At 65.5% G+C, this 56258-nt stretch carries 53 protein-coding genes and 2 tRNA genes (2 of these 55 only partly in view); 27 read left to right on the top strand and 28 right to left on the bottom strand.

Annotated features, from left to right (window positions below; genetic code table 11):
- A protein-coding gene (locus tag AC3WRC_RS13425) for a response regulator (RefSeq protein ID WP_492304166.1) crosses the window boundary here: on the bottom strand, positions 1-463 show its beginning. It extends 1160 nt beyond the left edge of the window; only the first 463 of its 1623 coding nucleotides appear in the window; it begins with the start codon at positions 461-463; its stop codon lies off the left edge, out of view.
- Positions 464-655: 192 nt separating this feature from the next.
- On the opposite strand from AC3WRC_RS13425, the gene queC reads away from it, so the two are divergent.
- Genes queC through AC3WRC_RS13410 form a run of 3 tightly spaced genes read left to right on the top strand, consistent with a single transcriptional unit; the run spans position 656 to position 2387 of the window.
- On the top strand, positions 656-1387 hold the full coding sequence (gene queC, locus AC3WRC_RS13420) for a 7-cyano-7-deazaguanine synthase QueC (RefSeq protein ID WP_492304165.1): 732 nt from the start codon (positions 656-658) through the stop codon (positions 1385-1387).
- Positions 1384-2019, top strand: a complete 636-nt coding sequence (queE, locus tag AC3WRC_RS13415) for a 7-carboxy-7-deazaguanine synthase (RefSeq protein WP_284877981.1) — start codon at positions 1384-1386, stop codon at positions 2017-2019. The genes queC and queE overlap by 4 nt, the downstream gene beginning before the upstream one ends.
- Positions 2019-2387, top strand: a complete 369-nt coding sequence (locus AC3WRC_RS13410; protein WP_492304164.1) for a 6-pyruvoyl trahydropterin synthase family protein — start codon at positions 2019-2021, stop codon at positions 2385-2387. The genes queE and AC3WRC_RS13410 overlap by 1 nt, the downstream gene beginning before the upstream one ends.
- A 1-nt stretch (position 2388) precedes the next feature.
- Here AC3WRC_RS13410 and AC3WRC_RS13405 read toward each other — a convergent pair whose 3' ends face one another.
- Positions 2389-2667 carry a hypothetical protein gene (locus AC3WRC_RS13405; RefSeq protein WP_492304163.1) on the bottom strand — a complete coding sequence of 93 codons (279 nt, stop codon included), beginning with the start codon at positions 2665-2667 and terminating at the stop codon, positions 2389-2391.
- 56 nt (positions 2668-2723) lie between these two features.
- Complete coding sequence (locus AC3WRC_RS13400) at positions 2724-3572, bottom strand: thioesterase family protein (protein WP_492304162.1); 849 nt, start codon at positions 3570-3572, stop codon at positions 2724-2726.
- A gap of 180 nt (positions 3573-3752) precedes the next feature.
- Here AC3WRC_RS13400 and AC3WRC_RS13395 point away from each other — a divergent pair, with 180 nt between their 5' ends.
- From AC3WRC_RS13395 to AC3WRC_RS13385, 3 genes are all read left to right on the top strand, one after another.
- On the top strand, positions 3753-4241 hold the full coding sequence (locus AC3WRC_RS13395; protein ID WP_017504587.1) for a winged helix-turn-helix transcriptional regulator: 489 nt from the start codon (positions 3753-3755) through the stop codon (positions 4239-4241).
- A gap of 49 nt (positions 4242-4290) precedes the next feature.
- On the top strand, positions 4291-4992 hold the full coding sequence (locus AC3WRC_RS13390) for a helix-turn-helix transcriptional regulator (protein ID WP_066623132.1): 702 nt from the start codon (positions 4291-4293) through the stop codon (positions 4990-4992).
- Positions 4993-5053: 61 nt separating this feature from the next.
- Positions 5054-5404 carry a VOC family protein gene (locus AC3WRC_RS13385; protein ID WP_492304161.1) on the top strand — a complete coding sequence of 117 codons (351 nt, stop codon included), beginning with the start codon at positions 5054-5056 and terminating at the stop codon, positions 5402-5404.
- Positions 5405-5410: 6 nt separating this feature from the next.
- Here AC3WRC_RS13385 and AC3WRC_RS13380 read toward each other — a convergent pair whose 3' ends face one another.
- The 8 genes from AC3WRC_RS13380 to AC3WRC_RS13345 all read right to left on the bottom strand — a co-directional run bounded on the left by AC3WRC_RS13380 (position 5411) and on the right by AC3WRC_RS13345 (position 17017).
- On the bottom strand, positions 5411-6103 hold the full coding sequence (locus AC3WRC_RS13380; protein WP_492304160.1) for a response regulator: 693 nt from the start codon (positions 6101-6103) through the stop codon (positions 5411-5413).
- Positions 6104-6267: 164 nt separating this feature from the next.
- Entirely contained in the window at positions 6268-8601 is a 2334-nt protein-coding gene (locus tag AC3WRC_RS13375) for a TonB-dependent receptor (RefSeq protein WP_492304159.1), read from the bottom strand.
- Between the two features lie 195 nt (positions 8602-8796).
- Complete coding sequence (locus AC3WRC_RS13370; RefSeq protein ID WP_492304158.1) at positions 8797-10722, bottom strand: S9 family peptidase; 1926 nt, start codon at positions 10720-10722, stop codon at positions 8797-8799.
- Between the two features lie 85 nt (positions 10723-10807).
- Positions 10808-12010: a tRNA 2-thiouridine(34) synthase MnmA gene (mnmA, locus tag AC3WRC_RS13365; protein WP_492304157.1), complete on the bottom strand. Its 1203-nt coding sequence runs from the start codon at positions 12008-12010 to the stop codon at positions 10808-10810.
- A gap of 100 nt (positions 12011-12110) precedes the next feature.
- Complete coding sequence (sciP, locus tag AC3WRC_RS13360; protein ID WP_026108337.1) at positions 12111-12395, bottom strand: CtrA inhibitor SciP; 285 nt, start codon at positions 12393-12395, stop codon at positions 12111-12113.
- Positions 12396-12567: 172 nt separating this feature from the next.
- Entirely contained in the window at positions 12568-14325 is a 1758-nt protein-coding gene (gene flgE, locus AC3WRC_RS13355; RefSeq protein ID WP_055754753.1) for a flagellar hook protein FlgE, read from the bottom strand.
- Positions 14326-14373: 48 nt separating this feature from the next.
- On the bottom strand, positions 14374-15102 hold the full coding sequence (locus tag AC3WRC_RS13350) for a flagellar hook assembly protein FlgD (protein WP_492304156.1): 729 nt from the start codon (positions 15100-15102) through the stop codon (positions 14374-14376).
- Positions 15103-15106: 4 nt separating this feature from the next.
- Positions 15107-17017, bottom strand: a complete 1911-nt coding sequence (locus AC3WRC_RS13345) for a flagellar hook-length control protein FliK (protein WP_492304155.1) — start codon at positions 17015-17017, stop codon at positions 15107-15109.
- Between the two features lie 389 nt (positions 17018-17406).
- On the opposite strand from AC3WRC_RS13345, the gene flgK reads away from it, so the two are divergent.
- The 9 genes from flgK (at position 17407) to AC3WRC_RS13300 (ending at position 27957) form a co-directional block, all read left to right on the top strand.
- Positions 17407-19524 (top strand): flagellar hook-associated protein FlgK, encoded by a 2118-nt coding sequence (gene flgK, locus AC3WRC_RS13340; protein WP_492304154.1) that lies wholly within the window; start codon positions 17407-17409, stop codon positions 19522-19524.
- Positions 19521-20486 carry a flagellin gene (locus tag AC3WRC_RS13335; protein ID WP_017504599.1) on the top strand — a complete coding sequence of 322 codons (966 nt, stop codon included), beginning with the start codon at positions 19521-19523 and terminating at the stop codon, positions 20484-20486. The genes flgK and AC3WRC_RS13335 overlap by 4 nt, the downstream gene beginning before the upstream one ends.
- Before the next feature lie 66 nt (positions 20487-20552).
- Complete coding sequence (locus AC3WRC_RS13330) at positions 20553-21791, top strand: putative DNA modification/repair radical SAM protein (RefSeq protein WP_271042931.1); 1239 nt, start codon at positions 20553-20555, stop codon at positions 21789-21791.
- Positions 21791-23245 carry a UdgX family uracil-DNA binding protein gene (locus AC3WRC_RS13325; protein ID WP_492304153.1) on the top strand — a complete coding sequence of 485 codons (1455 nt, stop codon included), beginning with the start codon at positions 21791-21793 and terminating at the stop codon, positions 23243-23245. Before AC3WRC_RS13330 ends, AC3WRC_RS13325 begins: the two co-directional genes overlap by 1 nt.
- Positions 23246-23473: 228 nt before the next feature.
- The gene (locus tag AC3WRC_RS13320; RefSeq protein WP_055754759.1) at positions 23474-24589 is read left to right on the top strand and encodes an MlaE family ABC transporter permease; all 1116 of its coding nucleotides are present in this window, start codon (positions 23474-23476) and stop codon (positions 24587-24589) included.
- Positions 24586-25362 (top strand): ABC transporter ATP-binding protein, encoded by a 777-nt coding sequence (locus AC3WRC_RS13315; RefSeq protein WP_153923552.1) that lies wholly within the window; start codon positions 24586-24588, stop codon positions 25360-25362. The genes AC3WRC_RS13320 and AC3WRC_RS13315 overlap by 4 nt, the downstream gene beginning before the upstream one ends.
- A 12-nt stretch (positions 25363-25374) precedes the next feature.
- Entirely contained in the window at positions 25375-26313 is a 939-nt protein-coding gene (locus AC3WRC_RS13310) for an MlaD family protein (protein ID WP_039246448.1), read from the top strand.
- Entirely contained in the window at positions 26310-26960 is a 651-nt protein-coding gene (locus tag AC3WRC_RS13305) for an ABC-type transport auxiliary lipoprotein family protein (RefSeq protein WP_066551978.1), read from the top strand. The genes AC3WRC_RS13310 and AC3WRC_RS13305 overlap by 4 nt, the downstream gene beginning before the upstream one ends.
- Positions 26961-27054: 94 nt before the next feature.
- On the top strand, positions 27055-27957 hold the full coding sequence (locus tag AC3WRC_RS13300) for a hypothetical protein (RefSeq protein WP_199061001.1): 903 nt from the start codon (positions 27055-27057) through the stop codon (positions 27955-27957).
- A gap of 3 nt (positions 27958-27960) precedes the next feature.
- Here AC3WRC_RS13300 and uvrA read toward each other — a convergent pair whose 3' ends face one another.
- Positions 27961-30906, bottom strand: coding sequence for an excinuclease ABC subunit UvrA (uvrA, locus tag AC3WRC_RS13295; RefSeq protein ID WP_492304152.1), 2946 nt, complete (start codon positions 30904-30906; stop codon positions 27961-27963).
- A 162-nt stretch (positions 30907-31068) separates the two neighbouring features.
- Here uvrA and AC3WRC_RS13290 point away from each other — a divergent pair, with 162 nt between their 5' ends.
- On the top strand, positions 31069-31506 hold the full coding sequence (locus AC3WRC_RS13290) for a hypothetical protein (protein ID WP_316408331.1): 438 nt from the start codon (positions 31069-31071) through the stop codon (positions 31504-31506).
- 3 nt (positions 31507-31509) lie between these two features.
- Here the strand turns inward: AC3WRC_RS13290 and AC3WRC_RS13285 are convergent, their stop codons facing one another.
- Positions 31510-32004: a group III truncated hemoglobin gene (locus AC3WRC_RS13285; protein WP_091747811.1), complete on the bottom strand. Its 495-nt coding sequence runs from the start codon at positions 32002-32004 to the stop codon at positions 31510-31512.
- A 25-nt stretch (positions 32005-32029) separates the two neighbouring features.
- Positions 32030-32464, bottom strand: a complete 435-nt coding sequence (locus AC3WRC_RS13280; protein WP_492304151.1) for a hypothetical protein — start codon at positions 32462-32464, stop codon at positions 32030-32032.
- 175 nt (positions 32465-32639) lie between these two features.
- On the opposite strand from AC3WRC_RS13280, the gene AC3WRC_RS13275 reads away from it, so the two are divergent.
- Entirely contained in the window at positions 32640-34250 is a 1611-nt protein-coding gene (locus AC3WRC_RS13275; protein WP_492304150.1) for an ABC-F family ATP-binding cassette domain-containing protein, read from the top strand.
- A 6-nt stretch (positions 34251-34256) separates the two neighbouring features.
- Here the strand turns inward: AC3WRC_RS13275 and AC3WRC_RS13270 are convergent, their stop codons facing one another.
- The 4 genes from AC3WRC_RS13270 to AC3WRC_RS13255 all read right to left on the bottom strand — a co-directional run bounded on the left by AC3WRC_RS13270 (position 34257) and on the right by AC3WRC_RS13255 (position 37799).
- On the bottom strand, positions 34257-35834 hold the full coding sequence (locus AC3WRC_RS13270) for an EAL domain-containing protein (protein WP_492304149.1): 1578 nt from the start codon (positions 35832-35834) through the stop codon (positions 34257-34259).
- Positions 35835-35938: 104 nt separating this feature from the next.
- On the bottom strand, positions 35939-36376 hold the full coding sequence (locus AC3WRC_RS13265) for a hypothetical protein (RefSeq protein ID WP_055754767.1): 438 nt from the start codon (positions 36374-36376) through the stop codon (positions 35939-35941).
- Positions 36373-36675 (bottom strand): rod-binding protein, encoded by a 303-nt coding sequence (locus AC3WRC_RS13260; RefSeq protein ID WP_055754768.1) that lies wholly within the window; start codon positions 36673-36675, stop codon positions 36373-36375. Before AC3WRC_RS13260 ends, AC3WRC_RS13265 begins: the two co-directional genes overlap by 4 nt.
- Positions 36676-36677: 2 nt before the next feature.
- Positions 36678-37799 carry a flagellar basal body P-ring protein FlgI gene (locus tag AC3WRC_RS13255; RefSeq protein WP_017504614.1) on the bottom strand — a complete coding sequence of 374 codons (1122 nt, stop codon included), beginning with the start codon at positions 37797-37799 and terminating at the stop codon, positions 36678-36680.
- Positions 37800-37982: 183 nt separating this feature from the next.
- Between AC3WRC_RS13255 and AC3WRC_RS13250 the strand changes: the two genes are divergently transcribed.
- From AC3WRC_RS13250 to gltX, 3 genes are all read left to right on the top strand, one after another.
- Entirely contained in the window at positions 37983-38408 is a 426-nt protein-coding gene (locus AC3WRC_RS13250; protein ID WP_055754769.1) for a flagellar assembly protein FliX, read from the top strand.
- Between the two features lie 179 nt (positions 38409-38587).
- A complete protein-coding gene (dksA, locus tag AC3WRC_RS13245) occupies positions 38588-39022 on the top strand; it encodes an RNA polymerase-binding protein DksA (protein ID WP_492304148.1) in 435 nt (144 codons plus the stop codon).
- 76 nt (positions 39023-39098) lie between these two features.
- A complete protein-coding gene (gltX, locus tag AC3WRC_RS13240; protein WP_492304147.1) occupies positions 39099-40433 on the top strand; it encodes a glutamate--tRNA ligase in 1335 nt (444 codons plus the stop codon).
- A 15-nt stretch (positions 40434-40448) separates the two neighbouring features.
- Here the strand turns inward: gltX and AC3WRC_RS13235 are convergent, their stop codons facing one another.
- Entirely contained in the window at positions 40449-40742 is a 294-nt protein-coding gene (locus AC3WRC_RS13235; protein WP_492304146.1) for a DUF8200 family protein, read from the bottom strand.
- Positions 40743-40847: 105 nt separating this feature from the next.
- Entirely contained in the window at positions 40848-41453 is a 606-nt protein-coding gene (locus AC3WRC_RS13230; protein ID WP_039246470.1) for an LOG family protein, read from the bottom strand.
- A 111-nt stretch (positions 41454-41564) separates the two neighbouring features.
- Between AC3WRC_RS13230 and AC3WRC_RS13225 the strand changes: the two genes are divergently transcribed.
- Entirely contained in the window at positions 41565-42287 is a 723-nt protein-coding gene (locus tag AC3WRC_RS13225) for a hypothetical protein (protein WP_492304145.1), read from the top strand.
- A gap of 115 nt (positions 42288-42402) precedes the next feature.
- Here AC3WRC_RS13225 and mnhG read toward each other — a convergent pair whose 3' ends face one another.
- The 7 genes from mnhG to AC3WRC_RS13190 all read right to left on the bottom strand — a co-directional run bounded on the left by mnhG (position 42403) and on the right by AC3WRC_RS13190 (position 48649).
- Positions 42403-42744, bottom strand: coding sequence for a monovalent cation/H(+) antiporter subunit G (gene mnhG, locus AC3WRC_RS13220; RefSeq protein WP_284878017.1), 342 nt, complete (start codon positions 42742-42744; stop codon positions 42403-42405).
- On the bottom strand, positions 42741-43022 hold the full coding sequence (locus AC3WRC_RS13215; RefSeq protein WP_492304144.1) for a K+/H+ antiporter subunit F: 282 nt from the start codon (positions 43020-43022) through the stop codon (positions 42741-42743). Before AC3WRC_RS13215 ends, mnhG begins: the two co-directional genes overlap by 4 nt.
- Complete coding sequence (locus tag AC3WRC_RS13210; RefSeq protein ID WP_492304143.1) at positions 43019-43495, bottom strand: Na+/H+ antiporter subunit E; 477 nt, start codon at positions 43493-43495, stop codon at positions 43019-43021. The genes AC3WRC_RS13215 and AC3WRC_RS13210 overlap by 4 nt, the downstream gene beginning before the upstream one ends.
- 8 nt (positions 43496-43503) lie before the next feature.
- Positions 43504-45099 carry a monovalent cation/H+ antiporter subunit D gene (locus AC3WRC_RS13205; protein WP_492304142.1) on the bottom strand — a complete coding sequence of 532 codons (1596 nt, stop codon included), beginning with the start codon at positions 45097-45099 and terminating at the stop codon, positions 43504-43506.
- Positions 45096-45440 (bottom strand): Na+/H+ antiporter subunit C, encoded by a 345-nt coding sequence (locus AC3WRC_RS13200; RefSeq protein ID WP_492304141.1) that lies wholly within the window; start codon positions 45438-45440, stop codon positions 45096-45098. Before AC3WRC_RS13200 ends, AC3WRC_RS13205 begins: the two co-directional genes overlap by 4 nt.
- Entirely contained in the window at positions 45437-48355 is a 2919-nt protein-coding gene (locus tag AC3WRC_RS13195; RefSeq protein ID WP_492304140.1) for a monovalent cation/H+ antiporter subunit A, read from the bottom strand. Before AC3WRC_RS13195 ends, AC3WRC_RS13200 begins: the two co-directional genes overlap by 4 nt.
- 219 nt (positions 48356-48574) lie before the next feature.
- Positions 48575-48649 (bottom strand) — tRNA-Asn (locus AC3WRC_RS13190).
- 65 nt (positions 48650-48714) lie between these two features.
- On the opposite strand from AC3WRC_RS13190, the gene AC3WRC_RS13185 reads away from it, so the two are divergent.
- Entirely contained in the window at positions 48715-49527 is an 813-nt protein-coding gene (locus tag AC3WRC_RS13185) for a TrmH family RNA methyltransferase (RefSeq protein ID WP_492304197.1), read from the top strand.
- A 48-nt stretch (positions 49528-49575) separates the two neighbouring features.
- On the opposite strand, the gene AC3WRC_RS13180 is transcribed toward AC3WRC_RS13185, so the two are convergent.
- Positions 49576-49649 (bottom strand) — tRNA-Cys (locus AC3WRC_RS13180).
- A gap of 134 nt (positions 49650-49783) precedes the next feature.
- On the opposite strand from AC3WRC_RS13180, the gene AC3WRC_RS13175 reads away from it, so the two are divergent.
- The 5 genes from AC3WRC_RS13175 to AC3WRC_RS13155 all read left to right on the top strand — a co-directional run.
- Positions 49784-50413, top strand: coding sequence for a protein-L-isoaspartate O-methyltransferase family protein (locus tag AC3WRC_RS13175; protein WP_492304139.1), 630 nt, complete (start codon positions 49784-49786; stop codon positions 50411-50413).
- 140 nt (positions 50414-50553) lie between these two features.
- Positions 50554-52089 carry a TolC family outer membrane protein gene (locus tag AC3WRC_RS13170; RefSeq protein WP_492304138.1) on the top strand — a complete coding sequence of 512 codons (1536 nt, stop codon included), beginning with the start codon at positions 50554-50556 and terminating at the stop codon, positions 52087-52089.
- Positions 52090-52219: 130 nt separating this feature from the next.
- Positions 52220-52825 carry a DUF2497 domain-containing protein gene (locus tag AC3WRC_RS13165; RefSeq protein ID WP_492304137.1) on the top strand — a complete coding sequence of 202 codons (606 nt, stop codon included), beginning with the start codon at positions 52220-52222 and terminating at the stop codon, positions 52823-52825.
- A gap of 81 nt (positions 52826-52906) precedes the next feature.
- Positions 52907-55699, top strand: coding sequence for a valine--tRNA ligase (locus AC3WRC_RS13160; protein ID WP_492304136.1), 2793 nt, complete (start codon positions 52907-52909; stop codon positions 55697-55699).
- A 21-nt stretch (positions 55700-55720) separates the two neighbouring features.
- On the top strand, positions 55721-56258 hold the 5' portion of the coding sequence (locus tag AC3WRC_RS13155) for a TlyA family RNA methyltransferase (protein WP_492304135.1). Its footprint extends 194 nt past the window's final position; only the first 538 of its 732 coding nucleotides appear in the window; the start codon lies at positions 55721-55723; its stop codon lies beyond the right edge, outside the window.

Below are 56258 nucleotides of genomic sequence, written 5' to 3'. Positions count from 1 at the left end.
CGATGGCCTGGGCGCGGGTGTCGCTGAGGATCGCGGCCTGTTCGGCCAGTTCCGCATTTTGCTCGCGCTGACGCGTGTTGACGGCCTGCAACAGGGTTGCGGCGGTGCCTACGCCCCAATAGGCGCCGTTCTTGGTGACGATGAAGCCGCGCAGCAGGGCGGCCGGACCGCCCTTCAGCATGATGTCGCAAAAGGCGTCGATGCGGACGCCGGCCTCGACCACGGCCGGCTCGGCATCCATGGCGAAGGTGATGGGGCGAAGGTCGTAAAGAGCGTGGCCGAAGCGGGCGGCGATTTTCTGAAGGAAGGCGGTGCGTTCGACCAAACCGACGGGACGGTCGCCATCGACCACGGGAATGACCAGCGTATCCGGCTCGCATTCAAAACGCGCCAGAACCTCGCAGCCGAGAGTCGTCGGCGCAACCGGCTTTGGACGCTCGGAAAGGGTCTCGATGGTCGGCATACTGCCTGGAACTCCTACTCATTGTGAGTAAAAGCCCAAATCGCTTGCGGATTAGTTAAGCGGCGTCATCCAAGACGCAAATCCGCCTTTTTTGCTCAAGGGTTGGGTCTGGTGTATGAGGCCCGCCCGACCCATCTGGGTCTCCATCTCTTTGTGCATGCGCGCGGCTAAACGGCCGACCGCAGATTCGTCATGAGCGTCATCCTGGAAAAGACCTCCCCCACCGCTAGCAAGACGGCCCTGGTTCTGTTCTCCGGCGGGCAGGACAGCGCGACATGCCTGGCCTGGGCGCTGGAGCGGTTCGAGCGGGTGGAGACGGTCGGGTTCGACTATGGCCAGCGCCATCTGGTGGAGATGCAGGCGCGTCAGGCGGTGCGCGACGGAATGAAGGCGGCCCTGCCGCAGTGGGCCGATCGCCTGGGCGATGACCATGTGGTGGACCTGACCGGATACGGCCGGATCGCCGAGAGCGCCCTGACCGCCGACCGCAAGATCGAAATGGACGCGCGGGGCCTGCCGACCACGTTCGTGCCGGGTCGCAATCTGATCTTCTTGGTCGCAGCGGCGGCGCTGGCGGATCGGCGAGGGCTGGAAGTCCTGGTCGGCGGCATGTGCGAGACGGACTACTCGGGTTATCCGGACTGTCGTCACGAGACGATGGAGGCGATGGCGCAGGCGCTGTCGCTGGGGCTGGATAAGCCGGTCGTCATCGACACGCCCCTGATGTGGTTGGCCAAGGCCCAAACCTGGGACCTTGCGGACAGGATCGGCGGCGACAGGCTGATCGATCTGATCATCGAGGATAGCCATACCTGCTATCTGGGCGACCGGACGCATCGGCACGCCTGGGGCTATGGCTGCGGGTCTTGCCCGGCCTGCGAACTGCGCGCGGCCGGCTATGACGAATGGGCGTCGGGGCGATGACCTATTCGGCCAAGGAAGTGTTCCTGACGGTTCAGGGCGAGGGCGGACAGGCGGGGCGGCCGGCGGTCTTCCTGCGATTCGCCGGCTGCAATCTGTGGAGCGGGCGCGAGCAGGATCGGGCCAGCGCCGTCTGTACCTTCTGCGACACCGACTTTGTGGGCGTCGACGGCGACGGAGGCGGCAAGTTCGCCACGCCGGACCTGCTGGCCAATCACGTCGCGGCGATGTGGCGCGGGCGCGAAGGTGATCCGAAACTGGTGGTCTGCACCGGCGGAGAGCCCTTGCTGCAACTAGATGCGCCGCTGATCGACGCGCTGCATGCGCGCGGTTTCGAGATCGCCATCGAATCGAACGGCACCATCGCAGCGCCGGACGGCGTCGACTGGATCTGCATCAGTCCCAAGGCCGATGCGGATGTGGTGCAGACGCGCGGGGCCGAGCTGAAACTGGTCTTTCCCCAGCCCAAGGCCATGCCGGATCGGTTCGAGCATCTGGATTTCGAACGGTTCTGGCTTCAGCCGATGGACGGTCCGGACCAAGTGCAAAACACCGCCGCCGCCATCGAATACTGCCTGACCCACCCGCAGTGGCGCCTGAGCGTCCAGACCCACAAATACATCGGCGTCCGCTAATGCCTGTCTTCGAGATCACCAAACAGGCGACGTTCGACGCCGCCCACCACTTCCCGAACGAGCCCGAGGGCAGCATCTATCGCCGTGTCCACGGCCATTCGTTCACGGTCGAAGCGACGGTGCGGTCCGAGGTGCTGGATGTCGAACACGGCTGGGTCGCGGACCTGGGCGCGCTGGACCGGGCGCTGAAGGCGGCGGCCGAGACGCTGGATCACGGCATGCTGAACGAGCACGAGGGACTGGAGCTGCCCAGTCTGGAAAACCTGTGCCTGTGGTTCGCCGAGACGCTGAAACCCGAATGGCCGGGCCTGTGCCGAATTCAGGTGGCGAGGCCGACGATCAACGAGCGGTGCGTTCTAAGTCTCTGATCTAGCAGCGTTTGCCCTGACGCTGGTGCTGTTCGCATCGGCGTTGTTCGCGTTCATAGTCGCGCTGTTCACGCTCGCGACGCAGTTTGGTTTCCTCGTCCGAGGTGGTGACGGCGTCGAAGCCGGCGCCGACGACAGCGCCAGTGGCTTTCGCCGTCCCGCCGACGACCGCAGCGGTCCCGCCGACGACGGCGCCGACAAGGCAGCCCTGCAGCATCAGACAACCGCCCAGCACAACGACGACTTGGGATACGGAAAAGAGGCGATTTCGACGACGCATGGGCGACACTCCAGAGATTTGGAATAGTCGTCGATAATGATGAATGAGGGCTGACTTCAGGCGGGACGTTGCGGCAGCAGCTTGCGGCGTTGGCGCGACAGGGCCAGCGGCGTTCCATCAGCGCCCCAGGCGATCGCCTCGTCCACCGTCCAGCCCAGGCCGAGGTCCAGCATCCTGAACTCGAAGAAGGCCCAGCCGTCCGGCGCGGTCTGTAGCGTTGGATCGGTCAGGATGTCGATGCGCAGATCGACGGTGGTCATGGCGGCTGGCGTCTTGGATGCGGTCCAGGCGGGCGGATACAGCGCGTCCAGCAGGTAGCACAGGCCCACCTCATCCAAGGGCCGGCCGTCGGCCATCCGCATCCAGGTGCGTTCGATCACCGGCTTGCCTTCATTGCCGCCCAGGATGTTGGGGCCGCCGTCGAAGCGATATTCGACGTGCTGGGCGAAGTGCGGCGACATCGGCCCGCGTATCGTGGCCTTCGGGTCCAGCCTGTCCAGCGGCGGCGGTGACGCGTGCAACGGCGTCAGCGGAGGCGGCGCGGCGTCGAGACCATAGGTACCGGTGGCGTGGTGGGTCATGCGGCCGTCCTGCTCGGCCTCGACCGCGGCATACAGAACGTTGCGGCCGCCGCGCAGCAGGCGAGGGCGAAAGGCGACCTGTTCACCGAACCTGGCCGCCGACAGATATTGGACCGACAGCGTCCGAAGAGGCGCGGTCAGCGCCAGTCCCTGTCGCATCGACTGAGCGCACAGGGCCGCCAGCAGCCCGCCGAACGGAAAACCCTTCTCCGGCGCCATGCTCGATGGGCCATTCGAGAAATGACCCGGCACGGGCGCGGACAGACCGCCGTCGTCGAGGATCTGGAACGTAAGGGCGGCGTCGAGGGAAATGAGCGGCGTCATTGCGCAATCCTGCGTCAGGCGAAGAAGCGGCGGAAGACCTGATGACGATCTCCCGCCGAAGTCCAAGGAACAAGGCGGCGAACCGGGAAGCTCGCACGTCCGTTGCGAAACAAGACTGACTTAGAGCGTTCGGATTTGCAACCCTTGCCAAATGCCTGACGCGGCGTCACTTTCGCGCCTATGGGACGCACCGCCGACTACAGCCGCCAAAGCTGCTCCATCGCCGCCACGCTCGAGGTGATCGGCGATCCGTGGACCCTGCTGGTCATTCGCGACGCCTTCAACGGGGTCAGCCGGTTCGAACAGTGGCAAGACAATCTCGGCGTGGCGCGCAACGTCCTGGCCGCCCGGCTCAAAAGCTTGGTCCAGCATGGCGTGCTGGAGCCGCGCCTGTATTCCGAACGCCCGCCGCGCAACGAATATGTCCTGACCGCCAAGGGCAAGGATCTGTACGGCGTTCTGGTGACCTTGCACGGCTGGGGCAACAAGCACGTCTATGGCGACGCCGACAGCGGCATCGACATGGTCCACAAGACCTGCGGCCATTCTCTGACCCCGCGCATCGCGTGCGGCTGCTGCGGCGAAATCGTCAAACCCAGAGATATCGCCCTGACCCGCGCGGAGAACCGGCCGACAGTCGGCGATGTGATGCCCAAGGAAGCGGCCTAGGCCCATTCCTGCTGACGCTTTCTGGCAGTAGGGCTGCTAGGATCGCAAGGTGTCACGCTCCGAACGCCTTCTCGATCTGTTGAATGTGCTGCGGCGGCATCGTCGGCCGGTGAGCGGGCAGGTGTTGGCCGAGGAGATGGGCGTCAGTCTGCGGACGCTTTACCGCGACATCGCCAGCCTGCAGGCGCAAGGGGCGACGATCGAAGGGGAGGCGGGGGTCGGCTATGTTCTGAAGCCGGGCTTCATGCTGCCGCCGCTGATGTTCACGCCGGAAGAGATCGAGGCCCTGGTGCTGGGGTCGCGTTGGGTGGCGGATCGCGCCGATCCGCGCATGCGCGATGCGGCGCTGGCGGCGCTGGGACGGATTTCGGCGGTGTTGCCGCCCGACCTGCGCGACGAGATGGACACATCGGCCCTGCTGGTCGTGCCAGGCGAGCCGTTCCCGGCGGATCGCGTCGATCCGGCCTTGCTCAGGAAAGCGATCCGCACCGAGCGGCGGCTGAAGCTGTGTTACCGCGACGAGGCGGGGTCGGCGTCGGAGCGTGTCGTCTGGCCGTTCGCCCTGGCCTTCTTCGACCGGGTGCGATTGCTGATCGCGTGGTGCGAACTGCGCGGTGATTTCCGCAGTTTCCGCACCGATCGCATCGTCGAGGCGGAGGTAATGGAGGCGCGCTATCCGACGCGTCGCCAGGCGCTGATGAAGACCTGGCGCGAGGCGCATGAAAGATCGAGATCGGGCGACGGCTGCTGACGGAAACTGGCAGCAGCGAAGGCTAGGGTTCGAAGTGTTGGAAACACAAGGGGCCGGGCTGATGAGCGAGATCGAGGACATTCTTCTGGCCGTCGCGGATCCGGAAATCAGCGCGCGCTTCTATGCCAACCTGCTTGGTTGTCGGCCGGTGATGGCGGGACCGGACCGCGCCTTGTTCAAGCTGACGTCGGGGCGGGCGCTGGGGCTGCTGCGGCGTGCCGGCGATCGGCGCGAGGTATGCGAAGTCGAATTTCCGCTAGAGGGCGCCGAGGCGGTGGATCAGGCGCATATCGACTGGTGGGATCGCGGGGCGCGCATTCTGACGCCGCCCACGAACGCTACGCCGGTCCGCAGCTTCGTGGCGGGCGATCCGGACGGCCATCGGCTGAGGGTCTATGCCATAGCGGCGTAAGGGGAATCAAACCTCGGCTTCGAGCCGGTATCCGACGCCGCGTACATTGGTCAGCAGTCCGGCGGCGTCGGCGGCGTCCAGCTTGCGGCGCAGGTGGCTGACGTGGCTGTCGATCGTGCGCTCCAGAACCGCCTGATTGGGGAAGCAGGCCTGCATGATCTCGCTGCGGCTGAAAACGCGAAGGGGCGTGCGGGCCATGTGAGCCAAGATGCGGAACTCGGTCAGGGTCAGGTCCAGACGACGCTTGCCCGAAGGCGTCAGGATCGCGGCCAGATAGTTTTCCAGCTGCACCTCCAGCGGACCGACGCGCAGGGTCTTGGCGGTCCGGCCGCCGCTACCGGTGCGTCGCAGGATGGTCTGGATGGAGGCCGTGACCTCGGCCGGTTTGAACGGCTTGGCGATATAGTCGTCCGCCCCGATCCGCAGCGCCTGCAGCTTGTCTGTGGCTTCGTCCCGGTCGCCAACCATGATGACGGGCGTCTCGCCGCGCCGACGCAGTTCGCCCAGCACATCCCAGCCGTCGCGCACGGGCAGGCGGACGCTGAGCAGGGCGAGATCGGGCTTGAGCGATGCATGCAGGTCGGCCGCCTGCTGGCCGTCGGCGGCGACGACAGTACGAAAGCCGTCCCGACGCAGGGCCGCGTCCAGGATTTCGACGCCCTCGGCGGCGTCATCGGCGATCAGGATCAGGGGGCTCATGGCGTCTCCGAAAGCCGCCATCGCGCCAGATCGTCGCGTCGTCCAGCAAAACCGGACGGCGTCGGTGAAGTTTCATATCGCCGTCGCAAAGCCTTCACGCAGACGAAGAAAAACCCCCTCCCGCCAAGGCGGAAGGGGGCCAGTCGGTCGTTCGGGAGGAACGTTTAGTAGGAGGCGCGCAGCTCGATGCCGAAGGTGCGCGGGTTGTTGAAGTTGCCGTAGTCGCCCAGGGTGTTCCGGTTCGACGGGTCGCGGCGGTAGACGTAGGTTTCGTTCAGCAGGTTGCGCGACCACAGGGCCACTTCCAGCAGCGGACCGCCGTCGCGGGTCGTGATGTCGGCGATGGCGACGCGGGCGTTCACGACGAAGGACGAGTCGGCCTTGATCGCGAACTGCTCGAAGCTGTGGGCCGCATCGGCGTAGTTGGCGTCGATGTGCGCCTTCAGGGTCGCGCCCATGAAGGGCGAGTTCCAGTCGGCGGCGACGCTGCCGGCGTTCTCAGGCGTATAGGCGATGAAGACCTGCTGCACCTGGCCGTTGAACGGGTTGATCGTGTCCGGAACCTTGGCGTCCGTATAGGCGTAGGAGGCCGACAGGGTCAGGTTGTCGCTCGCCCGGAACTGACCTTCCAGCTCCACGCCCCGGATTTTCGTGGTGCCCGGGGCGTTGATCGTTTCCAGCGTGTTGCGCGTCGAGGCGCCCTGGACGGTAACCAGGCTGAAGTCGATCTGGCTGTCGGTGCGGTCCATGGCGTAGACGGCCGCATTGAAGCGGACGCGGCGGTCGAACAGGTCGCTCTTCAGGCCGATTTCGTAGGCCTTGACCTCTTCGGGATCGAACGAGCGATAGGTCAGCGAGCGCGAGGAGGCGCCGCCGGCGCGGTAACCGGTCGAATACTTGCCGTAGACGTTGATGTTGTTGCTGACGTCATAGGCCAGGGTGACCAGCGGGTCGAAGCGATCGACCTTGGAGCTGAAGGTCAGGTTGGTGGCGGCGTTGTTGACCACCTCCAGCTTGCCGTCCTTGTCGTCCCAGGTGTAGCGGCCGCCGACCGTCAGGTGCAGGGCGTCCATGCTGGCCGGGGTCCAGGTCGCCTGGCCGTAGATGGCCTTGGATTCCGAATGGGCCGTCGAGGCGCGGTCCAGCGAGCGGAAGCCACGGATCGTCGGGGTGGGGTCCAGGATGGTGTAGCCCGTGCCGTCGGCATTCCATTGGTTGGTCGAGGGCGTGGCGGCGTCGTCGGACACCGTTTCCTTGAAGTAGAAGACGCCGCCGACATAGTCGATGCTGTCGCCCAGCGAACCGACGGCCTGCAGTTCCTGGCTGAACTGATGCTGCCAGAAGCCGGCCAGCGAATAGCGGCTGAAGCGGCCGTTCGGGCCGACGACCGGCGGACGGTGGGCGCCGGCGATGTTGTCGTACTGTTCGACGTCCAGATCGCGGTAGGCCGTGATCGAGCGAATTTCAAGCGAGTCGGTCGGGCGATACGACAGGTGCAGGTCCATGCCGCGCGTGTCGTCGACGCTGAACTGCTGAGGCACGCCGATGTCGGCCTGCGTCATGCGGTTGGAGCCCTCGACCTGCACCAGGGGCGACAGGGCGCGGATGCTGCCCGAGGGAACCGTAGCCGAGGTGAACGGCACGACGGTCAGGCCGTTCGGGTTGAAGTTCAGCAGCTGGCTGTAGAACGGGGTGTTCTTGTCCTTGCTGATGTCCGCCGCCAGGGTGGCGGTGAAGTTGTCGGCCGGCGTCCAGCGCGTCTGGAAGCGAAGGCCCCGACGGTCATACTCGCCAAAGCCCGTCTGTCCCGGCAGGATGTTCTCGGTCACCGGACCCTGGACCGAAATGATGCCGTCGACCTTGAAGGCGAAGTCGCCGAGAGCGGGGAAGTCGACGTGCAGTTCGGAGTTGTAGGACTCCAGATTGCCCACGCCGGCGATGGCGCGCATGCCGAACACGCCCGTGGGCTTCTTGGTCACCAGCGACAGGGCACCGCCTTCGGTGTTGCGGCCGAACAGGGTGCCTTGCGGACCCTTCAGGACTTCGACGCGCTCGATGTCGAGCAGGGCGGCGGCCAGGCCATGCTGTCGGGCCAGATAGACGCCGTCGACATAGACGCCGACGCCTTGCTCACGGGCGGGCTGGTTGGCGTCGTTCGGCACGATGCCGCGGATGCCGATGGTCAGGGCGGACTGACGGGCCTCGAAGGTGGCGATGCGCAGGCTGGGGACGCTGCCGTCGGCCAGGTCCATCAGGCTCTGCACGTGGCGATCGGCCAGAGCTTCGGCGTTGACGACCGAGATCGAAATCGGCGTGTCCTGCAGGTTGGTTTCGCGCTTGGTGGCGGTCACGACGATGTCGTCAAGACCGGCCGGCTCGGCGCTGGCGGCCGTCGGCGCGGTCTGGACCGGCGCGGTCTGGGCGAAGGCGGAAACGGGCGCGGCGAGAAGGGCGGTCCCCAGCAGCAGCTGAAGGCGCAGTTTGGTCTGACGATGCATTTTTATCCCCTGCTTAGTCGGGGCGGGGATTACGCCGTCATTGCGATGCGCAGTTTACAGCCGTGCAACAGCCCGGTGCATCTTTGATGTCCGAGGACGCGTCAAATCTTCGATGCAGGTCCACGATAACTCCACATCGTCTCCACAATCGAACAGACGGAGCACGTCGGGTAACGCGCTCCGTCCTCGTGAAAGCTATTTCCTCACGTATTTGTCGAGGAAGGTCAGATAGGCGTCCTGGGCTGTGATGCGGTTGTCGCGGCGGGTGAAGCCGTGCCCTTCGTTCGGGAAGACGACATAGTCGACCGGCACGCCGTTGGCGCGGACGGCGGCGACCAGTTCGTCGCTTTCGACCTTCAGCACGCGCGGGTCGTTCTCGCCCTGCACGACCAAGAGGGGCTTGTTGATCCCTTCGGTGTGGAACAGGGGCGAGATGCGGCGGTGGCGCTCGGCGTCGGTGGCTGGATCACCCATCTCGTCATAAAGGGCGATGCGCTGGGCGCCCCACCAGGGCGGAATGGACTCAAGCGTCCGAACCCAATTGGTCACGCCGAAGATGTCCACCCCCGCTGCAAAGGCGTCGGGATGGAAGGCGAGGGCGGCGGCGGTGATGTATCCGCCATAGGATCCGCCCATCACTGCGACCTGATCGTCGGCGACCCAGTCCTGCTGTCTCAACCATTCGCCGCCGGCGACGATGTCGCGCAGATCGGCCTCGCCGTGTTTCTTGTCGTCCCGGTGGAAGAAGGTCTTGCCGTAGCCCGAGCTTCCCCGGTTGTTGGCGCCCAGAACGGCATAGCCGTGGTTCACCAGATGCTGGACCATGGCCGAATAGCCGCGCCGGGTCTGGCCCCCAGGCCCGCCGTGGACCAGGACGATGGCCGGGGCGGGATTAGCGGCGGATGCGCCCTTGGGCTTGTACAGCACAGCGGGGATCATGACGCCGCCCTCGCCGGGGTATCGGACGATGGTGGCCTCGACGAGCGCGTTTTCGTCGATTGCGGGGTTCAGGGCGTGTGTCAGACGCTTCGCCTCGCCGGTCATCAGGTCGGCGACGAAGACGTCGGCCGGCGATGTGTCGGACGAGACGGTGAAGGCGACGGTCTTCTCGTCCTCGCTAAACCGGACATTGCCGATATCGCCGTCAGGCAGGCCGGTCAGGGCGACAGGCTGACTGGTCGTCGCGTCCAGCAGGGTCAGTTCGGTCTTGGCGTCGGCGTTCAGGCCGGAGACGCGGTATCGGCCGCTCGGCGAATAGAAGACGAAGCTGACATCCCAATCCGCCTGGATAAGCGGCGTGTTCGCCCCGCTCGCCAGATCGTGGCGGATGGCCTGCTGGAACTCGCCGTTCTGGTCCGTGCCGATCAGCACGGCCTTGGAGTCCGGCGTGAAGTCGAAGGCGGTGTAGGCGACATTCCCCTCATGCGGGGTCAGCAGCTTGGGCTCGCCCGGTGCAGTCAGATCGACCAGATAAAGGTCGTTGTTGGCGCTGGTCAGCGCCTTGTCCAGCACCAGCCACCGGCCATCCGGCGACAGGGCGGCAGGTGAGAAACCGCCGGTGTTCTCGAACACCGTCCGATGCGCATAGGTGGTCGCATCATAGGCGATGACATCGAAGGCCGAGGCGTCGCGTGCGTTCGAAGTGACGAAGAACGTCTTGCCGTCCTGGCTCCAGCTCAGGAAGTCGGCCTTGACCTTGTCGCCAGGCGTCAGGTCGGTGATCGCGCCGTCCGGCGTCCGCACGAACAGATGGCTCAGCTCGTCGCCGCCGCCGTCCTGGGTGAAAAGGATGCGTGCGTCGGAGGGGAAATAGCTGACGGGATTGACCGCGCTCGTGGTCGAATTGGTCAGCGGGATCGGATCGCCGCCGGCGACGGGCAGGGCGTAGGCATTGAAGACCCCCGTCTTGTCCGACCGGATCAGCACGGACTTGCCGTCCGGCGAGAACGCCTTGGCCCCGCCATAGCCCAGACCATATGAGACGGTGTCGAAAAACTGGGCCGCCGTATAGGTCGGCGTCGCCGGGCTTGTCGCCGCGGGCGCGGCGGCCTGCGCCATTGCTGCGGCGGGAAGGGCGGCCATTAGGGCCAGTACGGATACCAGGCAGGCGGTGGTGCGCATCGGAGCCTCTCGTCGGTGGGATGACCGTAGGAGGCGACAGAACACCACGTCGGATGCAAACTGTCTTCGATTTAATGGATCGTCGTTAGACGACGACCGCTGTCGTGTCGCGGATGAAGCCGCCGCCCAGGACGCGTTCGGTGTCCACGGGATGATACAGGGCGCAAGCCTGGCCGGGGGCCACGCCTTCCTCGCCTTCGTCGAAGACGATGCGGATGTCGCCGTCGATCATCGCGAGGCGCGCTGGCGAGGGCTGGCGCGTCGAGCGGACGCGGGCCAGGACGGGGATGTTGGTCTCGGCCGCCTCGACGATGGTGGCCTCGTCGCCCAGCCAGTTGGTTTCTTCCAAAGTCAGAGAGGCGGTCAGCAGGGCTTCACGCGGGCCGACGATGACGCGACGGGTTTCGGGCTCCAGCCTGGTCACGAACAGCGGTTCGCCCACGGCAACGTTCAAGCCGCGGCGCTGCCCGATCGTGTAGTCCGTGATGCCCGCATGCTGTCCCAGCACACGGCCGTCCATATGCACGATCTCACCGGCCTCACGCCCTTGCGGACGCAGGCGGTCGATCAGGGTGCGATAGTCGCCGGAAGGCACGAAACAGATGTCCTGGCTGTCCGGCTTGGCGGCGATATTCAGACCCAGTTCGGCGGCGACGCCGCGCACCTGTGGCTTTTCCAAATCGGCCAGGGGGAAGCGCAGATAGTCCAACTGGTCCTGGGTCGTGGCGAACAGGAAGTAGGATTGGTCGCGCGAGTGGTCGATCGCCTTGCGCATCTGCGAGCGGTTGCCGGCGACGGCGCGGCGGACGTAGTGACCCGTCGCCATCGCCTCGGCGCCCAGGTCGCGGGCCACGTCCAGCAGGTCGCGGAACTTGACGGTCTGATTACAGCGGATGCAGGGGACCGGCGTCTGGCCCTTCAGGTAGCTGTCGGCGAACTGGTCGATCACCGCATCCTTGAACCGGCTCTCATAGTCCAAGACGTAGTGTGGAATGCCGATCATGTCGGCGGCTAGACGCGCGTCGTGAATGTCCTGACCCGCGCAGCAGGCCCCCTTCTTCTTCAGCGCCGCGCCGTGGTCGTAGAGCTGCAGCGTCACGCCGACGACGTCATAGCCGGCCTTGTGCAGCAGGGCCGCGACAACGGTGGAATCCACACCGCCTGACATGGCGGCCACCACGCGCGCGCCGACCGGCAGGCCGACCGCCGCCCGCGCGCTCTCGATCGCCGCATCCATGTCGGTGCGGGCGATGTCGGGAACGGGGCAGAAATCTTCGACCAAGCTCATCGCGGCCATTTAGTGCGGAACCGGTGCGATTTCGAGGCCCGCAAACGAAAAGGGCCGCACCCGTCGCCGGATGCGGCCCTGAACGTCTTCGGGGAAACCCTCAGGAACGGTAGCTCTGGATCCGCGTCGTGCGCAAACCCTGCATGCCCCATTTGTCGATGGCCTTTTGCCAGGCCAGGAACTCTTCGGCCGTCAGGCGATATTTCGCCAAGGCGTCGTCGAGGCTGAGCAGGCCGCCGCGAACGGCGGCGACGACCTCGGCCTTGCGCCGGATCACCCACCGGTCCGTGTTGGACGGCGGCAGGTCGTTGAGGGTCAGGGGCGTGCCAGTCGGTCCGACCACGTATTGTTCGCCTTTGCTATTAAGGCGTCGCTCTTGCAACATGGGCTTATGCCTCTTTCACCAACACCGTAGTGTCATGAAGGTAGGCGTCCCCGACTAAGGTCCGTTTAAGCGTCGTGGTGAAGGAACGGATAACTTCCGCCCCTCCCTGAACGACTCTGTAAACCTTGCTTGCGCGACGATTCATCGAGACTAACGCTTACTTACTCGCCGATCAGCGTTTGATGTTGATCAGCTCGGCCAGCATTTCATCGGCCGTGGTGATGATTTTGGACGAGGCGGAATAGGCGCGCTGGGTGGTGATCAGGCCGGTGAACTCGGCCGACAGATCGACGGTTGAGGACTCCAGCTGCTTGGCCGCGATCTCGCCCGCGCCGCCCGTTCCCGCCGCCTTCAGGTTAAAGGTGCCCGACTGGAGGCTGACGGCGTAGGCGTTGCCGGACACTTCACGCAGGCTGTCGGGGCTGGGGAAGGTGGCGACCGCGACCTGGGCGATGCGGCGCATGACGCCGTTGTCGAAGATGGCGGTGACGAAGCCGCCTTCGTCGATCTTGATCTCGCTCAGATTGCCGAACGCCGTGCCGTTGGTGACCGTTGATTGTACCACCGAGGCGGTGTTCAGCTGGCTGAGGCCGCCGGCCGAGGTGTTGAGGTCCAGCGTGACGGCTTGGGCGGCGATGCCTAGACCGTCAGCCCAGGCGACCTGACCGGCCGGCATGGTCAGATTGTTGGGATCGGACTTGCCGAAGTCCAGCGTCGCCATGGTCGGATCATCGAACAGACCCGTGCCGGCCGGCCAGGCCTTCATCGTATCGACGTCCAGGCGACCCGACGGCGTGAAGGCGATCTTGCCGGTCTTGATCTGGCCGTTGGCGTAGGGCGCGCCTGCGATCACGTCGCTGGCCGGCACGGACACGATTTCCGCATACCAGATGTTCGGTTCGTCGCTCTTCAGGAAGCGGAGTTCCAGGTTGCGCTGGCCGCCCTTGGAGTCCGAAACCGGGATGTTCATCTTGAAGTCGGGCTTCACGCCGACAGGGTTGTCGTCGTCGGCGTTGTACATCGCCATGGAGTTGACCGACGGGTCGTACTTCGTCTTGGCGACGTTTTCGTTGCCCAGGCCGACGTCCGAAAGGTTGAGCGTATAGGCAGGGCCGCTGGCCGGCGTGAACTGGATCTGGGTCGGCGGCGTGCCGATCGCGGTCGCCGAGCCGGCGTTCGCGCCGTTGATGGTCAGTCCAGTGATGGCGCCGGTGGTCGGGTCGAAGGTCGCCGAGGCGTCGACCTTCTGCGAACCGGACTTGATCACCAGATCGTGGCTGTTGGCGCCGGTGCGGGTGTAGCGGACCGACACGTCGTGGGTCACGGCCGGCGTCGCCGTATCGGACACGCCCTTGTAGGATTGGGCGCTGGCCGCGGAGGACGATTCCTGGCTCGAACGCAGGTTGGCGTTGATCTGGACGCGAGTGGTCGGTTCGGCGGTGCCGCCGACGGACCCGATGTTGATCGAGCGCAGGCGCGACAGGTCGGACGGATCGGTCGAGATTTCGCCGTTGGAGTCGACCGGCCAGCCTTGGAGATACAGGCCGGCGCTGTTCTTCAGATAGCCCTGCTTGTCGACGGTGAAGGCGCCGGCGCGGGTGAACAGGCGGGTGTCGGTCGCGCCGACGTTCTCGGCCTGGGTCGTGGTGACGAAGAAGCCCTGACCGTTGACGGCGAGGTCGGTGCTGGAGGTCGTGCGCTGAAGCTGACCTTCCTGGCTGACGTAGGAGCGGGTGTTGGTGGTCACGCCGCCGGCCGAGTAGCTGCCGCCCGATGCGGTCTGGCTGTTGACCAGGGTCTGGAACTCGCTGGCCGTGCGCTTGTAGCCGACGGTGTTCACGTTGGCGATGTTCTGGGAGATCGCCGCCAGGGCGGCGGAGTTGGCGGCCAGGCCGGACACGCCGGCAAGCATTGCACTGTTGAGGCTCATGGAAGAACGCTCCTTAAATAGAGGTCATCGGGAAGGCGGCGGATCGCATCATGCGGCCGCCTCCTCGGTGGGGACGTTCGGATTCTCCGTATCGTCGGTATCGTTGGCCGCCTGGGCCTTGATCTCGTTCAGCGAGATCACGGTCGAAAGCGGAAGGATGGAGTCGCCGATCACCAGGTATGGCGCGCCGTTGTACATCTCGACGCCGGTGACCCGGCCCTGGATCAGGGCTTGGGCGTCAACCTTGGCGCCGGCAGCGTCGGTAGCGGCGACCTTCAGCGTATAGACGCCGCCGTCCTCTGCCGTGCCGCCGTCCTTCAGCTTGCCGTCCCAGGAGAAGGTGTGCAGGCCGGACTTCTTGTCGGGCGCGGGGCCTTCCCAGACGACGGCGCCCTTGCTGTCGACGACCTGCAGCGTGGCCTTGTCGGCGTCGGCGCCCAGTTCGTAGGCCCACGCAGCCTTGCCGTCGTTGAACTCGGTCGCGGTCCAGGCGGCGGTGACGCTCTTACCGATATAGTTGGCGGCGTTGTCCAGGCCGCCGCCCGCCTGTGCGGCCAAGAGGCTGGTCAGCAGGTCGTTGGTCAGCAGTTGCTGCTCGACGCCGGCCATCTGGGTCAGCTGGGCCGTGAACTGGTTGGAATCCAGCGGCGAGAGCGGGTCCTGGTTCTTCATCTGCGTGGTGAGCAGGGTCAGGAAGGTTTCGAAGTTCGAGGCCAGGGCCTTGGTGCCGCCGGTGACCCGGCCGGCTGCTGCGGTTGTCGTGACGGCGTCGACCATGGGGTCAGACCTTCAGATCGACGCGGTCAGGCGTCTGGGAATGGTTGATCCAGGCGCCGGGCGCCGGGACGATGGGAGTGTCGGCTTGGGCCGCCAGGCGAGAGCCGCCGGCGAACAGGGCGTTGCGTTGCTGTTGGCGCTCGAAGGCGCCGCCGCCTGCGGACGGATCACGTTGCGAGAAGTCGAGCGCATCGCCCGCGACCTGGAACCCGGCGTCCTGAAGCTGGCGACGCAGTTCGTCGGCGCGACCCTTCAGGTCGGCGGCGGCGGCGGGATTGTCGAAGGCCAGGCGAGCGGACAGTTGTCCGTCCTTGCCGATCTCAAGGCTGACATCGACGCGGCCCAAATCTTCGGGCGTCAGCACCATGTCGAACCGGGTCGAACGGCCTTCAAGCTTGCGGGCCATCTGCGCGGCGAGTTGGGCGGTGGTCTCGACGGTGGCGCGTGACAGGGTGGGCAGGCCCTGAGCATGGCTGGACACGGCAGCCTGTTGAGCAGGCTGCGCATCAACCGGCGCGGGGCTTGCTGTAGGGGCTTCGGGCGAGGCCGGCTCCGGTGCGGCGACGCCGGCAATCGCGGGCTCGGCTATCTTAGCGGATGAGGGCGTCGGTTTGGCGGCGACTTCGATCGCGGCGCTAGAAGGGGTGGCGTCTTCGGAGAAGCCCGTCTGAACCGCAGGAACGGCGGTGTCCCCGGTCTGGTCCATCACCGCTTGGAGGCTGCCGCGCAGGGGCGTGGCGGGCTGAAGCGCGGTTTGCAGCTTCGGCGTATCGGTCAATGCTGCCTTTGCCGGCTGATGGGACGCCTCAGCCGTTTCGACTGTCAAAGACGACGCCGCTTCGGATACCGCAGCGACGACCTCGGCGGGGACAATGATCGACGGCTTGGGCGTCGTCGACGTGACGGCGATCTGGACTTGGGCGGTCGAGATCTGAGCGGCCGCAAGGGATTGAGCGATCGGCGACGGTGAGGCCGGCTTGTCGGTGTTGGCGGCAGCAACTTGGATCGTGCTGGCCGCAGCGTCGAAATTCGCAGGCGCCGGCGGCGCTGCGTCGGTCGTACGAGGCGCTGCTTCGCCCTCTACCGTAACGGCAGGCTTGGGCGCGACTGTCGGCTTCGGACCGTCGGTAGTCGTCGTCGGCTGGGCAGGCGTGACCGAGGCCTTGGCGGCTTCGACTTCAGCCGTCTTCGCCGCGGCGGGAGAAGAGGTCGACGCTTCGGTCGTCAGGATTTCGGAGAGTTCGGAAAGGACTGCTTGAGCGGTCGCGGCCGTTAGGGCGGCCTTCGCTTCAAGATCCTGGTTGGCAGGCGCCGGCGCAGTCTTGGCCGCCGGATCAGTTCCAGAACGAGAAGTCGTAGCGACCGTTGTCGTCATCGCCTCGGGCGCAACGAATGCGACTGCCGCAACATCTTTGTGAGCTTGTGGATCGAGAGGGGTCTCTGCTGCGTCCTCGGAAACGGCCGGCGAGCCCGCGACATCGAGCGACTGAGCGACCGGAACGGCCGGCATCGGTTGCGCGGCTGTAAACGGCGTTGCGGCGACAAGGCCAGAGCTATCTTCGTCATTCGCGGTCGTGTCCGTGCCGATCTGCCGCTCGTCGGCAAGGGAAGGCTGAGGTGCGGAGTCTGCGATCTCGCCCGAGATCGTAGGAATGGTATCGGTCGTCGGGGTCGGCGTGTTGGCGTCCGGCTCGGCCGCCATGGGCTGGGCCATGATGACGCCCAGCGACCGAGCGCCCGTCAGGCGGCCGGGCGTCATCCGTTCGACAGGCGCGCCGTGGACGCCCGTGTTCAGCGCGTCGGCGACCTTGCTGGAGAACAGGCCCGCATCGACTGCCTCTGCGCCCAGGGCGGCAGCCGACGTTCCGGTCGAAACCGGAGCGGCAGGCGCGAGCAGGGCGGAAGCGGTGGACATGGAAGCGCGGCGGCTTTCGTAAGGAGCGACGACGGCGCCTGCTGCGCCCAAGAGTTCGCCGCCCTCGACGCAAGGGTCGGGCCAAGAAAATAAGTCAGCAAAAACAATGCAAAGCATAGAGTCGGGGTCTGCGGATTCGAGGCGCGGCGGTCGTTATTGCCGCGCTCTCGCCACTTTTTGCCCGGCTTCGCGGCGCCGCCGATCAGTGACATGCGGGATGCCTGCGCCCGATTGGCCCGACCTTTGCGCGTCTTTCCCATCATGACGACCGCCCGATCAACGATCCTGTGGAAAAACAACGCTTTGTGCGAGCGGGCGTGGCGCGTGGCTGGGCAAGAACTGCGCGTCGCGATGCAGCGGTTGCCGGGTAGGGCGGGAGAGACGCGTCAATGTCGCTGAACTCGATCATGAACATTGCGACGTCGGGGCTGAAGACCGCCCAGTCGCAGTTGCGCGTCACCGCCGACAATATCGCCAACGTCGATACGCCCGGATACATCCGCAAGGTCGCCGATCAGTCGGCCGCCGTCACCAACGGCTACGGTTCGGGTGTCGACGTCACGCGGGTGCGTCTGGCGACAGACCGTTTCCTTCAGGCCGCCAGCCTCAGCGCCGGGTCGGACGCCGCACGCCAGACCGTGCGCTATGAATTGTACGACCAGATCCAGAACCAGTTCGGCGATCCCAGCAGCGACACCAACTTCTTCGCCCAGGTCGACAAGCTGTTCGCCACCTATGCGACACTGGCCGAAAGCCCGACGTCCTCGGCCGGGCGTCAGGATACCATCTACAAGACCCAGGCGATCTTCAATCAGGCCGCCGGCATCGCGTCCCAGATCCAGTCGGCGCGTCAGGAGGCGGACGGCCGGCTGCTGAGCGCGGTCGAAACGGTCAATCCGCTGTTGGAGCAGATCGCCAAGCTGAACAAAACCATCGCCGCCGGCACGGTGACGAACGAGGATGTGACGGGCGCCCAGAACGCCCAGCTCGGCCTGATCAACGAACTGTCCAAATATATGGATGTGAAGGTCGAGGCCCGCTCCAACGGCGGCGTCACCCTGCGCACCAACACAGGCACGACCCTGGTGGGCGAGGGGGCGGCGACGCTGTCGTACCAGGCGGCCGGCACGGTGGACGCCATGACGGCCTTCTCCGACATCATGATCACCGAGCCCAGCGGCACACGCTGGCCACTGTTGGACGGCGTGTCGTCCGGTCAGATCCGGGGTCTGGTCGAGATGCGCGATGTCGATGCGCCGGCGGCCGCCGCGCGCCTGGGTGAGTTGACGGCCAAACTCGCGGACGAACTGAACCGCGCCCACAACGCAAACAGCAGCGTTCCTGCACCGACCGCCTTGACGGGGCGCAACACCGGCCAGTCGTTGGAGAACGCCCTGACCGGCTTCACCGGCGCGACCACCATCTCGACGGTCAATGCGTCGGGCGTGGTGCAGGCCTCGGCCCGGATCGTCTTTTCCGGCGGCACGATGACGATCAACGGCGCCGCCGCGGATCCGACCACCTTCCTCAGCGTGCTGAACGCCCAACTGGGCGGCACGGCGACGGCGAGCTTCTCGGACGGCCAACTGCGCCTGGACGGGGCGGGGGGAAACGGCGTGGCCATCGCCGACGATGCGACGTCGCCCAGCGCCAAGGGCGGGCGTGGATTCTCGCACTGGTTCGGCCTGAACGACTTGGTCGCCACGACGACGCCGACCTTCTACGAGACGGGCCTGACCCTGACGTCTCAGCATGGGTTCGATCCGGGCGAGAGCCTGACCTTGCGCTTTGCCGGCCCGTCCGGCGCGCGTCTTCGCGACATCACCGTGTCGGTGCCGGCCGGGACGGGAACGATGGGCGAGATGCTGGGCGCGCTGAACGATCCCATCACCGGCGTTGGCCGCTATGGCGCCTTCAGCCTGGATGCGGCGGGCAAGCTGTCCTTCAAGGCCTACGACCCGTCTGCGACATCGATGAGCGTCGTGAAGGACAATACGACCCAGGATCCGTCCGGCGTTGCAATGTCGCAACTGTTTGGCCTAGGCGCGACCGGATCGACGCGGGCGGGCGCCTATACGGTGCGCAGCGACATCCAGCAGGACCCCGGAAAGCTGGCCCTGGCGCAACTGAACCTGTCGGCGGCGGCGGGGACGCCGGCGCTGAGCAAGAACGATGGGCGCGGCGGACTGGCGCTGGGGGATGTGGGCAAGACGAACATCACCTTCGCCGCAGCCGGCGGAAATGCCGGCGGGACCAAGACCCTGTCGTCCTATGCGGCGGACTTCGCCGGCGAGATCGGCGGCAAGGCATCGGCCGCCAAGACCCGCAGCGAAACGGCAAGCGCCCTGGCCAAGGAGGCGGACAGCCGCCGCACCTCGGCCGAAGGCGTGAACATGGACGAAGAGCTGGTCAATATGACCACCTTCCAGCAAGCCTATAACGCCTCTGCGCGCCTGATCCAGGCGAGCAAGGACATGTACGACGTACTGATCGGAATCCTGCAATGACGCGCGTCGCGACCCACGGGAACTACCAGTCGGCCTTGCTTAGCCTGATGAACGCGCAAGGCCGCGCGCAGCAGGCGCAGGAGCGGATCGATAGCGAGAAGATCGCCACCGACATGTCCGGCTACGGCCGAGGCGCAGAGCAACTGACCAGCCTGACGTCGACCCAGGCACGGCTGGAGGGCTTCATCTCCACTGGCGAGGCCGTGAAGGCGCGGCTGAGCGCCCAGGATTTGGCCATGAGCCGCATCTACGAAGGCGGTAATGCGGCGCGCGAGGCCATTGCAAATAGCCTGGCCGCCGGGCGGATCGACAATCTGATGGTGGAGCTCGGTCTGAACTATCAGACTGTGCAGGGGGGACTGAATGCGGAACACCAGGGCTCGTACCTGTTTGCGGGCGGCCAGAGCGACATCGCTCCCGCCACAGCCGCGACCATGGCTGATTTGACGGCGGCGCCGTCTACCGCCGCGACCTTCGCCAACGACACCTTGAAGCAGAAGTCGCGCATCGACGAGAAGACCACGGTCGAGACCGGGTTTCTGGCCAGCGAGATCGGCGGGCCGCTGACTGAGGTGTTTCGCAACATTCAGGCCTTCCAGAACGGCACGGCGGTGACCGTCGGCGGCGTGACCTATACGCCAGCCGGCGCGGGCACGCTGACGGGACAGCCCGACGCCAACGTCACCGCGTTTTTGAAGGCGCAGATGGGCGAACTGGACAAGGCGAATGCGGGACTGACGAACCAGACGGCCAAAAACGGTCTGATCCAGAACCACGTCGAGACGGCGCTGGACGCCCAGGAAAATCAGAAGACCGCCCTGCAGAAGATGATGCAGGACAAGTCCGGCTATGATCCGGCACGGGCGATCACCGATCTGCAGATGGCGCAGGTGGCGATCGAGGCTTCGGCCCAGATCATCAACTCGCTGAAGAGCACGTCGCTGCTCAATCTGCTACGTTAAGTCGTCGTTTCAAAAAAGAAAACGGCAACGCTGGACCAAACATCGTGCTGGAACGTATCATGAACGATGGCCCGTCTCGATCTGCGTCGAAAACTCTCCGTTCTAGCTGACGCCGCCAAGTATGACGCCTCGTGTTCGTCGTCGGGAACGTCGAAACGAAACTCCGTTGGCGGCAAGGGGATCGGCTCGACCGAAGGCATGGGCATCTGTCACGCCTATACGCCGGACGGTCGATGCATCAGTCTGCTCAAGATTCTGCTGACCAACTTCTGCATCTACGACTGCGCCTATTGCATCAATCGCGTGTCGTCGAACGTGGAGCGCGCGCGCTTCGATGTCGACGAGGTCGTCGACCTGACGCTCAACTTCTACAAGCGCAACTATATCGAGGGTTTGTTCCTGTCGTCGGGCATCATTCGATCCGGCGACTATACGATGGAGCAGCTGGTCCTGGTGGCCAAGACGCTGCGGGAAGTCCACGATTTCCGGGGCTACATTCATCTGAAGCTGATCCCGGAGGCGGATCCGAAGCTGGTGGAAATGGCGGGACTGTATGCCGACCGCCTGTCAGCCAATATTGAGCTTCCGCGCGACGAGGCGCTGGCGCGACTGGCGCCGCAAAAGGATGTTGGGGTCATCAAGAAGGCGATGAGCCAGGTACGCCTTGGCGTCGAGGCGGCCAAGCCGGCCAAACGTGAAAAGATCAAACCGCCGAAGTTCGCGCCGGGCGGCCAGAGCACGCAGTTGATCATCGGCGCCGACGGCGCGCCGGATACGGAAATCCTGGATCGCAGCGCCTCGCTCTACGGCGGTTATGGCCTGCGCCGCGTCTATTATTCGGCGTTCAGCCCGATCCCGGACTCCAGTTCGATCCTGCCGTTGTCCAAGCCGCCGTTGATGCGCGAGCATCGGCTGTATCAGGCCGATTGGCTGATGCGGTTCTATGGCTTCTCCGCGCCGGAGATCGGCGAGGGGGCATCGAACGGCATGCTCGATCTGGCGGTCGACCCCAAACTGGCCTGGGCTCTCAACAAGCGCGAGCAGTTTCCAGTCGATGTGAACCGGGCGCCGCGCGAGATGCTGCTACGTGTGCCAGGGCTGGGCGTGAAGGCGGTGGACCGGATCGTCGCGGTGCGCCGCTATCGGACCCTGCGGTTGGAGGATGTCGGACGGCTGACGCGATCGGTGGCGAAGATCCGGCCCTTCATCACGGCGCTGGATTGGACGCCAGGCGGTCTGACGGACGCGGCGGACCTCAAGGCGCGCGTGACCAGCCGCACGCCCGAGCAGTTGAGCCTGTTCTGATGGCGGTGGCGACGCTGGACGGTGAGACGGACTTCGACGGCTGGCGGAAGGCGGCGCGCGCGTTTCGATTGTCGGGTGTGGAGCCTGCGGCGGCGCGGTTCGTCGTGGCGGGGGCGGTGGAACAGGGCGGGCTGTTCGATCAGCCGATTGCCGAAGAAACGTCGCCGACGCCGGATGACCGCAGAGCTTTCAACGTTCCGAAAGAGTTCGTGGATCTCGCCCAGAACCTGATTCTGCATCGATCCGCTGACCGTTTTGATCTGATGTATCGGCTGCTATGGCGGCTGAAGGATGAGCCGGACCTGATCAAGGTCATTTCGGACCGGGACGTCGCCGACGCGCTGGAGCGGGTCAAGAACGTCAGCCGCGCCTCGCACAAGATGAAGGCCTTCGTTCGCTTTCGCCAGGTGCATGACGATTTGGGCGAAGCTTGGGTGGCGTGGTTCGAGCCGCCGCATCGGGTTTTGGAAAACACCGCGCCGTTTTTCCAACGGCGGTTCACGACCATGCGCTGGTCGATCCTGACGCCGGACGGTTCGGCCTTCTGGGATGGAGAAGCCCTGCGGTTCGGGCCGCCGGCAACCCGCGACATGGCGCCAGCCGAAGACGAGATCGAGGATTTCTGGAAGACCTACTACGCCTCGACCTTCAATCCTGCGCGGCTGAAGGTGAAGACGATGCAGGGGGAAATGGCCAAGTCCTATTGGAAGAACCTGCCGGAAGCCGCCCTGATCCCGGAATTGGTCGCGGCGTCGTCGGTTCGAACCGAGACCATGGTCGCCACGCCGTCTCCTCAGCCCAATCCGCGTTTTGCGCGCGCCGTCGCGCCAGACCTGCATCTGGCGCGTCCCGACGCCGAGGCCGTGCCCGAAAACCTCGACGATGTCGCCAGCGGCGTTCAGGCCTGCCGCCGCTGCCCTCTATACCGCGACGCGACGCAAGGCGTGTGCGGGGAGGGGCCGAAGTCGGCGCGTCTGATGATCGTCGGCGAACAGCCCGGCGATCAGGAGGATCTGGCAGGCCGCGTCTTCATCGGGCCGGCGGGACAGGTGCTGAACGCAGCCCTGGCCGAGGCTGGCATTGATCGATCCGACGTCTATGTCACCAACGCGGTCAAACACTTCAAACACGAGCCGCGCGGCAAACGTCGCCTGCACAAGACGCCGAATGCGGGCGAGGTTCAGGCCTGCCGCTGGTGGCTGGACTCGGAGCGAAGGCTGATCAAGCCGCAGGTCGTGCTGGCCCTGGGGGCGACGGCGGGTCTGGCGTTGCTGGGTCGCAAGCCCGCCGTGATGCAGGAACGCGGCGCGCCGATCGACCTGAGCGATGGATCGACCGCCGTACTGACGGTTCACCCCTCTTATCTGCTGCGTCTGCCGGACGAGGCGGCGAAGTCTGAGGCGAGACGGTTGTTCATTGAGGATCTGGAGGCCGTGCAGCGTCGTATGAGGTGACGCGAGAACGAATCCCGTTCGGCCGCGTTTGGCATCAGCGCCAGCGTGACCGTTGGACGTTTCATCGGGGGAGGCGATCTCGACACGGTCGATCGACAAACATCCGCGCGAATGTCATCGCGCGTTGACATCGAATGCCGGCTTGACCATTAGCGCGGCAGGGATTTCGGCTGTCTGTTCAGAGGGTCAGGGGAAAATCGCGATGTCAGACCGGTCTTCAAGGGCGCGATGAACACGGCCGCATACGAAATCGTCGATAGAGATGGCGAGGCCCGTCTGCGCCTGACCGGCGACTGGACGACCACGGCGCTGGGTCGTCTGCCGACGGAGCTGAGCCGCGATCTGGAAGGCCGCGATATCGCCAGCATCGACACCTCCGATCTCGGTCGCTTCGATACCGCCGGCGCGCTAGCCTTGGTGCAGGCCTCAAGCGGCCGCCTTTCCAAGAGCCAGTGGAAGGACCGACCGGAGGCCGGTCGTATCTATCACATGATCGAACTGCTGGAGCGCCAAAGCGCCCCGGCGCCGAAACGCCCCAGCGCCTTCGTTCGCACCTTCGCCAAGATCGGACGAGGCGTCTATGATTTCGGCGGCGAGGCCATGTTGTCGCTGGCCTTCCTTGGTCGGCTGATGGCTGCTGTGGTGGAAGCCGCCAAACATCCCGGCGGCATCCGCTGGCCGGCCTGGGTCAGTCAGGCCGAGCGCGCCGGGCTGGACGCCATTCCGATCGTCATGATCACCAACTTCTTCATCGGCGCCGTCATCGCTTTCATCGGCGTGGATTTGCTGACCGACTTCGGCGCCCAAGTGTTTGCGGTTCAGCTGATCGGCGTCGCCATGTTCCGCGAGTTCGCCGTGGTGATCGCCTCGGTCTTGTTGGCTGGACGTTCGGCCTCGGCCTTCGCGGCCGAGATCGGGTCGATGCGGATGAACCAAGAGGTCGACGCCATGCAGGTCATGGGCGTCAATCCGTTCCAGGCCCTGGTGATCCCGCGCGTCGCGTCGCTGGTGCTGATGCTGCCGCTGCTGACCTTCATGGGCATGATCGGCGGCCTGGTCGGCGGTCTGGTCGTGTGCTGGAGCTCGCTGAATCTCGGTCCGTCCTTCTTCTTCCAGCGTCTGGTCGAGGATGGCACCATGGCCCAGCATCTGATGGTCGGTCTGGTGAAGGCGCCGGTCTTTGCCCTGGTGATCGCCGCCATCGGCTGCCGTCAGGGCATGTCGGTCGCCGGCGACGTCGAAAGCCTGGGCCGGCGCGTGACGGCCGCGGTGGTGCAAGCCATCTTCGCCATCATCTTTCTGGACGCCGTGTTCGCCCTGGTCTTCCTGGAGCTGAACATATGACCGAAGCACCAGAAAACCTGATCGAGGTGCGCGGCCTGTTGAGCCAGTTCGGCGAGCGCACCATCCACGAAAACCTCGACCTCGACCTGGTGCGCGGCGAAGTCATGGGCGTCGTCGGCGGATCGGGCGCGGGCAAGACCGTACTGCTGAACACTATCATCGGACTGAAAGAGCCCGAGGGCGGGTCGGTGAAGGTGCTGGGCTACGACCGTGCGACCCTGACCGACGATCAGTCGGCGGACATCGAGCGCCGCACCGGCATCCTGTTCCAGCAGGGCGCGCTGTTCTCGTCGCTGAGCGTGCTGGAGAACGTTGCCTCGCCCTTGGTCGAGCACACCAAACTGCCCAAAGCGATCATCTATGAATTGGCCGAACTCAAGATCGCCATGGTGGGCCTCAAACCCGAGCACCACCACCTTAAGCCCGCCGAGCTGTCGGGCGGCATGAAGAAGCGCGCCGGCCTGGCGCGTGCGCTCGCGCTAGATCCAGAGCTAGTGTTTCTGGACGAGCCGACGGCGGGCCTGGATCCCATCGGCGCGGCCGCGTTCGACGATCTGATCCGGCAACTGGCGGACGACCTGGGTCTGTCCGTCTTCATGATCACCCACGACCTCGATACGCTCTACGCCATCTGTGACAAGGTGGCGGTGCTGGCGGACAAGCGGGTCGTGGAAAAGGCCACGGTGCAGGAGCTGGAAGGCTCCGACCATCCGTGGATCAAGGAATATTTCCTGGGGCCGCGCGGACGCGCAGCCACCAAGTCTGCCGCCTGAGGAGAGCGGATCATGGAAAGAGACGCACATTACGCCGCCGTCGGCATCGCCACCGTCGCCCTTCTGGCGGCCCTGGCGGTGTTCACCATCTGGCTGGCCCGGCTGCAGTTCAACAGCGACTATGACATGTATGACATCGTCTTCTATGGGCCGGTGAATGGCCTGTCCGAAGGCGGCGAGGTGCATTTCAACGGCATCCGCGTCGGCGAGGTCACTGACCTGAACATCGACACCAAGCGCGGCGACCAGGTGATCGCCCGTGTTCGCGTGGACGGCACGACGCCGGTGCGCGTCACCTCGCGCGCGCAGCTGGAGCCGCAAGGCATCACCGGCTTGAACTACATCCAGATCACCGCCGGCTCGCCAAACAGCGCCCTGCTGAAAGAGCAGTATCCGGATAATGTCGTGCCAGTGCTGCAAAGCCAGCCGTCGCCGATCGCCGAACTCTTGAGCGGTTCGGGCACGGTGCTGGCCCAGACCGTGGATGCGCTAAACCGGATCAACCGCGTCATGTCCGATGACAATATCCGCAGCTTCTCCACCAGCGTGAAGAACGTCGAGGCGCTGACGACGGAACTGGAAGCCCGCAAGGCCATCTTCCAGCAGTTGGAAGAGGCCGTGACCAACGCCAACGCGGCGGTGAAGGAATATCAGGCCCTGGCCGTCGACACGCGTCAGATCATCAATACGGACGGTCGCCAAGCCATCGCTAATATCAACTCGGCGACGGCGGAGGCCCGCACGGCGATCGCCTCTGCCAACCGTTCGATTACGGGTCTGGAGCGTCCTTTGGGTGACTTTGCGACGACCAGCCTGCCGCAGCTGACCGGCACGATCGAAGAACTGCAAGACGCCACCCGGTCTCTGCAATCCCTGATCGACGATGTCCGCGCCAGCCCGCGCGACTTTATCGGTCGTCCGAAATCCAAAGAGCTGGAGGTGCAGCCGTGATCCTTCGTCCTGTCCTTCGACTGGCGGCGTCCGCCGCTGTCCTGACCGCGCTGAGCGGGTGCGCCCTGCTGTCGTCGCCGGACCCGGTGCAGAACTATCGGTTCGGCCTGCCGATGGCCGCGCCGTCGGCGGTGGGCGACACGCCTGCGCCTCTCACGGTCTCGATCCGCCGCATCGAGTTCCCGCAGGCGACCGGCGACGACAAGATCCTGGGCGTCACGGGTCTAGAGACGGCCTATATCGGCGGCGCACGCTGGGTGTCGCCGGCCTCGACCCTGTTCGACGACAGCCTGAAGGCGGCCTTCGCCAACCGCGCCGACCGCATTCGCGTGCTTGGTCGCCGCGAGCCGGGGACGCCGCCGCTGATCCTGCAGGTCACGGTCACGACGTTCGAGGCGCGATACGCCGCTCCGGGCGCCGTGCCGGATGTCGTCGTGACCGCGCGGGCGCAGCTGCGCTCCACCCCGGAACGGCGCGCTGGCGGCGGGACCATTCGTCCCGAGGAAGGCCGCTCGGTCGAGCGGGTGTTCACCGTGACCCAGCCTGCCGGCGACAACCGCGTGTCCGCCATCGTTGCAGCCTTCGACACGGCGACGCGCGACATCAATACCCAGATCGCGGACTGGACGATCGCCTCCGCGAACTGACGCGATCGAACGCATGATGCCGCGACGGCGGCGGTGCGGGACGTAGGCTTGCGTATGCGCTAGGGTGCGCTGCGAATCTGCTCCCGGAGTTGTCATGAGTTTTTCCGCCACCGACGCGGCCTTCGAAGGCTTCCGGGTCGTTCGTCGGCATCCGATCGTCGCGGTCGCCTGGGGCCTGGTTTATCTGGCCGTCTATGTCGCCATGTTCGGACTGGGCGCCGACAAGTGGGCCAACCTGATGGCGGCGGGTGAAGCGCTGGAACAGTCGGCCAACCCATCGATGGCGGAGTTTCAGGCCTTGGGTCAAACCTATGCCGGAGCGCTGATCTGGGCCGCGCCCATCGGCCTGCTGGTCGGCGCGGTGCTAAGCGCGGCGGTGGCGCGCTCGGTTCTGCGTCCGGACGAGTCGTCGTGGGGCTATCTGCGCCTTGGTATGGATGAGGTCCGTGTCCTGGCGGTCAGTCTGATCGTCAGCTTGGCTGTCGGCTTGGCGTCGGGCGTCGGCATGATGGTGGTCGGCGCGGCCATCGGTTTCGGCGCGGCGTCGGGTCAGGCGCTGCTGATCTTGGTCGGCGTGCTGCTGATCTTCGCCGTCTTCGCCCTGATCGTCTGGCTGGCGATCAAGTTCAGCCTTGCGGTGCCGATGACGATCGATCGCCGCAAAATCACCATCGTGGAATCGTTCGCCGCCACCAAAGGACATTTCTGGTCGCTGCTGGGCATGGCCGTGATCGCCATCATCATGTCGCTGATCGTCAGCATCCTGGGCATGATCATCGGCGCAGCGGCCGATCTCGCCACCGGCGGCATCCAGACGCTGGCGCGCTTCGACGGCGAGGGATTGGGCCAGATCCTGATGCAGGCCTGGCCGGCGATCCTGGTGTCGTCGATCGTCAACGCCTTCCTCGCCGCGCTGCAACTCGCGGTCCTATATGCCCCGTTCGCAGCGGCCTGGAATGGGCTTCGAGGCGGTCAGTCGACCGACGTCTTTTCCTAACGATCAGGCCGACGCCTTCACCCTTTTCTTTTTGGCCGGAGCATCGACGGAACCGCCTAGGGCCGCAACGCGCGCCTTGCGGCGGTCCTCGTGCCGATCCAGCACCTCCTTGAGGTATTTGCCGGTCCAACTGGCCTTGTTGTCCGCGACCTGTTCGGGCGTGCCGACCGCAACGATCTCGCCGCCGCCGTCACCGCCCTCAGGACCGAAGTCGAGCAGATAGTCGGCGACCTTGATGACATCGAGGTTGTGTTCGATCACCACGATGGTGTTGCCGGCCTCAACCAGTTCCTGCAGCACTTCCAGCAGCTTGCGCGTATCTTCGAAGTGCAGGCCGGTGGTCGGCTCGTCGAGGATGTACAGGGTGCGGCCGGTGGCGCGCTTGGACAGCTCCTTGGACAGTTTGACCCGCTGGGCCTCGCCGCCCGACAGGGTGGTCGCCGGCTGGCCGACCTTGACGTAGCCCAGGCCGACCCGTTCCAGCGTCAACATCTTGTCGCGGATCGGCGGCACGGCCTTGAAGAAGGTCGCCGCCTCCTCGACCGTCATGTCCAGCACGTCCGAAATGGACTTGCCCTTGAACACAATCTCCAGCGTCTCGCGGTTGTAGCGTTTGCCCTTGCAGACGTCGCAGGTGACATAGACGTCCGGCAGGAAGTGCATCTCGATCTTGATGACGCCGTCGCCTTGGCAGGCTTCGCAACGCCCGCCCTTGACGTTGAAGCTGAACCGCCCGGGGCCATAGCCGCGCGCCTTGGATTCCGGCAGGCCGGCGTACCAGTCGCGGATAGGCCCGAAGGCGCCGGTATAGGTCGCGGGGTTCGAGCGCGGGGTGCGGCCGATGGGCGACTGGTCGATGTCGATGACCTTGTCGAAATGCTCCAGGCCTTCGATCCGATCGAAGGGGGCAGGGGCCTCCGAGGCATTGTTCAGGCGGCGCGCGGCGGCCTTGTACAGGGTCTCAATGGTGAAGGTGGACTTGCCGCCGCCCGAGACGCCGGTGATGCAAGTGAAGACGCCGACAGGGATTTCGCCGGTCACGCTCTTCAGATTGTTGCCGCTGGCGCCGCTGATCTTCAGCATCCGCTTGCGGTTGATGGGGCGGCGACCTTCGGCAGGAATTTCGATCTCGCGCTCGCCAGTCAGGTATTTGCCGGTCAGGGACTTGGGGTTGGCCATGACCTGGGCTGGCGTGCCCTCCGCGCAAACTTGGCCGCCATGAACACCAGCGGCCGGGCCCATGTCGATGACGTAGTCCGCGGTCAGGATAGCCTCTTCGTCGTGCTCGACCACGAGAACCGAGTTGCCGAGGTCGCGCAGCCCTTTCAGGCTTTCCAGCAGGCGGGTGTTGTCGCGCTGGTGCAGGCCGATGGACGGCTCGTCCAGCACATAGAGGACGCCGGTCAAGCCTGAGCCGATCTGCGACGCCAGGCGGATGCGCTGGCTCTCGCCGCCCGACAGGGTGCCTGAGGATCGCGACAGGTTCAGATAGTCCAGGCCGACGTTGTTCAGGAACCGCAGCCGGTCGCAGATTTCCTTCAGGATGCGCCGGGCGATCTCCATCTGCTTTTCGGTCAGATTCTCTTCCAGCGTCGAGAACCATAGATAGGCCTTGGAGATCGAAAGGGTGGAGATGTCGGCGATGTCCTCGCCGCCGACCTTGACCGCCAGGGCCTCGGGCTTCAGCCGCTTGCCGTGACACGCGTCGCAGGGCGTCTCGGACTGATAGCGAGCCAGTTCCTCGCGCACCCAGGCGCTGTCGGTCTCGCGCCAGCGGCGTTCCAGGTTCGGCAGCACGCCCTCGAACGGCTTGGAGACCTCGTATTTGCGGGCGTTGTCGTCATAGACGAACTTGATCTTCTCGGTCCCCGTGCCGTGCAAGATGGCCTTGTGCGCCTGGGCGGGCAGGTCGCGCCACGGCTTGTCCATCGAGAAGCCGTAGTGGAGGCTGAGCGACTGCAGCGTCTGGGTGTAGAGCGGCGATGGCCCGCGCGCCCACGGCGCGACGGCGCCCTTGTGCAGAGTCTTGTCGCGGTCCGGGATCACCAGATCGGCGTCGAACGCCAGCTTGACCCCCAGGCCGTCGCAGACTGGGCAGGCGCCGAAGGGGTTGTTGAACGAGAAAAGGCGCGGCTCGATCTCACTGATCGTGAAGCCCGACACCGGGCAGGCGAACCGTTCGGAGAACAGGATGGAGCGCGGCGCGGTCTCACCTTCCGCCGTCGAGGCCCATTCGGCATTGGCGATGCCGTCGGCCAGACCCAGCGCCGTCTGCAGGCTGTCGGCGTAGCGGGCTTCCTGATCCGGCTTGGTGACGATCCGGTCCACGACGATGTCGATGTCGTGTTTGAACTTCTTGTCCAGCGTCGGGGCTTCATCGATCGGATAGAATTGCCCGTCGATCTTTAGGCGCTGGAAGCCCTGACGCTGCCACTCGGCGATTTCTTTCTTGTACTCGCCCTTGCGGCCGCGAACGACGGGGGCGAGCAGCAGGATGCGCTCGCCATCGGGCAGGGCGACCAGCTTGTCGACCATCTGGCTGACGGTCTGGCTCTCGATTGGCAGGCCGGTCGCCGGCGAGTAGGGCACGCCGACCCGCGCCCACAGCAGGCGCATATAGTCGTGGATTTCCGTCACCGTGCCGACGGTTGAGCGCGGGTTCTTGGACGTTGTCTTCTGTTCAATGGAGATGGCCGGGGACAGGCCTTCGATCAAATCCACGTCCGGCTTGCCCATCAGCTCTAGAAACTGGCGCGCGTAGGCCGACAGGCTCTCGACATAGCGCCGCTGGCCTTCGGCATAGATGGTGTCGAACGCCAGCGAGGATTTGCCCGACCCCGACAGGCCGGTCATCACCACCAGCTGTTCACGCGGAATGTCGAGATCCACGCCCTTGAGGTTATGCTCGCGGGCGCCGCGAACGCGGATGAAGTTATGCTTTTCGGTCATGCTGTCCGGAGAACGCGGAGGAGGGCCGGCGGGTCCGGCGCGTTATCGCTATATGGGGACGAAAATAGGCGATCAGCAAGAACGTTATGGGAACATTTTTGTCTGTGTCTTTGGGTTGTGCGCCCGCTGATCGAAGCTAGACTGGCGTCACCGAAGTGGGGGTTGGATTTGAAACAGTTTGCGGGCCTTTTGGCGGCGGCAGCCTTAGCCAGTTGCAACTTCAATGCGACGCTTCCTAAATCCGATCCTGCCTTGAATGCTGAAGCCAAGGCGACCTTTGCAGACCTTGTAGCGGGCCGAGAAGCCGCCATTTTGGCGCGCTTGTCGTCCGCAAATAAAACTGCAGACGTGAGGGCGCAAATCCCCATGCTCCGCAACATGATCGGTCACGACACGGCTCCCGAACCGACGGTGACCGGCTACCAAAGCATGACAAGCACGAGCGGCCGCTTTTATGTCGTGGGTCAAGATTATACCTATCCCGACCGAGTGGCTCACGTTCAGACAAACTTCGTCAAAGAGGGTGACGCATGGAAAGTCGCGGGATTCAATGTGAACGTGACGATGACTGGAGCCCCAGCTAAAGCGCCTGCCGCCTAAATTTTATTCCGGCATCCACGCCTGCGTGGGCCGCATAAAAAGCCCGCCCTTGGCCAGAAGCACGCCACTGGCGTTGGCGACACCCAGTTCAAGGCTTTCGGCGATGCGGCGGGCGCGTTCAATGAAGTGGTCGGCGGCGATGGGCGGGCACAGGGCACGCGCAGTTTCGGCGAACAACTCCAGCCAGCGATCGAAATGCCGCGCATCGATGGGAAGGGGTAGGTGTTTCGGCATCGGCCGGCCCTGATAGACGCCCGTGGACAGGGCGACGGACGACCAGAACAGCTTCATCTGCGCTAAGTGCGGCGCCCAGTCGGTGATCCGGTCCGCGAAAATCGGGCCGATCAGCGCATCGTCGCGGACGCGGGCGTAGAAGTCTTCGACCAAGGCGTCGATCATGGCTTCGTCTATGCCCGTTTCGTCCCGCAGGCGCTGGACGGCGGCCTCGCGCCGCGCGGCGGCGCCGGCGGGGTCTTCGATGCGGAAACGGGTTTGCATGACGGCTGGTCTAGCCGTCGCCATCCTATTGGTCGAGGAAGTCGCCGGCGTTGAATGACAGGATGCAGATGGCGTCTCCGCCCGTCGCATCGGTCGAGCAGGAATCGACTCCGAACAGGTCGGCCTCGACCTTTGCGGTCGAGCGGAACGTGCGGCCGTCACGCTGGAATGTCGATCCGATCTTCTCGCTCCAAGGGATCAAGGCCTTGGCGAAGGCGGCGGCCGGCGCACCCGTGCAGGTAAACAGGATATATTCTGCGCCGTCCCCGTTGTCCGCGCGGCGATAGGCGTCGGCTGCGGCGGCCTGCTCCAGGCAGGCGGCATAGAGCCGCGCGTTGGGCGTCGGCGCCTGGGTCGGAACGGCGCTGTAATCCGGGGCTGACGGCGGCCGGTCCGGCGCAGTCGCGCATGCGGCGCAAGCCAGTGTGGAGACGATGGCGAGGGTGATGGCGGTCTTCATGATTGTCTCCTCAACGCCAAGCTTCTCACGCGGCCGTGTTCGACGCCAGACTTGCGCATTGCGGGATTACGACCCATCCTCCCTGTTCTGACGCGTTTTGCAGAAGGTTTGACGATCATGATCATCGCATTGGCCACCGGTTCCGCCCTGTCCGCCATGCTGCTCGTGATCCTCAATGCCAATCAGCCCAAGCCGAAACCCGTCCCCGTCCGCACTCGCGACACTCGACAAGGTCGCCGCTAAGACGCCGGACGGCGCCACATTATTCAACAATCTGAGCCTGACGTTCGGGCCTGAGCGAACCGGCATCGTCGGTCGCAATGGCGCGGGCAAGAGCACGCTTCTGCGCCTGATCTCGGGCGAAGCCGCGCCTGCCGAGGGTGCAGTCGCGCGAGCCGGAACGATCGGCGTCCTGGATCAGCGCTATGAGCCAAACCCCGGTGAGACCGTCGCTCAAACCTTGGGCGTTGGAGCGGCGCTGGCTGTTGTGGCGCGGGTTTTGGCGGGGCAGGGAACGGCTGACGATCTGGCCGAGGCGGACTGGACGCTGGAGACTCGTCTTGACGAGGCCTTGCGAGAGATCGGGCTGCCTGACCTGGACCACGAACGCCTGACGTGCAGTCTCAGCGGGAGCGAGCAGACGCGGTTGCGGCTGGCGGGTTTGAGGCTGGCCCAGCCCGATCTGATCCTGCTGGACGAGCCGACCAATCATCTGGATGCACAGGCGCGGGCGCTGGTCGCCGATGTCATCGCGCGTTGGGACGGCGGGGTCGTGGTGGTCAGCCATGATCGCAACCTGTTGCGCCGCATGGACCGAATCCTTGAGGTGTCGAGCTTGGGCGTCGCCAGCTACGGCGGCGGCTATGACGCCTATGTCGAGCGAAAAGCGCTGGAACGCGAGGCGGCGACGCGGGATCTGGCCGAAGCCCAACGCGAACTCACGCGTGTCGGCGCCGAGGCTCAGCAGCGCGCGGAGGCCCAGTCGCGCCGCGACGCCGCCGGCCGTCGCAAGGCTGCCAAGGGCGACATGCCGAAAATCCTGCTGGGCGCCCGGGCCGAGCGCGCTGAAAACACGGGCGGGCGCGGCGGCTTGCTGGCCGAACGTCAGGCCGCGGCCGCGCAGGACGCCTTGGCCTCAGCCCAGGCGCGCGTAGAGCGAACGCGGACGCTGGCGATCCCGATGCCGACGACCGGCCTGCCAACGGGACGGACGGTGCTGACGATGGACCGGGCCGGCTGGGCGACACCCGAGGGGCGGACGATCGTCGGGCCGGTCGACCTGAACCTGGTCGGGCCGGAACGGGTCGCGATCACGGGACCGAACGGCGCGGGCAAGACGACCCTGCTGCGGCTGATCACCGGCGATCTTTCACCGACCACGGGCGCCGTCGATCGGCCTGTGCGTGCGGTGTTGCTGGACCAAGAGGTCAAGATCCTGCACCCGGACGAAACCTTGGTGGAAGCGTGGCGGCGGTTGAACCCGAAAGGGTCGGTCAATGACGCCCAGGCAGCGCTGGCGCGGTTTCTGTTTCGCAATACGGCGGCGCAGCGCCACGTCGGCGACCTGTCAGGCGGGGAGCGGCTGAGGGCGGGTCTGGCCTGCGTCATGACAGGCGCGACGCCGCCGCAGTTGCTGGTGCTGGACGAGCCGACGAACCACCTCGATCTGGACGCCCTCGCGGCGGTCGAAGAGGCGCTGAACGCCTACGACGGCGCCTTGCTTGTCGTGAGCCATGACGTGGATTTCTTGACGGCGCTGAAGATCACGCGCACGGTCCAGCTCTGAGGTCCGTCAGCCCCAGGCCTCGACGGCGCCCTTGCGACGGACCATCGACGGGCTGGACAGTTGGGTTCGCGGCTCGGCTTCGGCGCGGCCGAACAGCCAGCCTTGGCCGTATTCGACTCCCGCCGCCTTTAGCTCAGCGGCGACGCCGTCGGTCTCGATCATCTCGGCGATGGTTTCCAGCCTCATCGAACGGCACATTTCGACGATGCTGTGCAGCATGGCCTTGGAGCGTTGGTCGGTCTGGATATCGCGAACGATGGCCCCGTCGATCTTGACCGAGTCCACAGACAGTTTGCGCAGATAGTCGAAAGCGGCGGCCCCTGCGCCGAAATCGTCGATGCAGACCTTTATGCCGGCCTCGCGCAGTGCGGCCAGGCGACGGTCGGCGGCCTCGATGTCCGCGACGGCGGAAGTTTCCGTCACCTCGACCATCAGGCGGCGGCGTTCCTCGGGCGCGCCGGCGGTCATGCGCAGCAACTGCTCGACGTAGGTGTCGTCGCCCAGCGAGGCGCCCGAAACATTGATCGCCATCTTCAGCAGGCCGGCGCCGGGCTGACGCATCCGCTTCAGCACCTTTTCCGCCACGGCGAGATCGAACGACTCGATCATGTCCAGCTCTTCGGCCATGCGAATGGCTTCGGCCGGACCGTTGTTGCCGCTGAACCGGGTCAGGGCCTCGAAGTGATGGACCGCTCGAGAATCCAGATGGACGATGGGCTGATAGTGGACCTGGAACTCGCGTGATTTGACCAGGCTGCGGAAGGTTTCGGCGTCGCGGAAGGTGCGCTTCAGCGAGTCCGCGAAGGCGATCTGTGGATTGGCGAGGCCGTCGCCCTTCAGGCAGCCTTCAATGGCGAACCGCATGGCGCGCAGCACGCACAGGGAATCCGATCCGGGCGGCACGGGCGAGCTGAACGCCTCGGCGCCCAGCGACAGGCCTTCGGCCCGACCGGCCTCGACGATTTCTGCGGCGATGTCGCGACGGTCGTTGGCGTGTCGGAGAAGGGCATAGCGGACGCCGGTGACCTGCGACGCGCTCGATCCCTCGACGGCGGCGGACTGAAGCGTGGCCTCGATGCGGCGGTTCAGACGGTCGGCGGCTTCGCCGGTGACATTCTCCAACCCGGTAATGTCGAGGAACGACAGGGCCAGGTCGGGGTTGGACTCCAGCACGCGCCCGGCGTCGGCCAGGAAATCCTCCGGTTCCAGAAGCGGGCGGGTTTCCAGATCCTCCAGCGCGAAGGCCGGGCCTTCATAGGAGATGGCGCAGGAGACGGCCGGCGCCATCTGCGGCAGGACGAAGGCGCGGAACGATGCACGACGCACACGGTCAGGCCCAGCCGCCACCAGGATCGATGTCGCGGGAATACGCACGCCGGCCTTCATGCCTTGCAGGGCGGTCAGGGTGGAGGCGCCATCGTGCAGCAGATCGAGCAGGGGACGGCCCGTCCAGGTCGCGCCTGCGTCCTCGCCGGCCACGGCGCCCGCGCCGATCGCAAAGGCGACCACGCCCTTCGGATCCACCTCCACCAGGGTGTCGGCGGAAGCGAATGCCAGGCCTAGGAGGCGAGTGGTCAGCGTCATGAGGCCATGCTGGCACACAGTCGCTTAAAAAATAGGCAATGACCCTTAGGACGCGAACCGTGATCTGCGAACGGCGAAGGGCCGTCCCAGTCAGGCCACGCGGTTCAGGCCATTCGATTCAGGGCGACAGCGCGTCCGTCGCCTAGCGAGGCGCGGCCGTCGGCGGCATAGGCGGAGGCGGGTGTGCGAGCAGCGGTGACCTCCGCCGCGATGGCCCGGACTAGGCCCTCGGAAATTTGACGCGCGGCGTCGACGGCGCGGCTGTGACGAGTCAGGACGGCGTCGAACTCACGCGTGGCGTCGACCAGTGTCCTGCGATCTTCGAGCGGAGCGCCGCTCAGCAGCGCCGGATTGGCCTTCACATGGGCGGAATCGCGACGGTAGAGATTGGCCATCTCCTGGGTTTCCGACAGACCGGCCGCCACATCCTGAGGACGGCCATCGGCGAAGGCGGCTGTTTCGGCCTTCAGTCGCTCGGTCAGGCGCAAGGTCAGGGTCGTCAGCTGACGAACGCGCGCCTGGGCCAGTTCGGTGTCGCTCATTGCCGGCCCTCCTGCATCTTCAGCATTTCGGCCATGACGGTGTTGCTCAGGCCGATGCCACCCGCCTTCACCGTGGACTTGGCCATTTCGTCCAGCATGAAGCTGCGCCATGTTGCCTCGCCCTGGCCGCCGCCGAACAGGCCGTCGGTCGACAGGCCTTCGAACATCGGCTTCAGCATCTGCGAGATGAAGGTGGCCTCGAAGGCCTTGGCGGTTTCCGCGATCTTGTCGCGATTCACGGCCGTGGGCGCGGCCGCGGTGGGGCGCAGCAGATCGGCGGAGACGGTCGGGTCGGTCATGCTCACATCACCTCGATGTCGGCCTGCAGGGCGCCGGCGGCCTTGATGGCCTGCAGGATGCTGATCATGTCGCGCGGGCTGACGCCCAGGGCATTCAGGCCGTTGACCAGGGTGGACAGGTTGGCGCCGCCGCCGACCAGCCGCATCTGGGTGCCCAGATCCTCTTCGACGTTCACCTGGGTCGAGGGGACGACGGCGGTCTGGCCCCGGCTGAAGGGCGCCGGCTGACTGACCTGCGGCTGTTCGTCCACCGATATGGTCAGGTTGCCTTGGGCGATGGCGACGCGAGAGATGCGCACGGCGTCCCCCATGACGATGACGCCGTTGACCTCGTCGATGATGACCTTGGCGGGCGTATCGACGCTGACGGCCAGGTTCTCGATCCGGCTGATGAAGCCCGCCATGCCAAGTTCGCCGGGCGCGCGCAGGGACACGACCGTGCCGTTCTCGGCCAGGGCCGACCCTGGATAGGCGGCGTTGACGACGGCGGCTACGCGCTGGGCGGTGGTGAAGTCGGGGTTGCGCAGATTCAGGCGCACCTCGTTCATATTGGCCATCTGGAAGCCGGTCTCGCGCTCGACCAGCGCGCCCGAGGCGATGCGACCGGCGGTCGGCACGCCGCGCGTCACCGACGACCCCGACCCGCCCGACGCCGAGACGGCCCCGGTCTGGACCGAGCCCTGCGCCACCGCATAGACCTGACCGTCCGCGCCTTGCAGGCTGGTGACGACCAGCGAACCGCCCAGCAAGCTCTTGGCGTCGCACATGGAGGCTACCGACACGTCGATGCGCGAGCCGGGCGTGGCGAAGGCCGGCAGGTCGGCCGTGACCATGACGGCGGCCATATTCTTGGTGTTGGCGTTGGCGCCGCGGATATTGACGCCCAGCCGCTCGGTCATGCCTTCCAGCGACTGGCGGGTGAAGGGGCAGTTACGTAGGGAGTCGCCCGTCCCGTTCAGACCCATGACCATGCCGTAGCCGACCAACTGGTTGCCGCGCACGCCCTCGACGGCGGCGATATCCTTGATACGCGACTGCGACTGGGCCAACGCCGAGGTCGCCCCGCCGGCGACGACGAGCGTCGCGGCGACGGAGGCGATCAGGCGGGCAAGCAGATTTTGCATCGGTCAGGCGTCCACGCAACGTTACGCCGTCATCAGTGCGAGGATCGTGCCGGAGAATTAACGACGTGAATTCAATGTCGGTCAGCCTTTGACGGTCAGAGAAGCGGCAGGATTTGCCGGGGCGTTAACCAAACAGTCATCGCCGCCGGTCATCCATGGTTTCATGACGCGGAGCACCTGCACATGAAGGTTGTCGGCCCCAACGGCGTCAGCACGCCTGCCAGCACACGTCCGACGCGATCCGCCAGCGGCTTTTCGCTGGGGCAGGCTGCAGCGCCGTCCGCGCCCGCTGCAACGACCGCCAGCGCAGCAACAGGTGGGGTCTCCGACGTCTCGGCCCTGATGGCCCTTCAAGGGGTCGAGGGGCCGCTGGAGAAGCGACGCCGTGCGATCCGGCGCGGCAGCGGTCTTCTGGATCGCCTTGACGAAATCAAGCTGGCTCTGCTGAACGGCGACGCCGACGAGGGGGCCTTGGATCGACTGGCGCGGAGCCTGCGCGAGGAGCGCGCCGCCGACGACGACAAGGACTTGGGCGCCCTGCTGGATCAGATCGACCTGCGCGCCTCAGTCGAACTGGCGAAGGCGGAAATGCGCCGCAACCGCCCCTGATACGAAATAATCGTCTGACATCAGGCGGCTAAGCTTTGGCAGTGAGTGACTTTTGCCACTGTCAGGCGGTTAGTCGCCCTATTTTCATCACGGAATCGAGAACCGCGTTGCCGCGACTCGACGGGCTGATTATACGGCCATCTACGCCACAGGGGGGCGTGTTAGAGAGCGTGAGATCGATGAGCGCCTTGGCGTCCGTTGTGTCCGACGAAACCGGCCCGTATCGGCCGTCTGACGGCGAGCCGTTCATGAACGAACGGCAGCAAGCCTATTTCAAGAAGAAGCTGCTGGCCTGGAAGGATGAGATCCTTCGCGAGTCCAAGGGCACGGTCGTCAATCTGAAGGCCGAAACCGAAAACCACCCCGATCTGGTGGACCGGGCGTCTTCGGAATCCGATCGCGCGCTGGAGTTGCGCACCCGCGACCGCCAACGCAAGTTGATCTCCAAGATCGACGACGCGCTGCGCCGGATCGAGGACGGCTCCTACGGCTACTGCGAGGACACGGGCGAACCCATCAGTCTGGGTCGTCTGGAAGCCCGTCCGACAGCGACCCTGTCGGTCGAAGCCCAGGAACGCCACGAACGCCGCGAACGCGTTCACCGCGACGACTGAGGTTTAAGCCGTCCGCGCCTTGACTTCGCCGGGTTGCGGGGCGACCTAGCCGCCTCGCTTTCGAGGTCGTCTATCCATGTCCGTCAAGGTTCGTTTCGCCCCGTCGCCCACGGGTAAGCTGCACGTCGGCAATGTCCGTACCGCTTTGGTGAATTGGATGTTCGCCAAGGGGCAGGGTGGATCGTTCGTTCTGCGCATCGACGACACCGACCTGGCGCGCTCCACGCCCGAGTTCGAACAGGGGATCGAAGACGACCTGACCTGGCTGGGGATGCCGTGGGACGAGCGTTACAACCAGTCCAAGCGGTTCGATCGCTACGAAGAAGCGGCCACCAGGCTGAAGGCGTCGGGGCGGCTTTATCCCGCCTATGAGACCGCTGACGAGCTGGACCGTCGGCGCAAGGTCCAACTGTCGCGCGGCCTGCCGCCGATCTATGACCGCGCGGCGCTGGAACTGACCGAAGAGCAGAAGGCCGCTTACGAAGCCGAAGGGCGCCGCCCCCATTGGCGCTTCAAGCTGGATGGCAAGCGCGTCGCCTGGGAAGACCTGGCGCGCGGTCATGCGGAGGTGGACACCGCCTCGATGTCGGACCCGGTGCTGATCCGTGAGGACGGCCTGTTCCTCTATACCCTGCCGTCGGTGGTCGACGACATCGACATGGCCATCACGCACATCATCCGGGGCGAGGATCACGTCACCAACACCGGCGCGCAGATCGAAATCTTCGAAGCGCTGGGCGCGACGGTTCCGGGGTTCGCCCACATGCCGTTGCTGGTCGGCGCCGACGGCGCTGCCTTGTCCAAGCGTCTCGGATCGCTGTCGATCAGCGACATGCGCGACCAAGGCTATGAGCCGATCGCAATCACCAGCCACCTCGGCCGAATCGGGACATCCGATCCGCTGGAAGTCGGCGCCTCGGTCGAGGCCTTGGGTCAGAGCTTCGCCTTCTCCAAGATGGGCCGTTCGCCGGCACGTTACGATACGGCGGATCTGGACCGGCTAAACGCCCAGGCGCTGCACGTCATGGACTATGCAACAGCGCAGCCGCGTCTTCAGGCTCTCGGCGCCGATCTGGGCGAAGCCTTCTGGAATACGGTGCGGGGCAATCTGACAAAGTTCGCCGACGTTGCGGACATGGCGCAGGTCGTCCGTGGTCCGATCCAACCTGTTATCGAAGATGCCACCTTCATCGAAACGGCGCTGCGTCTGCTGCCGGAAGTGATCGACGAGAACGCCTGGTCGGCGTGGACCTCGGCCGTCAAGGCCGAGACGGGCGCGAAGGGCAAGGCGCTGTTCATGCCGTTGCGTCTGGCGCTGACGGGGCAGCAGCACGGGCCGGACATGGCGGCCATGGCGCCGCTGATCGGTCGCGAAACCATCCAGCGGCGGCTGAGAGGCGCGGCGGCCTAAGCCGCCTCACGCATTCTAGGCGTTGCAGACAGCCAGTTCGTCTGCGCTCAGGGCGACACCCTTGTAGGAGAAGGCGGTCACGGGACCGAACTTCTGAACCACGCGGCGGCAGGCGCGCGTCGCGGGCTGTTCCGTGCCACCTGCGGCGGTGCAGGTCGCGCCTTCGCAGGACCAACGAGCGCCGTCGATGATGGTGGCGCGTGCGGGCGCCTTGGCGGCGTCGGCCAGCGTCAGGCTGGTGGCGGCAGGGGCTTGGGCGATCGCAGGGGCGGCGGCGAACAGGGCGGCGGCGATCAGCAGAGCGCGCATCGAAAACTCTCCGAAATGAAGAACGGCGTCATGCCGCTGCGCTCCCATGTCAGTTTTCGATAAAAACTGTCAAGACGCGCGCAGCGGATTATGAGCGATGATCACTTATCGATGATCATGTTTCAATTGCGGCGCATCGCCGCCGGCCTGAACCTGCGCCATCGCCTCTTCGACGGTTTCGGCGACTGTCCAGGCATCCAGGAACGACGGCGGCGTCATTCCTTCTGCGACGCTGTGCTTCATCAGGTCGAAGAAGCCGTTCCAGAAGCCGTTCAGGTTCAGGAAGACGACTGGCTTGTGGTGCAGGTCCAGCCGCTTCCAGGACAGCAGCTCCACGACCTCTTCCAGGGTGCCGATGCCGCCGGGCGCCACGACGAAGGCGTCGGATTGATCGTACATCAATTGCTTGCGCTCGTGCATCGAGGTGACGACGACGGTCTCGACCTCGTCGAACAGGCGTTCGCGGCTGCGCAGGAAGGCCGGCATGATTCCGACGACCCGGCCGCCCGCCTCGTGCGCGCCACGCGCGGAGGCCCCCATCAGGCCAACGCCGCCGCCGCCATAGACCAGCCGCCAGCCGGCCTCGGCCGCCGCCTTGCCGAACGCGTAGGCCGCCTCGGTATAGGAAGGGTCGGCGGTCTCGGAGGCGCCGCAGAACAGGCAGACGGAAGAGCCGTCGAACGGCAGGAACGAAACGGGGGGCAGGGACATGGAGCCTCGAAGAAAACGAATAGGCGGCCTGGCCATGGCCAAACCGACGGCGCTCAAGCTAACACAGGCTCGAGCCGCTGGGTCGCCAGTCCTATATCGTAGAGGCGCAGGATGAAACGTCAGATGATGGTCGCGTGTGTCGCGGTCCTGGCTGCCGCAGCCTGTTCCGATCAGCAGGGCGGCGTGGCGGGGCCGACGGGGGCCGACGAGGCCTCGCCTTGGGTCCGCCCGCCTCAGATCGATGGTGTGACGCGCGACGGCGGCGTCCTGGTGCTGCGCGGCGGGGCGGGGCCCAATGCGCGCGTCGTGCTGCGTGCGCCGGATACTGCGGCCGTGGCGACGACGGCGGACGGCGCGGGGCGGTTCGAACTGCGACTGCCGCCTTTGAGCGGCGATGTGCGCTTCACGCCTGAGGTGCAGGTGGGCGAGGACGCCGCCGTCTCGCCCGAGACCCTGGTGGTGATCCAGGGCGGGGCCGGTCCCGTCGCCCTGATTGCAGCAGGCCAGCCGACTGTCCGGCTCGATGGCGGCGAGGGGTTGGATGCGGTGGATTCGGACGGTGCGACGCTGATGGCGTCAGGCCGTACGAATGGGGCGGCTCCCTCGGTCAATATCAACGGCGCAGATATGGCGCCGATGGCGATCGGACGCGGCCGCTGGCGAGCCGTCATCGGACAGTCGGGTCCGGCGACGATCACGGTGAACGGAAAGAGCTTCGACTATCCGGGCGCGGGGGCGACTGCGGGCTTCGTCGTCGAGCGGGCGGGGGCGGGTTGGCGGATCACTTGGCCTGTCGAGCCATCTGGGCGTCAGACGACCTGGCTGCCGGACTGAAGGCGCTTAACGATCTGGAAACCATTTCGGTTAATGAATGGGTTGTCCTCAGGGACACCATCACCGAACCTGCTTGCAGCCCGGCGCCCCCGCCGGGCTTCTTTTTCCCGGACGATCAGCCCTTCCTCGGCGTGTCTCCGACCCCCTCGGTACGATCGCGGAACAGGGCGGCGCGGGCGAGCAGGATCAGGGTGACCGGCGTCGTCACCGTCAGGAACAGACCGATCAGGATTTCGCGCGGCATGAAACGCCGCTCGACGGTCGTGAACCAGACGATCGACGCCAGCAGGACCAGGGCCATGCCCAGCGTGGCCCCGAGCGTCGGGGCGTGGACGCGCTCATAGAAGGTCTTCAGCCGAACCAGCCCAACCGCGCCCAGTAGCGAAAGGGCTGAGCCGATGACGGCCAGGGCGACGACGATGATCGCGGCCCATGCGGGAACGTCAGCTTGGGTCATTCAATCACCTCGCCACGCATCAGGAACTTGGCCAGGGCCACGGTGGCTGCGAAGCCCAACATGCCGATCACCAGCGCGGCCTCGAAATAGAGCTGGCTGTTGGTGCGGATGCCGAACACCACCACCAGCAGCATGCCGTTCAAATAGAGGGTGTCCATGCCCAGAACGCGATCCTGGGCGCGCGGACCGTGAATGATCCGCCATGCCGACAGGCCCATGGCGCAGATCAGCATCAGCTGGGCCAGACCCAGGCCCCAGGTCAGCACCGCCGCCGTCATTCGAAAATCTCCATCAGCCGGCGCTCGTAGCGATCCTTGATCAGCCGCACCCAGGTCTCTTCATCCACGAGATCCAGCACGTGCAGCAGCAGACGGCCGGTTGCGGACTCGTACTCGACCCACAAGGTGCCGGGCGTCGAGGTGATGATGATGGCCAAGACCGCCAGGCCATATCGGTCGCGCAGGTCCAGCGGAATATGGATGAAGCCGGATGTGCGCTCATGCCGTCGCCGCCCCAGAATGATGTGCGACACCGCCCAGTTGGAGCGCACGATGTCGCCGACGACGTCGATGGCGAGGCGCATTATAGCTATCGGCGCCTTTACCCGCACGCGATCCACGCCCAGCGCCAACATGACGATCGGCGCCAGCAGGGCCAGCAGCACCGCGAGCGCCAGAGACGGCGGCGCCACCGAGGCGCTGAGCAGGATCGAGGCGACGAACAGGCCTAGTGAAAGGATGGGGTAGGGCAAGACGCGTCTCATCGACCGCCCCCGCCCAGCACCGCGTGGATATAGCATTGCGGGTCAGCCAGCCAGGCCGCCGTGTGGTCGGTGTAGATCAGGGCGGAGCCAGCGAAGATGGCCAGGAACACGCAGGCGCCAAGCAGGGCTGCGACCGCCGTCAGCTCGGCCGCACCCACCACGAAAGCCGGCGCATCTTCGTCGCGTGTCCAGATAGCGCCGACGCCCAGGCGCGTCAGGCCGATCAAGGCGCCGAGGCTGGACACGGAAAGTACGGCGACCAGTGTCCAGGCCGCCGCATCGCCAACGCCGACCAAGGCGCTGATCATAGAAAGTTTCCCGACGAAGCCGGCCAAAGGCGGCAGGCCGGCAACCATCAGGGTGCAGATCAGAAAGGCCCCGCCCAGGGCCGCGACAGCCGCCGGGATGACCAGGCCCGGCTCGTTGCGCTCTTCGTCGTCGAACGGATCACGATATTCGTCATCGAAAACAGCGCGCGCCTCGCCGACATCGGCCTCACGTCCACGCTGGAGGATCTCGGCCAGCAGAAACAGGGCTGCGCAGGCCAGGGTGGAGCCAATCAGATAAAAGAGCGCGCCGCTGAGGGTCGCCGCATCGCCGACGCCCAGGCTGGCCAGAATGGTGCCGGAGGAAATCATCACACCGAACCCGGCGGCGCGCGACAGATCGCGAGAGGCGATCAGGCCGAACGTGCCGAACGCTATGGTCGCCAGTCCGCCGACAAACAGCCAGGTCAGGCCAAATCCGGCGGAGGCGCCCGCGTCGGCGCCGAACAGCAGCAGACTGAGGCGGATGACCACGTAGACCCCGACCTTGGACAGGATGGCGAAGACCGCCGCCGCCGGCGCGCTGGCTGCCGAATAGGTCGGGGTCAGCCAGAAGCCCATGGGCCACATGGCGCACTTGATCAGGAAGGCCGTGCCCAGCACCGCCGCGCCGATATGAAACAGTCCCAGGTCATCCACTGAGATGGTCGCAACCCGCGTTGCAACATCCGCCATGTTCAGCGTGCCGATCACCCCGTAGATCAGGCTGACGCCGATCAGGAACAGCAAGGACGCGGTCAGATTGACGGCGATATAGATCACGCCTGCCCGCACACGCGCCTCGCCCGACCCATGCAGGGCCAGTCCGTACGAGGCGGCGAGCATGATCTCGAAAAAGACGAACAGGTTGAACAGGTCGCCGGTCAGCAGGGCGCCGTTCACCCCCATGATGAGAAGCAGGAACAGGGCGTGGAAGCGCGGCCCCGCCCGGTCCCATCGCGCCAGGGCGAAGATCAGGGCGCATCCGCCCAAAACGCTGGTCAGCGCGACCATCATCGTCGACAGCCGGTCGGCCACCAGGACGATGCCGTAGGGCGCAGCCCACGATCCGAGACGATAGACGCGAGCAGTATCCCCGCCGCCCACGGCGCCGTTTGTGCTTTCGTGCAGCAGAACCAAGGCCATGATCAGAATGGCGGCCATAGCGCTCAAGCTGAGCGCCGCCTTCAGCGTTCGGCGACGCTCGTCCAGCAGCAGCATGGCTGAGGCGATGATCATCGGCAGGACGATGGGGCCGATGATCAGATGTGCGTTCCAGTCGATCATGCGTCCGGCTCCTTGCCGTCGACATGGTCGCTGCCGGTGATGCCGCGCGCGGCCAAGATGACGACCAGGAACAGCGCCGTCAGGGCGAAGCTGATGACGATCGCGGTCAGGACCAGCGCCTGCGGCGTCGGGTCGGTGTAGCGCGCCGGGTCGGAGACCTCGCCCGCCAGAACGGGCGGCGCGCCCGACCTCAGCCGTCCCATGGCGAAGATGAAGATGTTGACCGCATAGGACAGCAGCGACAGCCCCATGATCACCTGGAAGGTGCGCGGGCGCAGCAGCAGCCAGACACCCGAGGCCGACAGCACGCCGATGGCGAGGGCGAGAACCATCTCCATCATGACGGCTCTCCTTCTTCGGCGTCTCTTTGCTTGGGCTTGCGCAGCGACTGGTGCGCCAGGGCGACAAGGGTCAGGACCGTGGCGCCCACGACCAGAACGACCACGCCCAAGTCGAACAGCACGGCGCTGGCCAAGGGCACGCGGCCCAGGATCGGCAGGTCGGCATACTGGAACCAGGAGGTCAGGAAGGGATAACCGAACAGCCACGATCCGATCCCGCTGATGGCGGCGATCACCAGGCCCGCGCCGATCCAGAAGATGGGCCGGATGGCCAGCCGCTCTTCGACCCACCGGGCGCCCGAGGCCATATATTGCAGGATGAAGGCGATCGACAGGGCCACGCCCGCCGCAAAACCGCCGCCCGGCAGGTCGTGCCCGCGCAGGAACAGGTGAACGGCGAGCAGGATGATGAAGGGGAAGATCCAGCGCATGACAACGCGGGGGATCAGCATGGTTTCCTTCAGCGTGTCGCCCTCCGATCGCGTCTCGTGATCGCGGTCTGAGGCGTCCTGCACGCTCTGCTGGCTGGGATTGGACAGGGTGTCGTCGGCGGGACGGAAGCGGCGCAGCAGGGCGAAGATCGTCAGACCGACAATGCCCAGAACCGTGATCTCTCCAAAGGTGTCGAAGGCGCGGAAGTCGACCAGGATGACGTTGACGATGTTGCGACCGCCCGCGTCATTGTAGGCGTGTTCGACGAAGAAGCGCGAAATCCCCTCGATCGATGGTCGCGTCATGACGGCGTAGGAAATGGCCGCCAAGGACGCGCCGACGGCGGCGGCGATGATCAGATCGATACGGCGGCGGCGGCGAGACCGCTTCTCCATGGCCTGTGGCAGGCGAATGGTCTCCAGCCGTTTCGGCAGCCAGCGCAGACCCAGCAGCAGCAGGACGGTGGTCACGACCTCGACCAGCAACTGGGTCACGGCCAGATCCGGCGCCGACAGCCAGACGAAGGACAGGCAACTGGCCAGACCTGCGCCGCCCATTAGAACGACGGCGGCAAGCCGGTGATATTTCGCCTGCCATGCCGCCGCGACTGCACAGCTGGCGCCGACCAGCCAAAGACCGGCGAAGGCCCAGTTGGACAGGGTGAATGTCGGCATGATCGGGCGGATGACCAATCCTGCGCCGATCGCCGCCAGCCCGCCCGCCAGCAGGGCGACCAAGACGATGGCCCTCAGCTGTGCCTGTTGTCGTGTGGCCCCCAACAGGCGAACCATCGCCTCCGACCCCTTGAACAGGCCGGTCATGGTTCGCTCGAACAACCAGCCGCCGTTCAGACGCTTCCAGCCCCACGGTCCGCCGCGCGGGTTGGCGTTGATGCGTTTGCCGAAGACGACATAAAGACCCACGCCGCCGGCGAGGGCGATAAGGCTCAGCACCAGCGGCAGGTTGAATCCGTGCCACAGGGCCAGACTGTAATAGGGCAGGTCAAAGCCTAGCACCGAAACGGCGGCGCTCTTCAGGAACGGCCCCACCGTTACAGCCGGGAAAATGCCGACGACCAGGCATAGGCCGACCAGCACCTCGACGGGGCGCCGCATCCAGGCGGGCGGCTCGTGCGGGATGCGATCCAGCTCTGTCGGAGGCGGGCCGAAGAAAGTCGCGTGGATAAACCGCAGTGAATACAGAACACTGAAGGCGCTGGCCAAGGTGGCCAGGGCGGGCAGCAGCATGTTTAGGCCGTGCGTATGGGCGCTGGCCACCGCCTCGGCCAAGAACATTTCCTTGGACAGGAAGCCATTCAATAGGGGCACGCCCGCCATCGCGGCTGCGGCCACCATGGCCAGGGTCGCTGTAAAAGGCATGAAGCGGAACAGACCGCTGAGCTTGCGCATATCCCGCGTGCCGGCCTCGTGGTCGATGATGCCGGCGGCCATGAAGAGCGACGCCTTGAAGGTGGCGTGGTTCACCGTGTGGAAGATGGCCGCAATACAGGCCAACGGACTGCCTAATCCCAGCAGCAGCACGATCAGGCCCAGATGGCTGATCGTCGAATAGGCCAGCAGGCCTTTGAGATCATGCTGGAAGATGGCGCACCAGGCGCCGAGCAGCAGCGTCGCCAGACCCATGCCGCCGACGATAAGATACCAGCTCTCCGACCCCGCCAGAACGGGCCAGAAGCGGATCAGCAGGAAAATGCCTGCCTTCACCATGGTCGCGGAGTGCAGATAGGCGCTGACCGGCGTCGGCGCGGCCATGGCGCGGGGCAGCCAGAAGTGGAACGGAAACTGCGCGCTCTTGGTCATCGCGCCGAGCAGCAGCAGGATCAGCGCAGGCAGATACAGGGGGCTGGTCTGGATCGCCTCTCGCGACGCCAAGACGACATCGAGGTCGTAGCTGCCGACGATCCGTCCGATCAGGATCATGCCGACCAGCAGGGCGATGCCGCCCATGGCCGTCACCGTCAGCGCCATTCGCGACCCTTCGCGCGCGGCGGGGTTCTGGTGCCAATAGCCGATCAACAGGAAGGAAAAGAGGCTGGTCAGCTCCCAGAAGACCACCAGCTGGATCAGATTGCCCGACAGCACCACGCCCTGCATCGCGCCCATGAAAGCCAGCAGAAAGGAGAAGAAGCGGGGCACCGGATCCTTCGGCGACATGTAGTAGCGGGCGTACAGCACCACCAAAGCGCCGATCCCCAGGATCAGGGCGCTGAACAGCCACGACAGTCCATCCAGTCGAAGCACCAGATTGACGCCAAGCGACGGCAGCCACGGAATTTCGTAGCGCAGCGTCTCCCCGTCCTGGAACATCGGCCATAGCGCAGCCAGACATCCCAGGCTGACCAAGGCCACGACCCAGGACAGGATGGCGGCCGAGGTGCGTGCGTGACGCGGCAAGCCGGACGCGACGATGGCGCCAAGGAACGGCAGGACCAGGATGACGACGAGAAGGAAGCTGATGGACATCGAGGCGGGGCGTCTCTCCTGGATCGTGAGGGATAGCTTTGCCAACGCTCAAGGTTGGGCAAGGTTCGCTTTGCTCTACGGACAGGGGCGGCGTGCGTCAAAGCGACACCAGAGCGCGGCACGTCCACGCCCAGCAGCTCGGTCGTCGTGCGAAAAAGTTCAGATCTTATGGAAAGTCTTCGACCTAACGCCCTGTCTAGCCTCAGTCTTTACCCCGAGTGGCTCCGCAGGTAGGATTCGAACCTACGACCAGCCGATTAACAGTCGGCTGCTCTACCACTGAGCTACTGCGGAACATCTGCTCGGGAGGCGGGCGTATAGCAGCGGCCGTTCTGATCTTGCAATGGGAAAACTAGCCAATCGAAACGATATTTATCGACGATCCCGACGACCGGCGTGTTGCGGCCTATCGCGATATCCGCGAGCGCGATCTGACGGGCCGCCAGGGGCTGTTCATCGCAGAAGGGGAGGTGGTGCTGCGTGGACTGGCGTCGACGGCGTCGCGCTGTCGGCCCCTGTCGCTGCTGCTGGCTGAAAAGCGCGTCGCGGCCTTGGGCGATGTCATCACGTCTCTGCCGCCCGCGACGCCCGTCTATGTTGCGAGCCAAACCGTGCTGGACCGGATCGCGGGATTCGAACTGCATCGGGGCATTCTGGCCTTGGGCCAAAAGCCCGAGCCGCTGTCGCTGGACAAAGTGCTGGCGGATATCGGGTCGCAGGACGTGTTCCTCGTGGCTAGCGGGATCGGCAACCACGACAATGTCGGCGGCTTGTTCAGGAACGCCGCCGCGTTCGGCGCCACGGCGGTGCTGCTTGATCCGACCTGCTGCGACCCCTTTTACCGCAAGGCGATTCGCGTTTCGGTCGGCGCGGTGCTGCGCACGCCGTTCGTCGTGGCCGGCGCGACAGACATTATCGAGGCTCTGCAGCGGGCCGGCGTCGAGGTCTTGGCGCTGACGCCTTCGGCGACCGAGCGGCTTTCGGACTACAGGCGCGCCGGACCGGTCGCTCTGATGCTGGGGTCGGAAGGGCCGGGGCTGCCCAAGGATTTGATCGACCGTTGCCGGCCGATCGGCATCGCCATGGCGGGCGGGTTCGATTCGCTGAATGTCGCGGCGACCAGTGCGGTTGCGCTTCATCACCTGACGACAACGGCGCTCACTGGAAGCTGAAAACGCGAAGGCCGCCCCAAGGGGCGGCCTTCGTCCGTATCATCGCGATGGAGGCCTGACCGGGAATCGAACCCGGGTGCAAGGATTTGCAGTCCTCTGCGTCACCACTCCGCCATCAGGCCGCTTTTTGTCCCCGATTTCTCGGGGGCGGTCATCGCGAGGGGCGTTCGCTATCAGATCGGATTGTCCGCTGCAACGCACGGACCTATAAGCGCGCGAGTTTTCCTCCCGGATTATCGTTGAAGGTTGCCTACAGATGGATTTCACCGCAGAGCGCAAGGCCATGGTCGACTCGCAGGTGCGAGTGAACGACGTGACGGATCGCGCGATTCACCTGGCCATGATGGCCGTGCCGCGTGAAAAGTTCTGCGCGCCTGATCGCGCCTTCGCCGCCTATTCCGAAGAATCGGTCGTGATCGCGGGCGAGCGCCGCCTGATGCCGGCGCGCGACGTCGCCAAGCTGCTGCAAGCCGCGGATGCACGCGAAGGCGAGAAGGCCCTGGCGATCGCCGCGCCCTATGCCGCCGCCGTGCTGGCCCGTATGGGTGTCAGTGTCACGGCTCAGGAGTCGGACGACGCCGTTTTCGCCGTGGTCGGCGAGGCCCTGTCCGAAGCGGGCGTCGCGACGGTCGTTGCGCCGCTGGCTCAGCCGACCGGCGAAGGATGGGATCTGATCATTTCCGAAGGCGGCGTTGAGAGCCTGCCCGATTCGTGGGGCGCGGCCCTGCGTCCCGGGGGGCGGATCGTTGTCGTCGAACGTCGCGGCGCCATCGGCAAGGCGGCCCTGTATGTTGAGACGCGTGAAGGGCTATCGCGCCGCGAACTGTTCGATTCGTCGCCTGCGGTCCTTGCCGAGCTGACGCCGGCCCCCACTTTCGCGCTGTAAGACCAAAGAGACGCGCGGTTGCGACGGAAATCCCGCTCGCAACCGTGAAGAAAACTTAACTGGCGTGTGGTTCGGTCAGGCCGCAGTTACGCTTGAGAAAACATTCGGGCGTTCTTCGGAGCGTCACGCAAGGACGGACAATGTTGAAACGCTCGCGTGTGCTGGCTTCGGCCGCTGTGGTCGCCGTGATGACCGGTCTTGGCGCGCCGGCCTGGGCCGAGACGCTGCAGGACGCCATCGCCCTGGCCTATCGGACCAATCCTAACCTGCTAGCCCAACGCGCCAACCAGCGTGCGCTGGACGAGACGGTGGTCCAGGCGCGGTCGGGCCTGCGCCCGACCATCGGCGCCTCGGCCGGCGTCGACTATACCCGCAGCGACTTCCCCGCCGTGACCCAGTTCGTCGACACGAACGGCGACGGCATACCCGATACCCAGGTCACGACCTCGTCGTCCGAAACTGAAGGCGCCAATGTCGGCGTCAGCGTCAGCCAGAATGTCTGGACTGCCGGTCGCACCTCGCGCGCCATCGACCAGGCGCGCGCCAGCGTCTTGGCCGGCCGTGAGAACCTGCGTGAGATCGAGCAGTCGGTCATGCTGTCGGTGATCCAGGCCTATGTGAACGTCACCCGTGACGTGGAAATTCTGCGTATCCGTCAGGAGAACCTGACGGTGCTGCAACGCCAGCTGGAAGAAACCAGCGCCCGCTTCGAGGTCGGCGAGATCACCCGCACCGACGTGGCCCAGGCCGAAGCCTCGCAGGCGCAGTCCGAAGCCGACTTGGCGAACGCCCAGGCCCAGTTGTCCACGTCGCGCGCCGCCTATGCCGCCGTCGTCGGCCAGTCGCCGGCCGATCTGGAAGCCGCGCCGGTCCTGCCGGAAGTTCCCGGCGACTTCGACGTCGCCATCGAGACGGCGCTGCAGCGCAATCCCGCTGTCCTGGCCGCGACCTATCAACTGCAAAGCGCCGAGGCGGCTGTCGCCGCCGCCCGTTCGGAATATCTGCCGTCGGTGCGCGCCACCGCCTCCTATGGCGGATCGACCAACGATCTGGGCGATCTGGGCGAACTGGCTGATCGCCGCAGCTTCACGGCCGGCGCCACCCTGTCCGTACCGCTGTTCACCGGCGGCCTGAACCGCTCGCGCGTCGCCCAGGCTTTGGAGCGCGCCAACGCGGCCCAGATCGGCATCGAGGGCGAGCGCCGCACGGTGCTTCAGAACGTCAGCTCGGCCTACGCCCAGGTACTGTCGACCCGCGCCACGGTCGCGGCCGGCACGGAAGCCGTTCGCGCAGCATCGGTCGCGGCCGAAGGCGTGCGCCAGGAAGCTCAGGTCGGCCTGCGCACCACGCTTGACGTGTTGAACCAGGAACTAGCGCTTCGGAATGCCCAGACTTCTGTCGCCAGCGCTCGCGCCGCTGAATATGTCGCCCGCGCCTCGCTGCTGGCCGCCATGGGCCAGTTGGAAGGCCCGGCGCTGAACCCGACGATCGAGGCCTATGATCCGGCTGCGAACTACGACCAGGTCAAGGGACGCGGCGGTTTGCCGTGGGATGGCGTGATCGAGACTCTGGACCGCGTGGCCTCGCCGCCGATCGTGACCACGCCGGACACCGCCGACGCGCCGATCGACGCTCAGCTCAAGGGCGAGGTCGTGCGCACGGCGCCGCAGAACTGACCGCGTCGAATACGGACGGAAACCGCCCGTTGATTCCGACGGGCGAAGATGCGACGACAAGGCACAGGTTTCGAGCGATCCGTCGTTCGGCGCCCACCCCTTCTACCCAGGCCTCGCCCAAGGTTGCGCCATGACCGATCAGTCCGCCCAGGAACCGACCATGGAAGAGATTCTGGCGTCGATTCGCCGGATCATCTCCGAAGACGAGGCCCCGGCCGAGACGCCGGCGGCCGCGATGCCGGAAGCCACGCCTGAGCCGGTTCCCGTGCCGATCGCGGCCGAAACCGTCTTCGCCGCCCCGGTCGAGCCGACGCCGGAACCCGCCGCCGTCGAAGACGACGTGCTGGAACTGACCGACCGCTATGAAGCGCCGGCCGAGACTATCGGCGATCTGGACGTGGTCGAGCATTCGCCCGCGCCCTATCAGCCCGAGCCTGAACCCGCGCCGGCTTACGAATCGGCTCCCGAGCCGGCCCCGGCCTATGACACCCTGGTCGGCGACAGCGCCGCCGCCAGCGCGGCCTCGGCCTTTGCGGGCCTGGCCGCCAGCTTCAAGAAGCCTGAGCCGGCTCCGTCGGCCTCGGGCGACCTGCCCTTCGTCAGCGGCAACACGGTCGAGGCCATGGTCGCCGAGATGCTGCGCCCGCTTTTGAAGGACTGGCTGGACAACAACCTGCCCGGCATTGTCCAGACGGCGGTACAAAAGGAAGTCGAACGCATCGCGCGCAGCGCCTAGCCCTTCGCTTCAGCCCAGACTAATCCGAGGGGCGGCTCCTGAAGGGGCCGCCCTTTCGCATTTTGCAAAAGACCTATTCCGATGCTTGAGAAGACCTTCGAACCCCAGGCCGCCGAGCCCCGCCTTTACGCCCAGTGGGAAGAGAGCGGCTTATTCGCGCCCCGCACCGACGGCGCCGCCGAGGCCTATTCGATCGTCATTCCGCCGCCCAACGTGACCGGCAGCCTGCACATCGGCCATGCGCTGAACAATACGCTGCAGGACATCCTGGCCCGCTATCACCGGATGAAGGGCAAGGCGGTGCTTTGGCTGCCGGGCACGGACCACGCCGGCATCGCCACCCAGATGGTGGTCGAGCGACAGCTGGCCGCCGGCGGCAATGTCGGCAGGCGCGACATGGGCCGCGACGCCTTCATCGAGAAGATCTGGGAATGGAAGGCCGAAAGCGGCGGGACCATCGTGCGTCAACTGCGCCGTCTCGGCGCATCGTGCGACTGGTCCCGAGAGCGGTTCACCCTGGACGAGGGGCTGAACGCCGCCGTCCGCAAGGTCTTCGTGCAACTGCACAAGGAAGGCCTGATCTATCGCGACAAGCGGCTGGTGAACTGGGACCCGCATTTCCAGACCGCCATCTCGGACCTGGAGGTCGAGCAGCGCGAGGTGGATGGCGCCTATTGGCATTTCGCCTATCCGTTGGCCGACGGCGTGACCTATGAACACCCCATCGCCTTCGACGAGGAGGGCGAGGCGACGGAGTGGGAGACGCGTGACTTCATAGTCGTCGCCACGACCCGGCCGGAAACCATGCTGGGCGACACCGGCGTGGCGGTGCATCCGGACGATGAGCGGTATGCGTCGATTGTTGGGAATGATGTCACCCTGCCTATCACTGGCCGTCGCATCCCCATCGTCGCGGATGAATATGCCGATCCAACAAAGGGGTCCGGCGCGGTCAAGATCACGCCGGCACATGACTTCAACGACTTCCAAGTCGGCAAGCGTGCGGGGCTGCGGTCCATCAACATTATGAACTCGTTCGGGCAAATTCTTAGCTCAGCCGATGTGACCTACCGCGAAAGCCCCGGCACCGATGCGCTGGATTACGGTTCAGAGCTGTTCCTGATCGAAAACGAAATCCCGCGCGACCTTCAGGGCCTCGACCGTTTCGCTGCGCGCAAGGCCATCGTCGCCCGCGCCGAGGAAGAGGGCTGGCTGCGCGAGATTGAGAAGACCAAACACGTCGTGCCGCACGGCGACCGCTCCGGCGTAGTCATTGAGCCGTGGCTGACCGACCAGTGGTACGTCGACGCCAAGGTCCTGGCCCAGCCTGCGCTGAAGGCGGTGGAGCAGGGCGATACGGTGTTCGAGCCCAAGTCCTACGAGAAGATCTATTTCGAATGGCTGCGCAACATCGAGCCTTGGTGCATCTCACGCCAGCTCTGGTGGGGGCACCGCATCCCGGCCTGGTATGGCCCGAACGGCGAAATCTATGTCGCCGAAACGGAAGAGGACGCCCGCGAACAGGCGATGGCGGACTATGATTCCGAGGTCGCCCTGACCCAGGACGAGGACGTTTTGGATACCTGGTTCTCCTCGGCCCTGTGGCCGTTCTCGACCATGGGCTGGCCCGAGAAGACCGAGGATCTGGAGCGGTTCTATCCGACCAGCGACCTGGTCACGGCGGCGGACATCATCTTCTTCTGGGTCGCCCGGATGATGATGATGGGCCAGCACTTTATGGGCGAGGTCCCCTTCAAGCGCGTCATCATCAATGGCCTCGTCCGCGACGAGAAGGGCCAGAAGATGAGCAAGTCCAAGGGGAACGTCATCGACCCCTTGGGCATCATCGACGAGCTGGGCGCCGACCCGCTGCGCTTCACCATGGCCATCCTGTCGGGCACGCGCGACATCAAGCTGTCGAAGCAGCGGATCGAGGGTTATCGCAATTTCGGCACCAAGCTGTGGAACGCCGCACGCTTCAGCCAGATGAACGAGGCGCGCCGGGTCGAGGGCTTCGATCCCGCCACCGTCGACCAGACGATCAACCGCTGGATCCGGGGCGAGCTGGCCAAGGCCGAACGCGCCGTGTCCGAAGCTATCGAAGGCGGACGGTTCGACGATGCGGCGGGCGCCCTCTATCGCTTCGTCTGGAATGTGTTCTGCGACTGGTATCTGGAACTGGCCAAACCGGTATTCCAGGGCGCTGATGAAGCCGCCAAGGCCGAGACGCGGGCGATGACCGCCTGGACGCTGGATCAGACGCTGAAGCTGCTGCATCCGGTCATGCCCTTCATCACCGAGGAACTGTGGGCCGAACTGGGCAAGGAGGGGCCCGCACGCGACGGCTTGTTGATCGGCGCCGAGTGGCCGGTGCTGCCGGACGCCTTCATCGACGCCTCGGCCGAAGCCGAGATCGGCTGGCTGGTCGATCTGGTCAGCGAGATTCGCGGCCTGCGCGCCGAGATGAATGTGCCGCCGTCGGCCAAGCCGCCGCTGGCCTTTGTCGCGCCCGACGCAGTGACGGCTGAGCGAATCGCCCGCCATCGCGATCTGATCCTGACCCTGGGCCGGGTGTCCGAGGTCGGCTCGGCTGACGCGGCGCCGACAGGGGCTGTGACCTTCGTGTCCGGCGGTTCGACCATCGCCTTGTCCTTGGCGGGCATCATCGATCTGACCGCCGAACGGGCCCGTCTGGAGAAGGAAATCGCCGCCTTCGACAGCGACATCGGCCATGTGAACAAGAAGCTGGGCAACCCCAACTTCGTGTCTCGCGCCGCGCCGGAAGTCGTCGACGAACAGCGCGCAAAGCTGGCCGAGGCCGAGGCGGGCAAGGTCAAGCTGCAGGCGGCGCTGGCGCGTCTGGCGTCGCTTTGACGCCTTGATGAAAGCAAGGCCGTGAAGACGCGGATTGATCAGCTTCTGGTCGCACGCGGCCTGTTCGACAGCCGCTCGCAAGCGCGCGCCGCGATCGAGGCGGGGCTGGTTCTGGCCGACGGCGTGATCGTGCGGAAGGCGTCCGAACAGTTCGCGGACGACATCGCGCTGGAGGCCCAGCCCGCCCACCCTTGGGTCGGGCGTGGCGCGCTGAAGCTGGACCACGCGCTGACCCTGTGGCCCGTCCTCGTGAAGGGCAGGGTGGCGCTGGATGTCGGCGCATCGACCGGCGGCTTTACCGAGGTTTTGCTGACCCGTGGCGCGGCGAAGGTGTTCGCCGTCGATGTCGGCTTCGGGCAGATGCACGCACGGGTGTCGTCCGATCCACGCGTAATCAATCTGGAGCGCACCGATGCGCGGGACCTTACGGAAAATCTGATCCCGCAGCCGCCCTCACTGGTCGTCTGCGACGCCAGTTTCATTAGCCTGATCAAAGTGCTTCCAGTCGCGCTCGATCTTGCAACCCCTGGCGCGGAGCTGGTCACCCTCGTCAAGCCGC

Source organism: Brevundimonas sp. EU05-FHT14B07 (genome assembly GCF_058790795.1).
Note: the sequence above shows the minus strand (reverse complement) of the source record. Positions and strands in the feature narration are given on the sequence as shown.

Coding starts and splice junctions, on each gene's coding strand:
- AC3WRC_RS13410 (WP_492304164.1), top strand. CDS start 2,019: ATGCCTGTCTTCGAGATCACCAAACAGGCGACGTTCGACGCCGCCCAC.
- AC3WRC_RS13395 (WP_017504587.1), top strand. CDS start 3,753: ATGGGACGCACCGCCGACTACAGCCGCCAAAGCTGCTCCATCGCCGCC.
- flgK (WP_492304154.1), top strand. CDS start 17,407: ATGTCGCTGAACTCGATCATGAACATTGCGACGTCGGGGCTGAAGACC.
- AC3WRC_RS13375 (WP_492304159.1), bottom strand. CDS start 8,601: ATGCATCGTCAGACCAAACTGCGCCTTCAGCTGCTGCTGGGGACCGCC.
- AC3WRC_RS13230 (WP_039246470.1), bottom strand. CDS start 41,453: ATGTCCCTGCCCCCCGTTTCGTTCCTGCCGTTCGACGGCTCTTCCGTC.
- AC3WRC_RS13385 (WP_492304161.1), top strand. CDS start 5,054: ATGAGCGAGATCGAGGACATTCTTCTGGCCGTCGCGGATCCGGAAATC.
- queC (WP_492304165.1), top strand. CDS start 656: ATGAGCGTCATCCTGGAAAAGACCTCCCCCACCGCTAGCAAGACGGCC.
- AC3WRC_RS13280 (WP_492304151.1), bottom strand. CDS start 32,464: ATGAAGACCGCCATCACCCTCGCCATCGTCTCCACACTGGCTTGCGCC.
- AC3WRC_RS13315 (WP_153923552.1), top strand. CDS start 24,586: ATGACCGAAGCACCAGAAAACCTGATCGAGGTGCGCGGCCTGTTGAGC.
- dksA (WP_492304148.1), top strand. CDS start 38,588: ATGAGCGCCTTGGCGTCCGTTGTGTCCGACGAAACCGGCCCGTATCGG.
- AC3WRC_RS13255 (WP_017504614.1), bottom strand. CDS start 37,799: ATGCAAAATCTGCTTGCCCGCCTGATCGCCTCCGTCGCCGCGACGCTC.
- AC3WRC_RS13195 (WP_492304140.1), bottom strand. CDS start 48,355: ATGTCCATCAGCTTCCTTCTCGTCGTCATCCTGGTCCTGCCGTTCCTT.
- uvrA (WP_492304152.1), bottom strand. CDS start 30,906: ATGACCGAAAAGCATAACTTCATCCGCGTTCGCGGCGCCCGCGAGCAT.
- sciP (WP_026108337.1), bottom strand. CDS start 12,395: ATGTTGCAAGAGCGACGCCTTAATAGCAAAGGCGAACAATACGTGGTC.
- AC3WRC_RS13405 (WP_492304163.1), bottom strand. CDS start 2,667: ATGCGTCGTCGAAATCGCCTCTTTTCCGTATCCCAAGTCGTCGTTGTG.
- AC3WRC_RS13285 (WP_091747811.1), bottom strand. CDS start 32,004: ATGCAAACCCGTTTCCGCATCGAAGACCCCGCCGGCGCCGCCGCGCGG.
- AC3WRC_RS13175 (WP_492304139.1), top strand. CDS start 49,784: ATGGATTTCACCGCAGAGCGCAAGGCCATGGTCGACTCGCAGGTGCGA.
- AC3WRC_RS13370 (WP_492304158.1), bottom strand. CDS start 10,722: ATGCGCACCACCGCCTGCCTGGTATCCGTACTGGCCCTAATGGCCGCC.
- AC3WRC_RS13350 (WP_492304156.1), bottom strand. CDS start 15,102: ATGGTCGACGCCGTCACGACAACCGCAGCAGCCGGCCGGGTCACCGGC.
- AC3WRC_RS13250 (WP_055754769.1), top strand. CDS start 37,983: ATGAAGGTTGTCGGCCCCAACGGCGTCAGCACGCCTGCCAGCACACGT.
- AC3WRC_RS13235 (WP_492304146.1), bottom strand. CDS start 40,742: ATGCGCGCTCTGCTGATCGCCGCCGCCCTGTTCGCCGCCGCCCCTGCG.
- gltX (WP_492304147.1), top strand. CDS start 39,099: ATGTCCGTCAAGGTTCGTTTCGCCCCGTCGCCCACGGGTAAGCTGCAC.
- AC3WRC_RS13335 (WP_017504599.1), top strand. CDS start 19,521: ATGACGCGCGTCGCGACCCACGGGAACTACCAGTCGGCCTTGCTTAGC.
- mnmA (WP_492304157.1), bottom strand. CDS start 12,010: ATGAGCTTGGTCGAAGATTTCTGCCCCGTTCCCGACATCGCCCGCACC.
- AC3WRC_RS13215 (WP_492304144.1), bottom strand. CDS start 43,022: ATGACGGCGGCGGTGCTGACCTGGGGCCTGGGTCTGGCCCAGCTGATG.
- AC3WRC_RS13205 (WP_492304142.1), bottom strand. CDS start 45,099: ATGATCGACTGGAACGCACATCTGATCATCGGCCCCATCGTCCTGCCG.
- AC3WRC_RS13275 (WP_492304150.1), top strand. CDS start 32,640: ATGCCAATCAGCCCAAGCCGAAACCCGTCCCCGTCCGCACTCGCGACA.
- AC3WRC_RS13165 (WP_492304137.1), top strand. CDS start 52,220: ATGACCGATCAGTCCGCCCAGGAACCGACCATGGAAGAGATTCTGGCG.
- AC3WRC_RS13200 (WP_492304141.1), bottom strand. CDS start 45,440: ATGATGGAGATGGTTCTCGCCCTCGCCATCGGCGTGCTGTCGGCCTCG.
- AC3WRC_RS13325 (WP_492304153.1), top strand. CDS start 21,791: ATGGCGGTGGCGACGCTGGACGGTGAGACGGACTTCGACGGCTGGCGG.
- mnhG (WP_284878017.1), bottom strand. CDS start 42,744: ATGACCCAAGCTGACGTTCCCGCATGGGCCGCGATCATCGTCGTCGCC.
- AC3WRC_RS13260 (WP_055754768.1), bottom strand. CDS start 36,675: ATGACCGACCCGACCGTCTCCGCCGATCTGCTGCGCCCCACCGCGGCC.
- AC3WRC_RS13320 (WP_055754759.1), top strand. CDS start 23,474: ATGAACACGGCCGCATACGAAATCGTCGATAGAGATGGCGAGGCCCGT.
- AC3WRC_RS13400 (WP_492304162.1), bottom strand. CDS start 3,572: ATGACGCCGCTCATTTCCCTCGACGCCGCCCTTACGTTCCAGATCCTC.
- AC3WRC_RS13380 (WP_492304160.1), bottom strand. CDS start 6,103: ATGAGCCCCCTGATCCTGATCGCCGATGACGCCGCCGAGGGCGTCGAA.
- AC3WRC_RS13300 (WP_199061001.1), top strand. CDS start 27,055: ATGAGTTTTTCCGCCACCGACGCGGCCTTCGAAGGCTTCCGGGTCGTT.
- AC3WRC_RS13265 (WP_055754767.1), bottom strand. CDS start 36,376: ATGAGCGACACCGAACTGGCCCAGGCGCGCGTTCGTCAGCTGACGACC.
- flgE (WP_055754753.1), bottom strand. CDS start 14,325: ATGAGCCTCAACAGTGCAATGCTTGCCGGCGTGTCCGGCCTGGCCGCC.
- AC3WRC_RS13160 (WP_492304136.1), top strand. CDS start 52,907: ATGCTTGAGAAGACCTTCGAACCCCAGGCCGCCGAGCCCCGCCTTTAC.
- AC3WRC_RS13225 (WP_492304145.1), top strand. CDS start 41,565: ATGAAACGTCAGATGATGGTCGCGTGTGTCGCGGTCCTGGCTGCCGCA.
- AC3WRC_RS13330 (WP_271042931.1), top strand. CDS start 20,553: ATGGCCCGTCTCGATCTGCGTCGAAAACTCTCCGTTCTAGCTGACGCC.
- AC3WRC_RS13310 (WP_039246448.1), top strand. CDS start 25,375: ATGGAAAGAGACGCACATTACGCCGCCGTCGGCATCGCCACCGTCGCC.
- AC3WRC_RS13345 (WP_492304155.1), bottom strand. CDS start 17,017: ATGTCCACCGCTTCCGCCCTGCTCGCGCCTGCCGCTCCGGTTTCGACC.
- AC3WRC_RS13170 (WP_492304138.1), top strand. CDS start 50,554: ATGTTGAAACGCTCGCGTGTGCTGGCTTCGGCCGCTGTGGTCGCCGTG.
- queE (WP_284877981.1), top strand. CDS start 1,384: ATGACCTATTCGGCCAAGGAAGTGTTCCTGACGGTTCAGGGCGAGGGC.
- AC3WRC_RS13270 (WP_492304149.1), bottom strand. CDS start 35,834: ATGACGCTGACCACTCGCCTCCTAGGCCTGGCATTCGCTTCCGCCGAC.